47 protein-coding genes and 3 pseudogenes (1 of these 50 running past the window's edge) are annotated in these 57,671 nt (G+C 43.5%); 39 read left to right on the top strand and 11 right to left on the bottom strand.

Annotation, left to right across the window (positions count from 1 at the left end; all coding sequences use genetic code 11):
- The 9 genes from C233_RS22170 to C233_RS0102220 all read right to left on the bottom strand — a co-directional run.
- Positions 1 to 141: the start of a hypothetical protein gene (locus tag C233_RS22170; protein WP_018665860.1), read on the bottom strand. It extends 819 nt beyond the left edge of the window; only the first 141 of its 960 coding nucleotides appear in the window; its start codon is at positions 139 to 141; its stop codon lies off the left edge, out of view.
- Positions 142 to 224: 83 nt separating this feature from the next.
- On the bottom strand, positions 225 to 1,070 hold the full coding sequence (locus C233_RS22165; protein ID WP_018665859.1) for a hypothetical protein: 846 nt from the start codon (positions 1,068 to 1,070) through the stop codon (positions 225 to 227).
- Between the two features lie 107 nt (positions 1,071 to 1,177).
- Complete coding sequence (locus C233_RS0102250) at positions 1,178 to 4,321, bottom strand: type I restriction endonuclease subunit R (protein WP_018665858.1); 3,144 nt, start codon at positions 4,319 to 4,321, stop codon at positions 1,178 to 1,180.
- A gap of 4 nt (positions 4,322 to 4,325) precedes the next feature.
- Positions 4,326 to 5,489 (bottom strand): restriction endonuclease subunit S, encoded by a 1,164-nt coding sequence (locus tag C233_RS23185; RefSeq protein ID WP_018665857.1) that lies wholly within the window; start codon positions 5,487 to 5,489, stop codon positions 4,326 to 4,328.
- Positions 5,486 to 6,613, bottom strand: coding sequence for a PDDEXK nuclease domain-containing protein (locus tag C233_RS0102240; RefSeq protein WP_018665856.1), 1,128 nt, complete (start codon positions 6,611 to 6,613; stop codon positions 5,486 to 5,488). Before C233_RS0102240 ends, C233_RS23185 begins: the two co-directional genes overlap by 4 nt.
- Complete coding sequence (locus tag C233_RS0102235) at positions 6,610 to 8,493, bottom strand: type I restriction-modification system subunit M (RefSeq protein ID WP_018665855.1); 1,884 nt, start codon at positions 8,491 to 8,493, stop codon at positions 6,610 to 6,612. Before C233_RS0102235 ends, C233_RS0102240 begins: the two co-directional genes overlap by 4 nt.
- A 4-nt stretch (positions 8,494 to 8,497) precedes the next feature.
- On the bottom strand, positions 8,498 to 8,707 hold the full coding sequence (locus C233_RS0102230) for a helix-turn-helix transcriptional regulator (RefSeq protein WP_025068584.1): 210 nt from the start codon (positions 8,705 to 8,707) through the stop codon (positions 8,498 to 8,500).
- A gap of 189 nt (positions 8,708 to 8,896) precedes the next feature.
- Positions 8,897 to 10,054 (bottom strand): tyrosine-type recombinase/integrase, encoded by a 1,158-nt coding sequence (locus tag C233_RS0102225; RefSeq protein ID WP_018665853.1) that lies wholly within the window; start codon positions 10,052 to 10,054, stop codon positions 8,897 to 8,899.
- A gap of 23 nt (positions 10,055 to 10,077) precedes the next feature.
- Positions 10,078 to 11,241: a site-specific integrase gene (locus tag C233_RS0102220; protein WP_018665852.1), complete on the bottom strand. Its 1,164-nt coding sequence runs from the start codon at positions 11,239 to 11,241 to the stop codon at positions 10,078 to 10,080.
- A 222-nt stretch (positions 11,242 to 11,463) separates the two neighbouring features.
- On the opposite strand from C233_RS0102220, the gene C233_RS0102215 reads away from it, so the two are divergent.
- The 31 genes and pseudogenes from C233_RS0102215 to C233_RS0102055 all read left to right on the top strand — a co-directional run bounded on the left by C233_RS0102215 (position 11,464) and on the right by C233_RS0102055 (position 45,992).
- On the top strand, positions 11,464 to 12,495 hold the full coding sequence (locus C233_RS0102215; RefSeq protein ID WP_306302622.1) for a hypothetical protein: 1,032 nt from the start codon (positions 11,464 to 11,466) through the stop codon (positions 12,493 to 12,495).
- A gap of 40 nt (positions 12,496 to 12,535) precedes the next feature.
- The gene (traK, locus tag C233_RS0102210) at positions 12,536 to 13,150 is read left to right on the top strand and encodes a conjugative transposon protein TraK (RefSeq protein ID WP_018665850.1); all 615 of its coding nucleotides are present in this window, start codon (positions 12,536 to 12,538) and stop codon (positions 13,148 to 13,150) included.
- A 53-nt stretch (positions 13,151 to 13,203) separates the two neighbouring features.
- Positions 13,204 to 13,545, top strand: a complete 342-nt coding sequence (locus tag C233_RS0102205) for a hypothetical protein (protein ID WP_018665849.1) — start codon at positions 13,204 to 13,206, stop codon at positions 13,543 to 13,545.
- Positions 13,523 to 14,764: a conjugative transposon protein TraM gene (traM, locus tag C233_RS0102200; protein ID WP_025068583.1), complete on the top strand. Its 1,242-nt coding sequence runs from the start codon at positions 13,523 to 13,525 to the stop codon at positions 14,762 to 14,764. The genes C233_RS0102205 and traM overlap by 23 nt, the downstream gene beginning before the upstream one ends.
- A 30-nt stretch (positions 14,765 to 14,794) precedes the next feature.
- Positions 14,795 to 15,640: a conjugative transposon protein TraN gene (gene traN, locus C233_RS0102195; protein WP_018665847.1), complete on the top strand. Its 846-nt coding sequence runs from the start codon at positions 14,795 to 14,797 to the stop codon at positions 15,638 to 15,640.
- 5 nt (positions 15,641 to 15,645) lie between these two features.
- A complete protein-coding gene (locus C233_RS0102190) occupies positions 15,646 to 16,188 on the top strand; it encodes a hypothetical protein (protein WP_018665846.1) in 543 nt (180 codons plus the stop codon).
- Positions 16,189 to 16,263: 75 nt separating this feature from the next.
- Positions 16,264 to 16,944, top strand: a pseudogene (locus C233_RS22155) (Lcl C-terminal domain-containing protein).
- 54 nt (positions 16,945 to 16,998) lie between these two features.
- A complete protein-coding gene (locus C233_RS0102180) occupies positions 16,999 to 19,185 on the top strand; it encodes a type IV secretory system conjugative DNA transfer family protein (protein ID WP_018665843.1) in 2,187 nt (728 codons plus the stop codon).
- 26 nt (positions 19,186 to 19,211) lie between these two features.
- Positions 19,212 to 20,432 (top strand): tyrosine-type recombinase/integrase, encoded by a 1,221-nt coding sequence (locus C233_RS0102175; protein WP_018665842.1) that lies wholly within the window; start codon positions 19,212 to 19,214, stop codon positions 20,430 to 20,432.
- 1,148 nt (positions 20,433 to 21,580) lie between these two features.
- Entirely contained in the window at positions 21,581 to 22,129 is a 549-nt protein-coding gene (locus C233_RS0102165) for a UpxY family transcription antiterminator (RefSeq protein WP_018665840.1), read from the top strand.
- A gap of 18 nt (positions 22,130 to 22,147) precedes the next feature.
- The gene (locus C233_RS0102160) at positions 22,148 to 22,330 is read left to right on the top strand and encodes a hypothetical protein (protein ID WP_018665839.1); all 183 of its coding nucleotides are present in this window, start codon (positions 22,148 to 22,150) and stop codon (positions 22,328 to 22,330) included.
- Positions 22,331 to 22,531: 201 nt separating this feature from the next.
- Positions 22,532 to 22,756, top strand: a complete 225-nt coding sequence (locus tag C233_RS24730; protein WP_244149049.1) for a hypothetical protein — start codon at positions 22,532 to 22,534, stop codon at positions 22,754 to 22,756.
- 4 nt (positions 22,757 to 22,760) lie between these two features.
- A complete protein-coding gene (locus tag C233_RS0102150) occupies positions 22,761 to 23,582 on the top strand; it encodes a polysaccharide biosynthesis/export family protein (RefSeq protein WP_018665837.1) in 822 nt (273 codons plus the stop codon).
- 37 nt (positions 23,583 to 23,619) lie between these two features.
- A complete protein-coding gene (locus C233_RS0102145; protein WP_026314696.1) occupies positions 23,620 to 26,031 on the top strand; it encodes a GumC family protein in 2,412 nt (803 codons plus the stop codon).
- A gap of 100 nt (positions 26,032 to 26,131) precedes the next feature.
- Positions 26,132 to 26,800 carry a tyrosine-protein phosphatase gene (locus tag C233_RS0102140; RefSeq protein WP_018665835.1) on the top strand — a complete coding sequence of 223 codons (669 nt, stop codon included), beginning with the start codon at positions 26,132 to 26,134 and terminating at the stop codon, positions 26,798 to 26,800.
- A gap of 98 nt (positions 26,801 to 26,898) precedes the next feature.
- A complete protein-coding gene (locus C233_RS0102135) occupies positions 26,899 to 27,684 on the top strand; it encodes a hypothetical protein (RefSeq protein WP_241217391.1) in 786 nt (261 codons plus the stop codon).
- Between the two features lie 153 nt (positions 27,685 to 27,837).
- Positions 27,838 to 28,806, top strand: coding sequence for an SDR family oxidoreductase (locus tag C233_RS0102130; RefSeq protein WP_018665833.1), 969 nt, complete (start codon positions 27,838 to 27,840; stop codon positions 28,804 to 28,806).
- Positions 28,807 to 28,817: 11 nt separating this feature from the next.
- Entirely contained in the window at positions 28,818 to 30,083 is a 1,266-nt protein-coding gene (locus C233_RS0102125; protein ID WP_018665832.1) for a nucleotide sugar dehydrogenase, read from the top strand.
- 266 nt (positions 30,084 to 30,349) lie between these two features.
- Entirely contained in the window at positions 30,350 to 31,657 is a 1,308-nt protein-coding gene (locus C233_RS0102120) for an oligosaccharide flippase family protein (protein WP_018665831.1), read from the top strand.
- Positions 31,654 to 32,565, top strand: a complete 912-nt coding sequence (locus C233_RS22150) for a hypothetical protein (protein WP_018665830.1) — start codon at positions 31,654 to 31,656, stop codon at positions 32,563 to 32,565. The genes C233_RS0102120 and C233_RS22150 overlap by 4 nt, the downstream gene beginning before the upstream one ends.
- Entirely contained in the window at positions 32,546 to 33,733 is a 1,188-nt protein-coding gene (locus C233_RS0102110; protein WP_018665829.1) for a glycosyltransferase, read from the top strand. The genes C233_RS22150 and C233_RS0102110 overlap by 20 nt, the downstream gene beginning before the upstream one ends.
- A complete protein-coding gene (locus C233_RS0102105; RefSeq protein WP_018665828.1) occupies positions 33,730 to 34,938 on the top strand; it encodes an O-antigen ligase family protein in 1,209 nt (402 codons plus the stop codon). Before C233_RS0102110 ends, C233_RS0102105 begins: the two co-directional genes overlap by 4 nt.
- Before the next feature lie 2 nt (positions 34,939 to 34,940).
- The gene (locus tag C233_RS0102100; RefSeq protein WP_018665827.1) at positions 34,941 to 36,116 is read left to right on the top strand and encodes a glycosyltransferase; all 1,176 of its coding nucleotides are present in this window, start codon (positions 34,941 to 34,943) and stop codon (positions 36,114 to 36,116) included.
- A complete protein-coding gene (locus C233_RS0102095) occupies positions 36,113 to 37,231 on the top strand; it encodes a glycosyltransferase family 4 protein (protein WP_018665826.1) in 1,119 nt (372 codons plus the stop codon). The genes C233_RS0102100 and C233_RS0102095 overlap by 4 nt, the downstream gene beginning before the upstream one ends.
- Before the next feature lie 39 nt (positions 37,232 to 37,270).
- Complete coding sequence (locus tag C233_RS0102090; RefSeq protein WP_018665825.1) at positions 37,271 to 37,879, top strand: sugar transferase; 609 nt, start codon at positions 37,271 to 37,273, stop codon at positions 37,877 to 37,879.
- Positions 37,880 to 37,886: 7 nt separating this feature from the next.
- Positions 37,887 to 38,474 carry an acetyltransferase gene (locus tag C233_RS0102085; RefSeq protein WP_018665824.1) on the top strand — a complete coding sequence of 196 codons (588 nt, stop codon included), beginning with the start codon at positions 37,887 to 37,889 and terminating at the stop codon, positions 38,472 to 38,474.
- A 134-nt stretch (positions 38,475 to 38,608) separates the two neighbouring features.
- Complete coding sequence (locus C233_RS0102080; protein WP_018665823.1) at positions 38,609 to 39,880, top strand: DegT/DnrJ/EryC1/StrS family aminotransferase; 1,272 nt, start codon at positions 38,609 to 38,611, stop codon at positions 39,878 to 39,880.
- Positions 39,881 to 39,894: 14 nt separating this feature from the next.
- Complete coding sequence (locus C233_RS0102075; protein ID WP_025068579.1) at positions 39,895 to 41,799, top strand: polysaccharide biosynthesis protein; 1,905 nt, start codon at positions 39,895 to 39,897, stop codon at positions 41,797 to 41,799.
- A gap of 182 nt (positions 41,800 to 41,981) precedes the next feature.
- The gene (locus C233_RS23405) at positions 41,982 to 43,169 is read left to right on the top strand and encodes an SIR2 family protein (protein WP_241217390.1); all 1,188 of its coding nucleotides are present in this window, start codon (positions 41,982 to 41,984) and stop codon (positions 43,167 to 43,169) included.
- A complete protein-coding gene (locus C233_RS0102060; RefSeq protein WP_018665819.1) occupies positions 43,154 to 45,388 on the top strand; it encodes a hypothetical protein in 2,235 nt (744 codons plus the stop codon). The genes C233_RS23405 and C233_RS0102060 overlap by 16 nt, the downstream gene beginning before the upstream one ends.
- A 220-nt stretch (positions 45,389 to 45,608) precedes the next feature.
- On the top strand, positions 45,609 to 45,992 hold the full coding sequence (locus C233_RS0102055; protein WP_018665818.1) for a hypothetical protein: 384 nt from the start codon (positions 45,609 to 45,611) through the stop codon (positions 45,990 to 45,992).
- A gap of 2 nt (positions 45,993 to 45,994) precedes the next feature.
- On the opposite strand, the gene C233_RS0102050 is transcribed toward C233_RS0102055, so the two are convergent.
- Positions 45,995 to 46,654 (bottom strand): M23 family metallopeptidase, encoded by a 660-nt coding sequence (locus C233_RS0102050; protein WP_018665817.1) that lies wholly within the window; start codon positions 46,652 to 46,654, stop codon positions 45,995 to 45,997.
- A gap of 164 nt (positions 46,655 to 46,818) precedes the next feature.
- Positions 46,819 to 47,571, bottom strand: a pseudogene (locus tag C233_RS22140) (transposase); the annotation flags it as partial.
- Positions 47,572 to 47,780: 209 nt separating this feature from the next.
- Here C233_RS22140 and C233_RS0102040 point away from each other — a divergent pair.
- The 8 genes and pseudogenes from C233_RS0102040 (at position 47,781) to C233_RS0102005 (ending at position 57,548) form a co-directional block, all read left to right on the top strand.
- Positions 47,781 to 50,312, top strand: a complete 2,532-nt coding sequence (locus C233_RS0102040) for a DEAD/DEAH box helicase family protein (RefSeq protein WP_018665813.1) — start codon at positions 47,781 to 47,783, stop codon at positions 50,310 to 50,312.
- A 213-nt stretch (positions 50,313 to 50,525) separates the two neighbouring features.
- Positions 50,526 to 50,849, top strand: coding sequence for an IS66 family insertion sequence element accessory protein TnpA (gene tnpA, locus C233_RS0102035; RefSeq protein ID WP_018665812.1), 324 nt, complete (start codon positions 50,526 to 50,528; stop codon positions 50,847 to 50,849).
- Positions 50,842 to 51,210 (top strand): IS66 family insertion sequence element accessory protein TnpB, encoded by a 369-nt coding sequence (tnpB, locus tag C233_RS0102030; RefSeq protein ID WP_013616133.1) that lies wholly within the window; start codon positions 50,842 to 50,844, stop codon positions 51,208 to 51,210. Before tnpA ends, tnpB begins: the two co-directional genes overlap by 8 nt.
- A gap of 87 nt (positions 51,211 to 51,297) precedes the next feature.
- A pseudogene (gene tnpC, locus C233_RS22135) lies at positions 51,298 to 52,922 on the top strand (IS66 family transposase).
- 232 nt (positions 52,923 to 53,154) lie between these two features.
- On the top strand, positions 53,155 to 54,201 hold the full coding sequence (locus C233_RS22130; protein ID WP_081626093.1) for an AlbA family DNA-binding domain-containing protein: 1,047 nt from the start codon (positions 53,155 to 53,157) through the stop codon (positions 54,199 to 54,201).
- A gap of 87 nt (positions 54,202 to 54,288) precedes the next feature.
- Positions 54,289 to 55,536 (top strand): site-specific integrase, encoded by a 1,248-nt coding sequence (locus C233_RS0102015; RefSeq protein ID WP_039747134.1) that lies wholly within the window; start codon positions 54,289 to 54,291, stop codon positions 55,534 to 55,536.
- Positions 55,537 to 55,612: 76 nt separating this feature from the next.
- Positions 55,613 to 56,536 (top strand): tyrosine-type recombinase/integrase, encoded by a 924-nt coding sequence (locus C233_RS0102010; protein WP_241217659.1) that lies wholly within the window; start codon positions 55,613 to 55,615, stop codon positions 56,534 to 56,536.
- Positions 56,523 to 57,548, top strand: coding sequence for a tyrosine-type recombinase/integrase (locus C233_RS0102005; RefSeq protein ID WP_018665808.1), 1,026 nt, complete (start codon positions 56,523 to 56,525; stop codon positions 57,546 to 57,548). The genes C233_RS0102010 and C233_RS0102005 overlap by 14 nt, the downstream gene beginning before the upstream one ends.
- Positions 57,549 to 57,671: the final 123 nt, after the last annotated feature.

Here is a 57,671-nt window from a genome sequence, read left to right as displayed (position 1 = left end):
GACCTCATGCTTGATAAGGATGAAAACAACCCTATAACTCTCCTCATATGTTAAGTTTGCCCTTGCAAATTCAGGAATCGAAATGTGCGCTTTGCTATTTGGCTTTCCTTCCCCAGCCTTCATAATATCATCTTCTGTCATATTGTTCCTTTGGTTTTCTGGTAATCGGTTATGACACTTTCTCTGTTTTTTAATCTTTTAGTATTCCGCTTTTATCAATAAACCTACGAATTGATTTTAATTGCATCTGCATAGTCTATGCAAAGTTCATTTGCCAAAGTCATATTTAACTTTGAGAACTTTCCTGTTGTAACAAGTAAAACCTCAATAGCATAATCCGCTCCCTCTATAGTTCTTTGGGCTTCCATAATGGCGTAGTATTTTACGCATTGAAAGATTCCCCGATTAATTTCTTGTTCAGGCGAAATATTTGGCTTAACTTCTATACAAACATGTGTTCCATCCGATAGTTCAAGATATACATCTAATCTGTCTCCTGAAGGCAAAACGTATTCATTGCTTGAATATATCACCTCTTTATAGCCAAGGCATTCCGGATGTTGGCAGATATATTCTTTTAATTCTTTGTGTTCTCTACCTTCTCCACCAAAATCAAGATGAGGATTTTTAATGCTCTCCAAATCCTCATCGGAAAAAGGCTTATATTCATCAAGTTCCAACTTGCGTAACACCCAATTCCAGTGTGGATAGTTGACGGCTTTGCTGTCTAACCCTTCAACAAAAATACGTTTACCATCCCCAAGTTCGTTGTACTTCGGTTCAATAAATTCAAACCCTTCTGATGGCAAATTAGTTTTTGCATTCTTACAAAGAGAGTTTAGAGTTGGGATGTCGCAATCTTCTTGTTTTGCCAATGCATTCAACACACTTTGTACGGCATATAACGCATGGCCAATACCTGAAAATCTCTCCTTTCCAATAGCAGAAATCAAGTCTCCATATGTATGTTCTTTTTGTCCTGTTTTAGCCCAATATACAAGGACGGGTAACATCAATTTGACATTACGCCTTGTTGCTTCTGTAGAAATTGTTTTGTCTATTATGCTCATAACTTATATATAACAGATGTCCATTTAGTCATTTACTTATACAGACTTTAAGGGTGTAAAACTGTTTGAAACGTTAATTTCTTCCCAAATTTTGTTTCGTACAATCATTACGCCACCTCCTTATACCTTGTATAGACATACTCATAGATTTTCTGGCGATACTCCGTTATACTGTTTTCATCATAGCATTCCGGTAATTCAGCCCATAAAGTGTCGCGAATCAGATTGTCTATCGCAGCCTTGGTTTCTTGCTTGTCTGTCCAATGGTCAAACTCGGCAATCTTATCCTTGATTTTCTTAAGCAGATTGACTGACACCTTTTTGATACTTTCGATGTCCTTCTTACTAAGGTTGTCAGAGAACAGCAAATCGTAAACAGAAAGTTCTTCGTCACTTTCAAAACCTTCGCGCACATAGCGTTTTTGTTCTTGGTCAAGGCTTTGCGACAATGCCATCAGTTCCATGAATGTCTTTTCTATGCTGGCACGGTCTTGCTCACTGTTATAACTGTTTATGATTTCCGTGTATTTCTCATAAAAGTTGATGCGCGTGGGATTGTTGTTGAGCATTCGCTCAATCCTTTGCTTGACAAGGTCTTCCAAATCATTCAAAACCAATCTTGGTGCTTTGGTCTTGGCAAACTCCTTGCGCAATAAGTCAAAATCAATTTTGCTGATGTCAAATTGTTTAGCAGGCTTATTCTCATCGCTCGGTACTACCTGCACATAGTCGTTTACTATCTTGTTAAGTTCCACCATTAAGTCGGTGTTGTCGGCGTGTTTGATTTTCTTGTTCAACTCTCCGCTTATAGCTATGATGGCATTCTTCTTCCTCAGCGTGAGGTCGTCCATTTCTTCGCGGTTGACATATTTGAACATGTTGGCCAATTCGCTTGCGTATGTTTTAAAGGTCTTTCTGCTCTCGTTAGTTTCACAAACAGCATTGGCTGCTTCGCGCACCAAAGCCAACTTATCAAAGCCTGTGGCATCCATTAATTTATGGAGTTCAAAGCCACATTGGGAAAGGAACTCAGTCGCTAAGCTGATTGCCTTTTCGATACGTTTTATCAATTCCTCCTTGTCTACCGTAGGTGAACTGCCACCCGTGCCGTTCTTCTGCATGGTATAGTCAGCCAAGGCCTTGCGTAGTGCCTTTACAACGCCTATATAGTCGATAATCAATCCATTGCTTTTCCCTTCCGCCTTTCGGTTTGCCCGGGCTATGGTCTGCATTAGCGTGTGTGCTTTCAAAGGCTTGTCGAGATACAGGCAAGACAAGGTTTTCACGTCAAACCCCGTCAGCCACATGGCACAGACGAACACCACTCGGAACGGGCTGTCTGCCTGTTTGAACTCTTTGTCAAGTTGGCGTTTTTCCATTTTCTTGCGATGTGGTTCTATATCCAGTCCCCACTTCCTGAATGTCTGCATCTCGTTCTGCTCTTGGCTCACCACCACGCACATTTCCGTTTCGCGCAACCACTTTAACTTTCGGTCAAGTTCCAATGCCTCTTGTTGAGTGGCGTGTTTGCGCTTTTCTTCGGTCTCAGCAATTACTTGCGTCCAATACTTTTGAGCAAGGTTGTACATTCTCACACAGGTCACTTTGTTGATGCAGACGAACATTGCCTTGCCGCTTGTCCAAAGGTCTGTGTAATGGTAAACAAAATCCCTCGCCACCTTGTCAAGGCGGTCTTCTGCCGTAAGCAGGTGTATCTCTTTGGCAAATTCCTTTTCGAGTTTTGCCTCTTGGGTCGGGTCAAGATCGGCCTTTTCTATGGCTTCGGCTATACGTTGGTTCAGTTCGGCATTGTCCTTATCCATCATCGGTATGTTCAACCTTTCACCCCTGTTCTCATAGAACAAAGGCACGGTTGCGCCATCGTCCACAGCCCGTTTGAAGTCATAAATGGAGATATAGCCGCCGAATGTCCGCTCGGTAATGTTGTCATTGGCCAGCAACGGTGTACCCGTAAAACCTATGCGCGAACAAGTAGGCAGCAAGCGGCGCATGTTCTCTGCGTAATACCCGTATTGGCTGCGATGGGCTTCGTCCGACATGACAAGAATGTCATAATCGGGATAGAGAGGCCCTGCATCGGGCTTGTTGAATTTCTGTATCAGAGTGAATATGAAGCTGGGATTGTCTTTAAGCATGGCTATCAGTCTTTCGCCGCTTGTAGCTATGTACTTCTTGGCCTCAGTAGAACCAAGCAATCCACAACCTTCAAACGTGCCGCTGATCTGTTCGTTCAATTCATCGCGGTCGGTCAGCACAACGATGGTAGGCGAGCCTGCGAAGCGGCGACGTATCTTTTGGGCAAGAAACAGCATTGAATAGCTTTTTCCGCTGCCCTGCGTATGCCAAAACACACCCAGCTTGCCGTTACGGAGTTTTCGCTCAGCATAAGCCTTGACTGCTTCATTCACGCCGAGATATTGGTGGTTTCGAGCAAGTATCTTTGCCGTCTTACCATCGGAATGGTCGTAAAGAATGAAATTCTCCAGCAAGTCTATAAAGTTTTCTTTCCGACAGATGCCGCGCAACATAGTTTCAAGTTCCACACTGCCCTCGTCTTCTTCTTTCAGACGTTTCCATTCGTGGAAGAACTCCCACGGACTGCCCAATGTGCCGACCTTTGCTTCAAGACCGTTTGACAGCATAACAATGGCGTTGTAGTAGAACAGTTGCGGTATAGTGTCGAGATAGTCACGGTAGTTATCATTGTAAGCATTTTCCACTTCCACGGTGTTCTTCTTCAATTCAATGAACAGCAGAGGCAGGCCGTTGACATAGCCCACGATGTCTGTACGACGGCGGTACAGTTCGCCGTGTATCTTCATTTCTTTAATGGCAAGGAAATGGTTTTCCGCGGGTTCACCAAAGTTGATGAGCATAGCTTTGCGCGTATCGGGTTCACCCTTGGCGTTTTTCACGGCAATGTCAATCCCATCACGTATCAGTCGGTACTTCTCCTCGTTTACCTGCATGAGAGATGCCGTTGAAATCCGTGTTTCAAGTGTGCTGATGGCTTGCTCCACCTGCGTGTCGTTCATCCACGGATTCAGTTTCCGCAAGGCTTGGCGCACATAGCGTTTCAGCAAAACTTCACGATAGTTTTTGCGCCCGAATGTTCCGTTTTCGCCAAGCATTTCTTGATTGTAGGCCGTTACCACATCCCAGCCTAATTCATCATGCAGCAACTGACCTGCGCTTTCTTGCACTAATATGTTTTCAGAATACTCGTTCATGGCTCTAAACTTTTATTTCGCCCGACATCAACTTGGGAAGCAAACGGTCGCGGGCTTCGGTGAGGAATATCATTTGCTCTCTATATTTTTGAATTTCCTTAATAACAGGAAAAACATTTGCATTAAAATTCTGTGCTATGCTATCAGAAGGCAAAAATATGGTCTTTGTTTTCAAATACTTAAAATGGCGAGCGTAACTATAATTTGACAAATCCACATTCTTTAGACTATAATAAAACAGGCTCTGTGGCATTCTTTTTAAGTTATTTGACAATAGTAGTTGTGTTCCATCAGCTCCTTTTGCAAAAGGAAATGGAATAAGTTTTATTATCCGTGTGTGGTCACCAAAAACAATAATCGGATTCTCATTATAGAGAATTGCACTTACATCATTTGTATATCCTGCTATATATTGCTTCCCTTGGTCTATGACAGGATATAATCCATGTTTTTGCATTTCAGAAGAAGGAATTTGTTTGGTACGTTTAATTTTTTCCAGCAATTCACCTATATTCTTTTTCTCCCAACCTTCAGGCACGCCATCCACAATCTTTGTATGTTCATATCCAGGAAAGCGCAAAGACACAAACCATTCTTTGTAAAGTCGCTGTGCTGATTCTTCCATAAGTTCAATTTGACGGCGATAGTTGTCTATGAGGTTGTCGTATGAGCGTAATATTGTTGCTATATTGTATTGCACTTTTAAACAAGGTAACTCTATTTGCAAACTTAATAGTTCTGCATTGGAGAGACTTGCCCGTGTTGTCATTGATGAAAAAGCCATAAACTTACCACGAAACTTAGGAGAACGCAAATAATAACCTATAAACTCCGGTAGCACTTTATTTGTTATAGGACGTAATCGCTTTGTAAAGCCATTGTATGTTGCATTAGGAAAATCATTTAATGCAACAGAACTCATCCCTAATTCATCCATCGTTTCACTGGTTCTCGTAACAAAAACATCTCCACGTTTGATAGAATATGAACTCTGTTCCTGTTCTGTTGATTCCACTAATGAATCTAATTTCAGTGGTAAGAACCAATTATTGAAAACAGTTGAGAAAGAGAGGAATGGATAGCCTTTTCCAAAGAACTGTTTTCCTTTTGATATTCCATTGTGGACTGAATATAAATCCCCCAGTTTAACCTGCTCCCATCCATTCATATCTTATCCTCCTCCAATTCTTTTTCAATTTCATCAATTTGCGGCAAGGCTGATGCCACATCAGCAAAGAGCTTTTCTGTTTCGTATTGAGCAATGCCGAGAGGTTGCGTTATACCCCTTAGTGCAAAACGTGCTTTTGTATCACTCTTTGTACGGCAAAGCAACAAGCCGATAGTTGGTTTGTCATCCGGCGTTTTCACATACTCGTCCACAGCCGATATGTAAAAATTCAACTTGCTTACAAATTCGGGTATGAATTCTACGGCTTTCAGTTCCACAACCACATAGCAATGCAGTTTGAGATGGTACATCAACAGGTCGATATAATAGTCATCTCCGTCCACCGTGATATGGTATTGCCGACCCACGAAAGCAAATCCCCGTCCCATTTCTATCAGAAAGTCGGTTATCCGCTCTGTGAGTTTTTTCTCAATGTCAAGCTCGTTTTGCAGGGCAACCGTTCCTAAGAAGCTGAATTTATACGGGTCTTTGAAAGCCTGCCTTGCCAAATCAGATTGTACGGGAGGCAACGTATGTTCAAAGTTATTAATGCTGTTCCCTTTGGCATGGATATATCCATTGGCTATCTGCGTGAGCATGGTGTCGCGCGTCCAGCCCTCTGATGCTGTAGCTATGATATAGAAAGCCCGTTCAGCCACATCTTTTACTTTAGGCAACAACGAAATATGGTGATACCATGTGATTTGCGTCAGCGGCACCTGAATGAAACCGTCATGGGATTCTAATTTGGCAAGTGCCGCTTGCCAAATTGTTTCCCCTTGTAATTTGGCAAGCGGCACTTGCACAAATGGGAAATCGGGGTAGGATTCCGCGAACCGTTTCATTTCGCGTAAGTTACGGGCGGAATATCCTCTGTCATCAGGAAAGCGTTGCATCAAATCCTGCGATAACTGGTTGACTACTTGCGCTCCCCATCCTTCGCGCTTCTGTTTTTCAAGGATGTCGCATCCTATGTGCCAATACAGCGAGAGTAGGTCGGCATTGACCCGTAGGGAGGTTTGATACTTGGCTTTTTCTATAAGCTCAATGATTCCCTTACGCCATTCGGTGTAACCTTTTGGCAGCAATTCCCCACTTGTGATTTTTTCAATTTGGAATGTCATTTCAACGCCTCCCAATTCTGTTGTATTTTAGTCATCAACTGATTTGCTTCGGTTTGCAGTTTGGCAAGTTCCGTATGTATTTCGTTCATGCGCTGAGTGAAATCCACGCCGTCATCTTCCATTTCAGCCACTCCTACATAGGCACCCGGTGTAAGGCTATAGTCCTTTTCGGCTATTTGCTCGATGGTTGCTATGCAGCACAGGCCGGGTATGTCTTGGTAAACACCGTCATTACCAAATTTTGAAGTGAGCCATACGGCTTCTTCCGCTACGGTTACAGCTTCCCTCAATTCGGTTACTTGAGCTTCCAACTCCACCACAACAGCTTTCAATTCAGACTTTTCCTTGCGCTTCTTAGTGGCTTTCATGGCCTCTTGATACTGTTTCAGGCTGTTGGTAAAAGTAGCTTCGGCAGATTTGGCCACTTGAAGCACATCCTCAAAAGTGGGGTTTTCCATGTGCCAAGCCCTGTTGTCAGACTTCTCTGCTATCTGTGAGAAATACCTCCAATATTCTTGTATCAGCTTTTTGTAATTTTCGATCTCGCCCCGATAAAGCCAAACGATGGCATTGAGATTGCGTAATTGCCATTCGCTCCATTCGTTCAGTGTGCGGTCAACCACGGTGAAATAGTTTCGTGCATCAATGAACAGTACTTTGTCTTTCAAGTTCTCTGCTTTCCCTTTGTTGAAGAACCAAAGCGAGCATGGCAAAGACAGCGTATAGAAAAAGTTATTGCCCACACTGACCATTACATCCACATGGCCTGTCTCCACAATTTTCTGTCGTATGTCTTTCTCTTTACGGGAAGAGTCGGTGGCCGAGGAAGCCATGACAAAGCCCGCACGACCATTCTCATTGAGATAAGAATAGAAATAGGAAATCCAAAGATAGTTGGCATTGCTAAATGACTTGCCCGACTTGTCAACGCCGGGAATACCAAATGGCAAACGTCCAGCGTTCATGGCATTCTCCACATTTACCTCATCAACATTAAAAGGGGGATTAGCCATTACATAATCGCAACAACCGTCAAGATTGTGTGCATCATGATAGAAAGAGTTTGCTTCATCTCCAGATTTGATGACACCAGTCAAACCGTGTACGGCCATATTCATCAAGCAGAGTTGAGCGTTGTATTCTACTTTTTCTTGTCCATAGAAAGTCATCTTGCTATTGGCTTCCATGCCCGATTGCTCTACAAAATCACCCGTTTGCACAAACATACCGCCAGAGCCACATGCAGGGTCGAGCAATATGCCTTCCTTGGGTTCGAGCACATTGACTATCATTTTCACCAATGACTTAGGCGTGAAAAAAACACCATCATCACTTGCCACATTCTTGGCAAACTTGTTCAAGAAATACTCATAAATGCGACCTATGACATCGCCCCCGACCTCGGAGAGAGCACTATTATTGAATATGCGGAGCAATTCGGACAGTAATTCAGGGGCAAAAATGGTATAATTCTTTGGTAAGACCCCGCGCAACTGTTCCGATTGGTTCTCTATTAGTTCCATTGCGTTGTTGACCACTTCGCCGAGACTACCCAACGTGTTCCCGTTTATACCGGTCAACCGCAAGGATGCCACATTGGCGGGCAGGTTCACCAAATAATCATATTGCGCTTCTTTGGGTAGGAATATAGCAGATTTGGCTTTGAAATCGCTTGCTTCAACAGGCAGTTTCCGACCATTTCGCATGGGACGGTTGGCAAGGATTTCCTGCTCGACCAATTTGAAACGGCTAAACGCATAACGCAAAAAAATCAGCCCCAACACAGGCATACAGTATTGGTTTGATGTCAACTTTGACCCACTCCGCAGCATATCGGCCGATTTCCAAAGTTCCGCTTCCAGCTTTCTTATGTTTATCATATAGCTATTGTCTTTTGTCCGTACTGTTTAATAAGTCTTTAACATCAACTTCAAGCAACCTGGCGATTTGGTCAAGTGTACGTAAATCAGGCTGTGCTGTGTTAGAACACCACTTGCTGACCGTGCAGGAACTTTTACCCAATTCACCTGCTAACCATTTGCCTGTTCTTTTCTTTTCAACAAGAACAACCTTGATGCGATTTAATTCCGTCATTTCTAATAGTTTTAATTTGAACGCAAAGATAATAAACTTATCTGATAAACTATACAACTAATTTGATTTTCTTTCATCCCCCGTATGGTTCCTACATCAAATGTAATGGGTGTCCGTTTTGGACACCCCACACTATATGTCAGAACAGATAAAAGGCTAAATGTTGTAATTAGAATAATCAAAAGTCTATTAGAACACCCCGTCCGTCAGGCTCATTGCCTCCACTTTCTTCTCCATGTTCACCTTTGCATAAACCTGCGTGGACGCAATGCTGCCATGCCCCAAAATCTTGCTGACCGAGTAGAGTTCCGCACCTGCCGTTATCGCCAGCGTCGCCGCCGAATGTCGGCTGCTGTGATAGGTGAAGTCCTTTTCTATCCCTGCCTTTGCCTTGATACGGCGCACGTACTTCGCCACGTTGTCGGGCTTCTTCACCAACGGAAAGATGATGCCGTCCTCTCCGTTCTCCGGTCTTGGAGGAAGCAAGGACAAAGCCAATGTGTTGAGCGGAACGGTGACGGGACGCTTAGTCTTGTGTTGGATGATGGAAACCATCTGCACGCCGTTCACATCCTTGATGTCGCTCCACCGCAAGTGCTGCATATCACTGAGCCGAAGCCCCGTCATGCACGAGAATCCGAAAGCCATCTGCACGGTCTGCTCCATTACGGTTTGCGTTTCAACCGAGAGAAAGCGTTTCAATTCATCCGCAGTCAGGTATTCACGGTGCTTGTCCGGCGCGTGGAAGCGTTCTTCCCTTGTAAGGTCTTGAACTGGGTTATACGCAATCAGACCGACACGCACCGCCTTGTTGAAAATAGCCTTTACTGTTTCCTCAAACAGCACGAGGGTATAAGCCGCCAGTCTGCCGCCATTTGTCTTTATCTGTTTGCGGTTTCTGTAACTCCGCATATATCCGAATAGTCCGCTTACCAAATCCCTGTCCACATCTTTCAGCAGAACATCTGTTTTCTTTATTCGTTGGAGATAGGCGGCTATCCGTTTGCGAACAACGCGCTTGTGTGCAATCATCTTCTTGCAGTTGCCGTTGTCTATCGCACTTTGGATATAGTCATCGCACCATCCAAGCCATGTCATCGTCTTGGCAGTTTTGTTTTCCTCCGTCTTTTTCTTCTTCTCAAAGGTCGGGGGATTCAGGATGCGTTGCGCACGTATCTCCTGCGCCTTGCGGTAGGTTTCCCCGTTGAGCTTCTTCGCATGGGGAGCATCGTCGGGGATTAGATAGAGGTGCAGATTTTCTTTCTTGCGGAAGCCCGTTTCGTAATACTCCAAATACAGACTACGGTTTCCGGCGGTCAACATTCTCACTTTGATTTCTACTTTCATAAGATTTATCCTTTCCTAATTGGTTACACAAACATATTGTTCACGAGGTTCATCGTTTCGATTTTTTTCTTGTCCACAATTTTGGCATAGACCTCGGTCATCCTGATACTCTGGTGACCGAGAATCTTGCTCACCGTGTAAAGGTCAGCACCGAGTGTCAGCAACAGGGTTGCTGCCGTATGCCGGGAGCAATGGTAGGTGATGTGCTTCTGTATTCCGGCTTCCTGCATCCATTCGCCCAGCACCACTTCAACCGTGGTAGAGGTAATGCGGAGTTGATGGAACACCCTTTCACTGTCCTTTGACTTTCGGGGCATCCACTTCAAGGCTTCATTGGAAAGCGGTATCGTCACCGTGTTCTTGGTCTTTACCTGCTCATGCTCTATGTAAAGCGTCTTGCCGTCAGCCGCCTTGTGTATCTCGTTCCACTTCAAGGCCATCATGTCGCTGTACCGCAACCCGGTAAAACATGAAAACAGAAATGCCTTTTTCACAATGTCGTATCGGCACGGAGTGGCAATCAGCGTCCGCAATTCCTCTATGGTCAGGAACTCGCGGATTGCACTTTTCTTTTGCGGTTTCTCCTTTGCGTCCAACAGTTTGAACGGGTTGCTGTCAATCAGCCCCTCACGGACGGCCATATTCAAGGCAGCGGCAAGGCGGTTCATGAAGATGCGGCAGGTGGTACTGCCCAGTGTCTTTTTCCCGTTGTTGAACGTGCAGGTTTTCAGAAAGGCGATGAAGCCCTTGCAAAAATCCTTATCCACCTCTTTCAGTGCAAGGTTGGGCTTCCCTATATATAATAGGTATTGTTCCACCCTTGCCTGTGCGTTCCGTTTCGACCTCATGCTTGCCGGGGTAAGGCCGTTCTCATCCTTCGTGTACTTCTCCACCCATGCGGAAAGCGTCATCCGTCCCTTTTTTACGTTCTCCCAGTTTACAAGGCCGTGCTGCTGGATGTCGAGGATGCGTTCCGCCTTGATTTGCTCGGCGAGCTTAAGGGTGTTCTTGTTCTGCAACTTGGCGGCGGCATTCACTTCCGGCACGAGGTAGAGCTTCAAGCCCTCCTTTTTCCTTGCACCCATGTAATACATGTCAAGATACAGGCTTACATTACCGTCGTTGAGTCTCTTTTCGCGTATGCGGACAGGCTCTTTCATTTTGATTTCTTTCTTCTTACGTCCCATTTTCTTTTCTGTGTTATCCGATTCTTGGATTTGTTACTATATTGTTTATCAGCCACTTATGTACTTCGCAAAGATAAATCCGAAAGGGACAAAAACGGGACAAAAAGCGCACGAAAATATCTCAATTTAGGCAAATATAACGGTCTAATCAAAAATCGGCCTTTATTCATAACTAACTATAAATCAATGCGATTTTACCGATTTCGTTATATTTGATTTCCTATGGTTTTACCCATTTGTAATAATTGGTGGATTCTCCAAATGTGCATGGCACTGGCCGCCCTGTTTGCCATCATCATGGCGGCGGGTATGGCTTACAAAATGATGGTGAAGAAAGAACCATTGGACGTAATGAAGCTGTTCAAGCCGTTGGCGGTGGCTGTCATCATGTCGTGGTGGTATCCGCCTGCAGATACGGGCATTACCAATAGTGGAAGTAGTTGGTGCGTGTTGGATTTCCTGTCCTATATCCCCAATGCCATCGGTTCGTACACCCACGACCTCTATCAAGCGGAAGCCTTACAGATAACGGACAAATTCGAAGAAGTGCAGCAACTCATTTACGTGCGTGATACCATGTACACCAGCCTGCAGGCACAAGCCGACATTGCCCGTTCCGGCACAATGGATCCGGCATTGGTGGAATCGACGATGGAACAGACCGGTGTGGACGAAGTGACGGAAATGGAGAAAGATGCCAGCCGGTTGTGGTTCACCTCTTTGGTAAGCGGGGCGACCGTCTGCTTGGATAAAATCGTGATGGTAATCGCCTTGATTGTGTACCGAATCGGTTGGTGGGCGACCATATACTGTCAGCAAATCCTACTGGGTATGCTGACGATATTCGGACCGATACAGTGGGCATTCTCGCTGTTGCCCAAATGGGAAGGTGCCTGGGCCAAATGGATGACAAGGTATCTGACGGTGCATTTCTATGGCGCGATGTTATACTTCGTGGGCTTTTATGTGCTGCTTCTGTTTGACATCGTATTGTGCATCCAGGTAGAGAACCTGACGGCGATAACCGCCAGCGAACAGACGATGGCTGCATATTTGCAGAACTCATTCTTCTCGGCAGGCTACCTGATGGCCGCAAGCATCGTGGCATTGAAATGCCTGAACCTCGTACCAGACCTTGCGGCATGGATGATACCGGAAGGTGACACGGCATTCAGCACGAGAAACTTCGGTGAGGGCGTGGCGCAACAGGCGAAGATGTCGGCTACCGGAGCTATGCATTCGATGATGCGATAAAAAAAGATGATAATGAGTAACGATTATAACGGTTAGGATTATGGTCATAAAAAACCTGGAGAACAAAATCAAATTAGTGGGGATTGTCTGCGTGGCGGTCATCGTAGGATGCGTGGTTATCAGTATGTCGAGCATCTGGACGGCACGGGGTATGGTGACAGACGCACAACAAAAAATCTATGTACTGGACGGTAATGTGCCGATATTGGTGCAACGCACCTCGATGGAAGAAACACTTGATGTTGAAGCCCGTAGTCATGTCGAAATGTTCCACCATTACTTCTTCACCCTTGCACCGGACGACAAGTATATCCAGTACACGATGGAGAAGGCGATGTATTTGGTGGACGAAACCGGATTGGCGCAGTACAATACCTTGAAAGAAAAAGGATTTTACAACAATATCATGGGTACAAGTGCGGTGTTCAGCATCTTTTGTGACAGTATCAAGTTTGACAAGGAAAAGATGGAGTTTACCTATTACGGCCGACAACGTATTGAACGGCGCACCAGCATTCTGATGCGCGAACTGGTTACGGCCGGGCAACTGAAACGTGTACCCCGGACAGACAACAACCCGCATGGGCTGCTGATTGTAAATTGGCGTACTTTGCTCAACAAAGACATTGAGCAACGGACGAAGAACAACTACTAAATGAAGAATGAAGAGTTAAGAATGAAGGATTTAAACACTGAAATAATCAAGCTATGGGATGGAAAAAATTGATTTTCGGGGAGAAGATGCCGGACAAGGATGACCCGAAGTATGAGAAACGGTATAAGAAGGAAGTGGAAGCAGGAAAGAAAGCCGCCCGTTTTCTGCGGATAGACAAGATGGCAGGGTGTGCGCAACGATTTGCCTGCAAGCATCCGAGATGGTTTCTCGGTATCGTGTTCGGCATCGTGTTGGGATGCCTCGCACTCAATGTGTGCAGGGTGGTATCAATATGCACCATGCCTGACAATGGCAAACAAGCCACAGCCACCGAGCGGCAGGAGATTCTTTTGAAACAAAAACAACCTACGCATGATGATAACAGACAGGATTAATTTCAGGCAGCCGAAGTATGTGCTGCCGGCCATCCTCTACCCTTTGTTGCTGGTGACGGGGTATTTAGTGTTTGACATATTCGACACGGAGGTAGCAGAATCGCCCACTTCCCTACAAACCACCGAGTACCTGAACCCGGAATTGCCGGAGGCGCAGATGCGCGATGACGGCATAGGCGGCAAGTATGAGAGCATGGTCAAGTCCTACGGCCGGATACAAGACTATTCTGCCGTAGAAAACATTGAACGGAATAACAATGAAACAGCAAAAGAAGATTACGATTCCCGCTATAGCGATGAAGACCTTGCCCTGCTCGATTCGGAAGCAGCCGCAAGGTCGGAAGAACTGGAACACCTGCGTGAGATGCAGGAACGCCTGCGGCAAAGTGCCGAGAGAGGCGAAGCGATGGTGGCGGATTCCACCGGGGTGCAACCGTTGAGCGAGGAAGAACGCCTTGCGCGAAGTGAGCAGCGACGCAAAGAGGCTTTGGCCGAGTTGGACAAGGTACTGGCAGAAGCCAGAAAGCAAGGGCAAAAAGGATTGCAGGACGTGGACAGCACGGACGCGGAGAGCCTCGCCCCCACCGGCAGTGTCGCCATAGGCGGCAAGGTGGAAATTATTGAACAGGCCGTGAACGAGCTTGCCGAGAATGCAGAGAGCGAGCAGGTGGTGAAAAAGGTGAAGACTTCTTCGGATTACTTTAACACCTTGGCCGAAAACGAGCCTGAACCCAGATTGATAAAAGCCATCATCGATGAGAACATCAAAGCCGTGGAAGGCTCGCGGGTGCGGTTGCGCCTGTTGGACGACGTGGAGATAGACGGCAAGGTGGTGCCAAAAGGCTCGTACCTGTATGCCACGATGAGCGGCTTCGGCAGCCAGCGCGTGAAAGGCAGCATCAAGAGCCTGTTGGTGGAGGATGAACTGGTAAAAGTGAATCTGTCGCTCTACGACACGGACGGGCTGGAAGGACTTTATGTGCCGAGCAGTTCCTTCCGTGAAACCACACAAGATGTGGCCTCCAATGCCCTAGGCAGCACGATGAGCATCAACAACGGCTCTACCGGGAACACTTTCGCTCAATGGGGGATGCAAGCCATACAGAACGCCTACCAGCGCACGAGCAATGCTTTGTCGAAGGCTGTCCGCAAGAACAAGGCGAAACTGAAATACGGCACGTTCGTCTATTTGGTGAACGGCAGGGAGAAAAGGAACTGACATACGATGTAACAAATAAACAAACTAAAAATGAAACTGATAGCAAAAGTGATGCTGCTTGTTGCCACATGGATTACCGCAAGCTCGGCACAGGCCCAGCAAACCTACAACGAAATGGAACAACTGACGGTGAACGAGCAGGTGACGACCGTCATCACCGCCACCGAGCCCATCCGCTTTGTGGATATTTCCACTGACAAGATAGCGGGCGACCAGCCCATCAACAATACCATCCGCCTGAAACCGAAAGAGGCCGGGCATGAAGACGGCGAGGTGCTGGCCATCGTCACCATCGTGACGGAACGCTACCGTACCCAATACGCCTTGCTCTACACCACTCGGATGCAGGAAGCCGTGACGGACAAGGAGGTGCAGCCCATGGAAATGACCGCCTACCGTAACCCGGCGGTGTCGCTCTCCACCGAGGACATGTACCGCTTTGCCCGGCAGGTGTGGCTGTCGCCCGCCCGCTACCGCAACGTGAACCGCAGGCAACACCGCATGACCATGCGCCTGAACAACATCTATGCCGTGGGCGACTACTTCTTCCTTGACTTCTCCATTGAGAACAGGACGAATATCCGCTTTGACATCGACGAAATCCGCGTCAAATTGGCGGACAAGAAGGTGTCGAAAGCCACTAACTCACAAGTTATCGAACTGGAGCCGGAGATGAAATTGGAGCAACGTAGTTCGTTCCAACATGGTTACCGCAATGTACTGGTCATAAGGAAAATGACTTTTCCCAATGACAAGGTGCTGACCATCGAGGTGAGCGAGAAACAGATTTCGGGGCGTACCATTGCTTTGAACATCGACTATGAGGACGTGCTTTGCGCGGATAGTTTTAATGAGGCTTTATTACAGGAGGAATAGAGGAAATGAAGAATGTAGAATTAAGAATGAAGAATTTGGCTGTGCCAAAGGGCTTAGTCATATTGGCATTCATGTTAGTAGCCACTTTGCCAGGTTTTGCCGATGACCGGCAAGGACGCATCCAAATCGGTACAGGCCTGCTGTATGAGAGAGGGCTGGACTTGACGGTGGGTTACGAGTATGAAACGAACTACCACCATGCGTGGGAGTTCTTCGGAAATGTCTATCTGAAATGGGACGAATGTGAGGATTGCAAGCATATTTGCCCCGAATCGTTCTGGAACCACTACAACACTTGGGGCGTGGGTGCGGCCTACAAGCCTTGCGTGTTCCGCAGCCGTAACCATCATGGCAATTTGCGGTTGGGCGGGTCGCTCGGCTCGGACAGAAACAAGGTACTGGGCGGCATTCATGTGGGCTATGAACACAGCTATGCGTTGCGCAAGGGCTGGAAACTGTTTTGGCAAGCCAAGTGCGACTTGATGATAAAAGGGGAAGATTTGTTTCGGACAGGTATTGTCATCGGCGTGAAGATACCCACGAAATAAGAGATTGGCACACAGATGACACAGATTAAACAGATTTTCGCAGAATGGAGTATTCACCTATATATATTATAAGGTATGCAAACGAGAACGATTAAAACTAGAATAGCGCGTGTGGCGGTCGTGGCCATGATTGGTGTTGGCTTGACCGGTTGCGACGGGCATCACGACCCGTTGGACACCTCCATGAAAGTGGGACATATACTTTGTACGGACGGCAAGACACGAAGCTACGAGGCTTATGTGGCTTCCGGCAAGGAGGCGATAGCTGTGGTGTTCCATGTGAACCGCAATGAAGAAATGAGTGGCACTGGCTATGCGGTCTATCTGCATGACCTTCCTCCGGAAGCCTTTGCTGACAGTTTGGGCATTTCGTAAGGAACGTCTGCTGACTTGACGGCTTACGATGGGAACGAGAATACCTTTGCCCTGTATGACACAGACGATGTTTCTTCACCTATGGCCATGCAGGTATTCGATATGTGGCGGTACGGACAGAGTGCCTACGTGCCTTCGGTGGCGCAAATGCGGCTGCTTTATGCTGCCAAGGCATCTATCAATCCTTACATCAAGTCTTGCGGTGGTGAACCGCTGCCCGGTGATGCCGATGAATGTTGGTACTGGACGAGTACGGAAGTAGAAGGACAAGAAACCGCCAAAGCATGGCTGTTCTCGATGGGGAGCGGTGCCATACAGGAAACACCCAAACTGCAAGGGCATAAGGTGCGGGCGATAGTCACTTTGTATAATGAAGAATGAAGAACGAAGAATTATTGCACGTTTGTAAATTGGACCCAAATATAGAAAGGAAACATGGAAGAAAGTAAGGAACTGCAAGGGGCTTATAAGATATTTCGGACAGTGGTGTATGTGTCGTTGTTGGTGGAGTTCTTCATGTACGCCATCGACCCGGCAGTGCTCGACCACTGGAACGGTATCGTGTGCGATGTGCATGACCGCATGAAGACATGGCTTATCTACCACGACGGAAATCTCGTTTACAGCAAGGTGGCAACCGTCCTGCTGATTTGCATTACCTGCGTGGGTACGCGTAACAAGAAACATTTGGAGTTCAATGCCCGGAGGCAGGTGCTATACCCGTTGGTGAGCGGCATCGGTTTTTTGGTGCTGTCTGTTTGGCTTTACAATCATCCGATGGAACTGCGTGTTTATTCCCTACGTTTGAATGTCATCTTCTATATGGCGGCATCCGTAATGGGTACTATCCTTGTCCATGTGGCACTCGATAATATCTCCAAGTTCTTGAAAGAAGGCTTGCTGAAAGACCGTTTCAACTTGGAAAATGAAAGTTTCGAGCAATGCACGGAGTTGGTGGAGAACAAGTATTCGGTGAATGTACCCATGCGCTATTATTACAAAGGCAAATTCCGCAAGGGATGGGTGAATATCGTCAATCCTTTCAGAGGAACATGGGTGGTCGGCACTCCAGGTAGCGGAAAGACCTTTTCCATCATCGAACCATTTATCCGACAGCACTCCGCAAAAGGCTTTGCCTTAGTAGTTTACGATTATAAGTTCCCCACTTTGGCGACCAAGCTGTATTACCATTACAAGAAGAACCAGAAGCTGGGGAAATTACCAAAGGGCTGCAAGTTCAACATCATCAACTTTGTGAACGTGGAATACAGCCGGAGGGTGAACCCGATACAGGCAAAGTACATCCCCAACCTCGCTGCTGCCAGCGAAACGGCGGAAACGCTATTGGAATCTTTGCAGAAAGGCAAGAAAGAGGGAGGAGGAGGCAGCGACCAATTCTTTCAGACCTCGGCGGTCAACTTTCTTGCCGCTTGTATCTACTTTTTCGTGAACTACGAGCGGGAGCCTTACGACAAGGACGGGAATAAACTGTATGCGGAAAAAGTGCAGGACAAGGAAACCAAATTCTGGAAGCCCACTGGCGTAGTGCGTGACCGCAAGGGCGGCAACATCGTGGAACCGGCCTATTGGTTGGGCAAGTATTCCGACATGCCGCATATTCTTTCCTTTTTGAACGAGAGTTATCAAACCATCTTTGAGGTGTTGCAGACCGACAATGAGGTTGCCCCGCTGCTCGGCCCGTTCCAGACGGCTTTCCAGAACAAGGCGATGGAGCAGTTGGAGGGTATGATAGGCACGTTGCGTGTCTATACTTCCCGATTGGCCACCAAGGAATCTTATTGGATATTCCATAAGGACGGGGACGACTTCGACCTGAAGGTGAGCGACCCGAAAAACCCCAGCTACCTGCTGATAGCCAACGACCCGGAAATGGAAAGCATCATCGGAGCATTGAACGCCCTTATCCTGAATCGACTGGTAACCCGTGTGAATACCGGGCAGGGTAAGAACGTGCCCGTGAGCATCATCGTGGACGAGCTGCCCACGCTGTATTTCCACAAGATAGACCGTCTGATAGGTACGGCGCGAAGCAACAAGGTGAGCGTGGCGTTGGGATTCCAAGAGTTGCCGCAGTTGGAGGCAGACTACGGGAAGGTAGGTATGCAGAAGATTATCACTACAGTAGGTAATGTCGTATCTGGTTCTGCCCGATCCAAGGAAACCTTGGAATGGCTGAGCAACGACATCTTCGGCAAGGTCGTGCAACTGAAAAGAGGCGTGACCATTGACCGGGATAAGACCAGCATCAACCTGAACGAAAACATGGACAACCTCGTGCCCGCCTCGAAAATTAGCGACCTGCCTACAGGATGGATATGCGGGCAAGTCGCCCGTGACTTCGTGAAGACCAAGACCGGCATGGGCGGAAGCATGAACATACAGGAAGCCGAGGAGTTCAAGACCTCGAAATTCTTCTGTAAGACGGATTTCGATATGGAGGAAATCAGGCAGGAGGAAGCCGGGTATGTGCCGCTGCCTAAATTCTATACTTTCCCCTCGAAAGAGGAAAGGGAACGTATCTTGTACAAGAACTTCGTTCAGGTGGGGATGGATGTGAAGGAGATGATTAAAGACGTGGTGAACCGCCGAGGGGCGAAATGATACTTCAACAATAAAATATCAATGTTATGACAACATCAGTAAAAGCTAAATTCAGACCCTCGCGGGTAAAAGGGAAAACAGGAGCCGTCTATTTCCAAGTGATTCACGACCGTATGGCACGGCAAATTAGTACAGGTTACAAACTTTTCCCCGAAGAATGGAAAGATGGAGAAGTGGCACTCCCTGAACAAAATCCGGAACGCAGTTGCTATTTGTCGGAAATAGCACAGAACCTGCAGAATATGAGGAAACGAATCGAAGCGATTATCCACCGTTTGGACGAGTCGGGCAAGCTGTATTCTGCGGACGAAGTGGTGGCGGCTTACCAGTTGCCCGATGATGACGAACACTGCCTTCGCGCGTTTTCCCACAAACTGGTGGAACATCTGAAACGCACGGGAAAGCACCGCCTCGCCGAGACCTACACTTCATCCGTGAACAGTTTCCTGCGTTTCCGTGGTGAACAAGGCGACATCCGTTTGGATGAAATAGATGAAGAACTGATTAAAGAGTATGAATATTACCTGCTTGAAGATTGCGGATTGTGCAGGAATACCTCTTCGTTTTACAACCGCAACCTGCGGGCCATCTACAACCGCGCCGTGAAAAAGAAACTTACCATAGACCGACACCCCTTCGCGGAAGTCTATACCGGCGTGGACAAGACCGCCAAGCGGGCTATCCCCATCCGGACCGTCAAAGAAATCAAGGACTTGGATTTGAGCAGGGATGCCGAAATGGCGTTTGCCCGCGACCTCTACCTGATGAGCTTCGACCTGAGAGGCATCTCGTTCGTGGACTTGGCCATGCTGGAAACCGGCCAATTGAAAAATGGCTACTTGACCTATTCCCGTCAAAAGACCCGGCAGAAACTCGAAATCAAATGGGAGAAACAGATGCAGGAGATAGTTGACCGCCATCACGTGGAGGGCTCCCGCTATCTATTGCCAATCCTAAGCGAAGAAAGGGGCGACATACGGAGGCAATACCTGAATGCCCTGCACCGGATGAACGTCCAGCTGAAAAAGATTGGCAAACTCGTAAACTGCCCCATTCCGCTGACGACCTACACGGCGAGGCATTGCTGGGCCAGTGCTGCCTATCGGCTGAACATACCCACCCCGTCAATCAGCCAGGCATTGGGGCATGATTCGGAAAAGACCACACGCATCTACTTGAACTCATTGGATAACCAGGTGATTGATGATGCGAACCTGACTGTCATTCGCGCAGTCTATGCACGATAACCTACAGATTAAACAGATAAGTTAGATTGGCATAGATTTGTCCTATCTATCTTTCGTACTGCTGATTTTGCTGACAATTTCTCTGCGCACCCACTGGCTAATCATGTTTGGTGGATGCGCCAAACTGTTATTGCCTACCTTGAATGGAAAAAGGTAAAGATGAATAGAAAATGACGATTTTCAGCAAATCAAGACATCGTACACAGAATTTATGCAAGATGAGATATAAAGAAGAGTATTCTTTTGCAGATGGAGAAGGAATTTTTGTTGAGTAAAATGAACTATCTCTCTTTAAGAGATGGATTTATGCGGTGCAAAGATACAAAAAATACTATGAAATCCATAATGTGCCAAATAAAATGTGTTCAAGCTATCTCAATTTTTATGTATCTGCTTGGCAAATGTAAGCAATTTGTTGAGCAACGGTCGCTTTTTTAATCTGTAAATAGCTGATATTCAAAATTGATATCCATCGGACACATCTCTTAAAGAGAGATGTACCGAATTCGGCATCACGTACTGGTTTTAGGGTTTTAAGCCACAGCATGTCTATCCGAGAACAGGATAGCTAGAGGACAAGAAACCACTTGTGGTAGAAGTTTTCGGAAGATTGGGCTTAATATGCCAAGGGGGTATTAAAATTCTTGAATTGTTGAGCAAATCTAACCATCTCTTAGCAAGAGATATACGCAGGTGCAAAGGTATAAAAAATATCAAATAAAACAGTAAGAATGAGCAAAAAAGATTCATTTAACACCTATTTTGATGTTTGACAGAACTTGTTTTTGTCTAACAGATGTTGAGTGATGGATAATTGTGGATTTCTTTTCTGTACTGATTTACAACACCTTAATGCTTGTGATTCCAAAAGATACATCTCTTGCTAAGAGATGTACCGCATTGGAGTTGTAATGCAAACTCCACTGAATGATAGACTGACTAAGCCTGAATAGGCAAAGTATGAATAATGTGGAAATGGGTGAAACACCCGAACTTTTTGAGAAAGCATATATAACTGCTTGTGTTTCAGTAAATCGCAAACACTTGCAGGACTCAGAGAATTGCCCTTCGCTCAACAGGCGGTTGATAATCGTCATCTGACAATTTCTTTTCTTGTGAGAAGTAACCAATATAATAAGGTAGGGGTTATGGATATAACGCAGCTTACGACAGATGAAAGGCAGTGGTTCGTGATGCGCGACCTCAAACGGAGAAACGCCAAACAACCTGCCTACCTGATGTTCAAGGACAAGGGGATGGAGTTCTTTACCCCGATGGTGCATAAGCTGCTTACCATTCATGGGAAAAGAGAAGACCGGGAAGTACCGTTCATGCAAGACTTGCTTTTCGTCAAGGAAACAAAGGAAAAACTCGACATTATTGTTGAAGCCATCCCCACGCTGCAATACCGCTACAAATTAGGTGTACAGCACACTCCCATTGTAGTAAGGAACACAGATATGGAACGCTTTATCAAGGCTGTAGAAGCCACAGAAAATCCGAAATACTACCGGCCGGAGGAAATAACCCCGGATATGCTGAACCGCAAGATACGCATCATCGGAGGACAACTGGATGGCTATACCGGAACTTTGGTGACGACACGGGGTTCCAAAACAAAACGGCTCTTGGTGGAACTGCCCTTGTTATTGGCAGCGGCAGTTGACGTGGAAACAGAGTTTATACAACTGATTTAAAAACATAAATATCTGATTATGTATGATATAACATTATTCACCGTATTAATTGTGTCTGCCATATTTTTTGTATGGGCAATAGTTAAGCATGTGAAACTTTCTCGCCAAGGTGAAAAGCCTGACGATGACCCTCAGCGAAAACCTTTTCTTGATAGTAATGGCAATCACAGTTATTATGACCGAAAAATTATTCAAAAATAAATTCAATCACTGACAGCTTTAATGAACAGGTTTGGCATAGAACTCGGCAAGTTGATGGAGAATCACTTGTTGGACATTCTTTTCAATGAGAGAGCCAATTGTAATTGCATCCACCTATATCGTGCAGCCGAATATTGGGTGGCTTTTGAGCGTTCAGCTTTCAACCTATGCTGTTCCTATGCAAAATCGGTTATCAACGCAATGAAAGTATTCAAAGTGCCTTTCCCCATTGTTGTAGCCAGTGTGGAGGAAAGGGAAATACCCTTTATTGTAGGCAGCATGAAGTGTACGAAAAAAACATCTGTAGAAAGGATTTACAAGATAGCCAAACCGTCAGATAGCCGGTTGTTCCAAGAATGGCATTACCAAAATACATCGGCGTTTCATAATAGAGGCTTAGCGAAACCCTTAAATAAGAAAAATTGAAAGTATGAATACATATAGAATCTTTTACATTTTGCTAATCGTAACTAGCATAGTGACGTTGGCTTCATGCGGTTCGTCTAAGGAAGTAGTGTATTTCCAGGACTTAAAACCCGGAGAAACCGAAATCAAGTTGCCGGAAGTGAAAGCTATCACAGTCCGTCCGGAGGATAAAATTTCCATCATTGTAAACAGTCGTGACCCACAGCTTACAGACTTGTTCAACTTGCCATACGTATCCCGGCAATTGGGGCAGTCGTTAAGAACGAATGGTGTAACCGTCTCAAGTAATCAGGGTGTTTCTGCTTATACGGTAGATGCTAATGGTGAGATAGATTTCCCAGTACTCGGTAAGATGTACGTGGCCGGGATGAAACGGGAAGAAATTGCTGAATACATAAAAAATGAATTGATAAAGGAGAATTTGGTGAAAGACCCGGTTGTTACCGTAGAATTTGCTAATCTTGGTATTTCTGTGTTGGGCGAGGTAAACAGTCCCGGGCGTTTCAGTATTGACCGTGACCGCATAACCATACTTGACGCACTGAGCATGGCTGGGGATTTGACTATTTACGGTAATCGTTCCAAGGTTATGGTGCTTCGACAAGAAGGAGATGTTCAACGAGTTTATGGGCTGAACCTCACTTCTGGTGAACAAATATATACTTCGCCCGCCTATTATTTGCAACAAAATGACGTGGTTTATGTGGAACCGAATGCGGTAAAAGCCCGCCAATCTACTGTCAATGGTAACAATGTGCGTTCCACATCATTTTGGATTTCGTTGGCATCGTTGCTGACTTCAGTAGCAATTCTCATATTCAATTGATTATACCTCAATATCTCTAATTTAAATATCGTATATCGTGGCAACTCAAAACACCATAAGCTCTAAGCCTAAACAAGCAGATGATTTTATTCGCATACAAGACTTGTTCTACCTCTGTGTCAACAAATGGTATTGGTTCGTAATTTCGTTGGCAATCACAATAGGAGTGGCTATCATTTATCTTTTGACTACTCCACCGATATATACACGTTCCGCATCGCTCCTTATTAAGGAGGACTCCAAAGGAAACTCATTAGGCGACGCGGCAGGCTTAATGGGTGATTTTGACCTATTCCAAACCAATACCAACGTGAATAACGAAATACAATCGTTGCAATCTCCCGCAGTGATGCTTGATGTGGTTAAACGACTTCAACTTGATATCAGTTATTATACATACGGTGGATTTTATAAAAAAGTATTGTATGGCAGGTCTCGCCCTTATAATGTGAGTTTTAGCGATGTGCTGGACAATGAGAGCGTTGCTTTTACCATTTATCCCAGCCAAGATGGCCAAATTAAGCTGTCTGATTTTTGCCGAGACGGCGAAGATTTGGAAGGAGAAGCAACTGTTATACCGAATGATACAGTCGATACTCCCATAGGAAAACTTGTTGTAAAGGCTGCGGGCGATTCGGTAGTTTATAATGCACCCGTTTATGTATCACGTAAAGGCTATCAAGATGCTACTGCAGATTATGCCTCCAATCTTTCGGTCGCGCTGAGCGATGAGAAATCCACGGTCATCAATCTTTCATTCAAGGACGTATGCATTCAACGTGCCGAAGATGTGTTGAACATGATTATTGCTGTTTACAATGAAAACTGGATAAAGGACAAAAACCAAATCGCTGTCAGCACTTCGGCTTTCATCAGCGACCGACTCAGCGTGATTGAACAAGAACTTGGTAATGTGGACGAAAATATATCCTCTTATAAGAGCGAGCATCTGTTACCTGATGTACAGGCTGCAGCCAGCATGTATATGGAGCAGAGTAGCGAAACCAATGCGCAAATTTTAGCGTTGAATACTCAGCTTTCAATGGCAAGATATATCCGTAATTATCTCACTAACACTACCAGTAAAAACCAGTTGCTGCCAGCGAACTCTGGCATCGAAAGCCCAGGCATTGAGCAGCAGATTGCCAATTATAACACAGCACAGTTACGCCGTAATGACCTTGTTGCCAACAGTAGCGAAAAGAACCCGTTAGTTGTAGATATGGACCAATCGCTGGAGAATATGCGTCATGCCATTATCACTTCCATCGACAACCATATTACCACCCTTAACACTCAATTGCGTTCTTTACGCCAGAGCGAGCAACAAACTACGGCTCGTATTGCCGCCAATCCGACCCAAGGTAAATACCTGCTGTCTGTGGAACGCCAACAGAAAGTGAAAGAGGCACTTTACCTTTTCCTGTTGCAGAAACGAGAAGAAAACGAACTATCACAGGCGTTCACCGCCTACAACACCCGTGTCATCACGCCGCCGACCGGCAGCATGATACCTACATCTCCAGTTAAGAAAAACATAGCCTTGGTTGCATTCGCTTTTGGAATTCTTATACCCGTAGTAATTATCTTCATCCGGGAGAACATGAACACCAAGGTACGTGGTCGTAAAGATTTAGAATCACTTTCCGTACCGTTTGTCGGAGAAATACCTTTGGCTGAAAGTGGAAAGAAGAAAAAGGGTGTTCATACATCTAAAGAAATTATCATCCGCCAAGGTAAACGGGATATAGTGAACGAAGCATTCCGTGTGTTGCGCACCAATCTAGAGTTTATCCTTGATGCCAAGGAGGATAAGAACAAAGCGAGCATTACCCTGATTACATCGTTCAATCCAGGTAGTGGCAAGTCATTCTTGACCATGAATACTGCCGCCACTTTTGCCATGAAAGGAAAACGGGTATTGGTGGTAGATGGCGATTTACGCCACGGTTCAGCATCGGCATACGTTGGCACACCCAAGAAAGGTCTGAGCGACTATCTCGGCAAGCGGGAAAGTAACGTGGAAGATTTGATTGTGGAAAAAGAAAACTATCCCGGCTTGTTTGTCCTTCCTGTAGGTACTATTCCCCCCAACCCTACCGAATTGTTGGCTGAGCCACGGTTAGCAGAACTGATGGAAAAGATGCGTAGCCGCTTCAATTATATCTTTATCGACTGCCCGCCTGTGGATATTGTTGCCGACACGCAAATCATTGAGAAACTTGCCGACCGCACTGTCTTCATAGTCCGTGCAGGTCTGTTGGAACGCGATATGCTGCCTCAATTGCAAAGTGATTACGATGCAAAGCGATTTAAAAACATGGCACTTGTGTTGAACGGTACGATAGGTGGTGGCAACCGTTACGGATACCGCTATGGCTACCGTTATGGATACAAATACGGTTATCAGTACGGTTATGGCAGCAAGAGCTATTATAACAGTAAGTGATAATTGCCGGGAAAGTCAGTTGTATAAGGGAACAGCGGTCCATTAATTCTCTAACATTTAGACTTTCCCGTTTCTATAGAATATACATAGTCTCTTTCCTATGTGGCCATTTCGTAAAAAGCATACATTGGAAGACAGTGGATATTTCCTTGCCTTTACTGACTGGCACTGCCATATCCTCCCCGGAGTAGATGACGGCGTGCAATCCATGGATGAATCCCTGCAAATACTTGCCGAATATGAACGGTTGGGAGTGAAAGAAGTGTGGCTTACTCCACACATTATGGAAGATATTCCTAACACGACGGAAAAGTTACGAGAACGCTTCATCGAACTGAGAACCGCCTACCAAGGCTCTGTGATGCTTCATCTCGCTTCGGAGATTATGCTTGACAATCTTTTTGAAGAGCGATTGGAGAAGAACGACCTCCTGCCCATAGGCAAAGACGGCAGGCACCTGTTGGTAGAAACAAGTTATTTCAATCCTCCGATGGGCTTGAACAATATCCTGCTTCGTATCAAGGCAAAGGGCTATTATCCGGTGCTGGCACATCCTGAGCGATACCTATATATGAGTGAAAATGATTATCTACGTTTGAAATCTATGAATATACAGTTTCAACTCAATCTATTCTCACTTTTTGGTCTATATGGCAAAGAGGTACAGAAACGAGCCAAGACTTTGCAAAAGCAAGAAATGTACAACTACATCGGTACAGACCTCCATCGAATCATCACTCTGCAAAATGCGTTGCGCGTCAAATTATAAAAAAACACGGTGTGCATCCATTCTTATATGAAATATGCGCATACGTGAATAAAGACTATAAAAGGACGAGCTCTGCGGGATGACGGCATGGAACTGGATTGAAAACATTACAAATATCTTTTATGCAAATCAGTAAACCGACAGAGAACGATATAGCTAAAATCGATTCTCCTAAACCCATCACATTCTTAGCTTCAAATGCAGACGGTTGTGTAAGAGTTATACACATATCTTACACATCAAAGGATCTTAGCATGGTTGCTGATATTGACCTCGCAACAAATAAGGTTGCACTCTTACCCCAAGACGATGCAAGAACCTTTATTTCGGTATTCATCGGGCATAATTGTAAGATCGATGGATATAGGGAGTTGGAAACTAGCGGCTGCGATTTGTCGTTCATTGTGCATTGCGAGGAGATTGTCAAAGGTGCACTTGAACAAACGAAAGGTCCGGAGAGCTATCCCCTATACAACCTGCTGCTGCATATCCAAAGCATTCGATACAACTACGAGTATTTTCATGCAGACATAATAGCAGACGCTCAGACAATCGTCAAGAAAATTGACCAACTGTATTATGTGCATTTTGCAGCCCTTTCGGGAAACAACCGTAGCAGATGCTATTGCGGTATCACCAACAATCTTGACCGCAGGATGCAAGAGCATAGGGATAAAAACTTTGGAATATACGATGATAAAGTCTTTGCCATCGTATGCAGAAACCATAAGATTGCCGCTCAAGCAGAGTTCCTGCTAAGCGCAAATTATTCAATCAGCAAATCTTCAATTCTAAGCAATGACAACAATGACGCTTCTTCGGCTGGCAACGGAGTAGAACAAGACACCTGCATTGTCTATCTGCTGATGCCCATTCCATTTTAAGGTATATAGGAAGTGTATCAGTCCATATTTATAGTGAATAATAGTTGTATACTTATAAAGCAATCGTGGAAAAATCCCCCTCAAATTAGGATTGAACATTTTTCCATGCAACATACTAAAATTGGAACTTTTAAACAATAAAATTTTTGAACGATGAACATTTTAGTTACAGGAGGAGCCGGGTTCATTGGATCCAACCTCTGTGAATATCTACTACACAATGGGCACGATGTGGTGTGTTTGGATAACTTTTCTACAGGACACATTGAGAACCTATTACCTCTAATCAAGTCGTTTCCTAATAGTTTCAAACTAATAGTCGGTGATATCCGCAACATAAAAGACTGCCAAAAGGCAGTGGAAGGTATTGATTATGTATTACATGAAGCCGCTCTCGGTTCTGTACCTCGATCTATCAAAGACCCGATTACCACCAATGATGTTAACATCGGAGGCTTTCTCAATATGCTTGTGGCAGCGCGGGATGCAGGTGTCAAGCGTTTCGTCTTCGCCGCCAGTTCATCAACGTATGGCGACAGCATAACGTTGCCCAAAGTAGAGGATGTGATTGGTCGCCCACTCTCACCATACGCTATCACCAAGTATGTTGACGAGCTATATGCCGATGTATTTGCCCGCACTTACGGAATAGAATATATCGGTCTGAGATATTTTAATGTCTTTGGTCGTCGGCAAGACCCCAATGGTGCATACGCAGCTGTCATCCCTCTGTGGGTCAAGAAAATGATGGCACACGAAGCACCCAACATCAACGGTGATGGCGAATACAGCCGTGATTTCACCTACATCGACAATGTGATTCAAATGAATATGTTGGCACTCACTACCACCAATTCTGAGGCGGTGAACCAAATCTACAATACGGCCTACGGGGAACGCACAACGCTCAACATGCTTGCAAGCTACCTCAAAGAAATTCTTGGTGCTTTCGATCCCGAAATCTTGAAAATCGAACCAACTCACGGTCCAAACCGAGCCGGTGACATTCCTCACTCGCTCGCCAGCATAGAAAAGGCTCGCCGACTGCTTGGCTACAACCCTCAGTTCTCTATGCGACAAGGTCTAGAGCAAGCCTGCCAATGGTATTGGAATAATCTTTAATAATTAGATATATGGAAAGTACAAAAATCTGCGTAATCGGCCTCGGCTATGTTGGTCTGCCGTTGGCTCGCCTTTTCTCCACTAAGTATGAAACTATCGGCTTTGATATGAATCAAGCCCGTGTTGATGCGTTGATGGCTGGTCACGACGCCACCCTCGAAGTATCAGATGATTTACTCCAATCCGCTCTTGCCAGCGGTTTCACCTGTACCACCAATATTGAAAAAATTCGCAATTGCAACTTCTATATCGTAGCTGTTCCGACTCCCGTAGATGAAAACAATAATCCGGATTTGACACCGCTTTATGGTGCCAGCTCAACTGTTGGAAAGGTAATATCTAAAGGAGACATAGTCGTATATGAATCCACAGTTTACCCTGGTGTGACGGAAGATGAATGCATCCCTGTTGTGGAAAAAGTGAGTGGATTGAAATTCAATGAGGACTTCTTTGCCGGTTACAGCCCAGAACGTATCAACCCAGGTGATAAACTCCACACGGTAGAAAAAATCAAGAAGGTCACATCGGGTTCTACGCCTGAAATCGGCAAAAAAATAAACGAAGTATATGCTTCTGTTATTACAGCTGGTACACACCTTGCTCCGAGTATAAAAGTGGCTGAAGCTGCCAAGGTGATAGAGAACTCACAAAGGGATATCAATATTGCATTTGTAAATGAACTATCCAAGATATTCAACAAACTTGGCATCGACACGCAAGATGTTTTGGAAGCAGCTTCCACCAAGTGGAATTTTTTGCCTTTTAAGCCGGGGCTTGTGGGAGGACACTGCATCGGTGTTGACCCCTACTACCTTGCTCAATGTGCACAGCGACATGGTTACAATCCGGAAATCATTCTTGCCGGAAGAAGGATGAACGATGGCATGGGCGAATATGTTGCTACGCAAACAGTAAAGGCCATGCTCAAAAAAGGTATTCAGGTGCTTGGCTCGCACATCCTTATCTTGGGCTTCACTTTTAAAGAGAATTGCCCCGATGTGCGAAACACCAAGGTCATTGACATATATCGCTCACTGAAAGAGTACAATGTTGAAATTACGGTGTACGACCCATGGGCTAATCCTACTATCGCAAAACATGAATATGGCATTGACATCACTAACGAGTTGCCATCCGACACCTATGATGCTGCCATTCTCGCCGTTGCACATGACAGATTTAGTGAAATCAATATTGATACACTACTGAAGTCCACTCACGTCATCTTCGATGTCAAAGGATTTGTGAATAGATTGTTGATTGATGGAAGATTGTAAATATTCAATTATGATTAAAGAATTGAAATAAGACATATCTGTTGAAATCTTTATCAAGTGGAGATATGCATCGGATATTCGAAGAGATGCCGTTGTGGGGAGACTTATCCTTCCTCATCCATACGGCATTGTCATAGGAGGGAAAAGTAAAATTGGTGAGAATTGCCATATAGGTTAGCATGTAACTATTTTGGTAAATATTGGAATGCGGAGAACTACGATGCGGCAAAAATGAAACGTAAATATATATCTGATATTTCTGAAAAATGAATTTTTCACAATCCACTCTATTTAATATAGTTGCTTCAGTGGGATTACTGTTTATTAATCTTGTTATAAGTGTCATAGAAGCCAGACTCTTGGGTCCCCAAGAGATGGGGAGATATCATATATTTCTGACTACCCAAACTGTATTTAATACGGTCTTTTCATTAGGAATAGGACAGGCATGCATTTATTTCATTAATTCCTTAAAAAAGGATATGATTGTGGTGGTAACTTCATCGGTCAAGTTCTTAATTCCTTTTTCTGTGGCAGCCAGTGTATTACTGTTTATGACCTTGAACATTTTCAGCAGTTATTTTCAAGAAAAAAATCATTGGTATATTATGTTATTCTGCATAGGGACAAATGCCTTGCTGATAAACACCATACTGATGCCTGTACTACTGACCAAAATGCAAGTAGTCAAAAGGCAGATTGTAAATTACATTTCCCGTATAGTAGTTTTATTGTCCATACTGTTATTACTTTTACTTCACGTGAATTTAAGTGTTGGCCTATTGATTTCATTAGTGGGCCTTTCAAACGTGATTGCGTTATGGTTGCTTCACAGATACTTAAAGGAGTATATCCAATGGAATCTACCTATGGATAAAACGCTTATTAAAGATTTGTTTTTGTGGGGGATTAAATTATCCGGGAACAATATGGCTTCCATTATTCTAACTAGCATTCCCGTTTACTTCTTGTCATGGTTTTCGGTTGCAGACACCGGGATGGAAAACGTTGGCTTTTATACACGTTCTTCTTCTTTATTAGTGGCCGGAACTGTAGTTGCCTCTTCTATTGGCCCACTGATATATGCCAAATGGAGTACATTACAAGGAAATCAACTAAAAGGACAGGTCCAGCGTTTGTCTATTTTATTTTTTCTATTCAATGCAATCATATCCTTGTTTCTGATGATTTTTTCATCATTTATTATCATTCTTTTATATGGAGAGGAATTTAGTGCAGCCATCCCTGTATTGAAAGTATTGGCTATAACATTGGTATTCAACGGATTTAGAGAGATCTGTTATGGAGTGCTCTCATCACAAGGTGAGCCCTTAAAAATAATGAAAAATCTTACAATCGGTGCGTTAATAATGGCACTTGTAGCATGGTTTGTCATACCCGGATTTGGTGTTGTGGGATGTGCCTATGTGACACTGACGGTTACCGCTTTTACATCCATATTGCTGATGTTAGATGTTTGTTCCATATCCAATGTAAACATGACCGATTTCTTTCATCTTCCTAACAAAGCAGAAATTAAAAGTATCGTAAACAGTATAATTACTCGCAAATGATAGTAGATAAATTCAGATTTGCATTTTCTAATGCCTTTAGAATGCAGACGTTGATAGACAACAAACTGACAGTGTTTGCCTTACAGCAGAAAGCATTGTACAGTCATGAGAATGGAACTACCGAATCTTTATGTGTCGACAAACCCATTGTAGTTTCACTCACCACATACGGCAAAAAAATACATGAAGTATATTTGGTCGTGGAAAGTATTTTTCAACAAACAGTGAAGGCTAACAAGATAGTGTTGTGGCTGTCAGAAAAAGACTTTTCTCTCGAAACCTTACCTATTGTTTTGAAACGCCAAATGGAAAGAGGTCTTGAAATACGTTTATGTAAGGATGTACGCTCCTATACTAAGGTTATTTATGCTTTTAAAGAATATGCGGGTTGCCATGTAATTTCTGTTGATGATGATTTGGTGTACCCTTTTGATATGATTGAGCAATTTGTGGAGGCTTATCAAAAAAATCAACGAAGAGTATATTTCAACAAAGGACATAAAATGCTTCTACATAAGTCAAAAAAAAGCATGTTGCCTTATATAGAATGGTGTAGAGCTGGAGAAGCGCAAGGCTCATCCCTGTTTTACCTACCATTAGGCGTATATGGCATATTTTATCCCGATGGCATCATGAAGCAAGAAGTCTTGAATGAAAAAGTGTTCTTGGATATCTGTCCGACAGCAGACGATGTATGGTTTAAGGCTATGACTTTGATGAACAGAATAGAGTGTGCATCTGTGGACAAAGGTGGAGACTATATGAATAATTTCATTTCGATAGAACTCAATCGCGAAAAGTCTTTAGCCAGAACAAATGTCGACCTGGGAGCCAATGACTCGCAGATTCAAAAAGTTTTTGACCGCTATAATTTATTTGACATACTGAATGAAGAAATATGTGGTTAAGGTGCTCACAGGGAATGAGCATGGAGGGGCAGCCAACTCTTCTGAATGGTTAATTGATGGGATAATTGAGAAACATAGACCATCGTTGGACTTTCATATCATAATGTTGTGTGATGGCGATTTTGCTAAAAAAATAGCATCTAAACATCCTGAACAGACAACCGTGTTCCCCCTGTCAACGCCACCGATAATTGGCCAGGGCGGAATAGCAAAACGTATGTGGCATACGTTTTTATTATTGATTTGGATGATCAAAGCCTTTTGGGGATTGAAACGTGTGCTTAGACTACATATACCCGACCTTATTCATACAACGAACAATTATGCTGTGTTTGTATGTAGTATTCATAGATTGTTTTATGCTATCCCTGTAGCGACTCATTGGCGATGCATAGGTGGTATCAAGAACAAATTAGACAAATGGTTGATTTCACATGTGGATTCCATATATTGCATTAGCGGTGCCGTGCGTGACTCCCTTCCTTCCGAATGGCATAAGAAATGCACAATCATTTATAATGGATGCCATGTTCGTCAACTTATTAACGAAGGACGCAACTATGCTGGAAAGCTGAGAGATCAACTAAAAATAAGCCAACAGACTTATTTATTCGGCACAATAGGGACTTTTAGCACTGTAAAATGTCACGAGCTCTTAATTGAAAGCAGTAAATTATTGCATAAATCTTGTCCGAATTTAAATTTTAAGTGTGTTTTAATTGGATCTTGCCCTAATAATGCCTGCGAAAGATATTTGGAAAGGATGAAAGAAAAAATTCACCGATATGACTTGGGCAATTATGTAATTATTATTCCAGACAATGAGATTTCTCCACATCCATCCACCTTAATATCCGATATGGATGTTTTCGTGGGATCCACGTGGTTAGGAGGAAAAGGTGAAGGCTTTGGACTAGTTTATGTAGAAGCGTTGTCGCAAGGTGTGCCTGTCATTGCTATATCAGTTGGAGCTGCACCTGAGATTATTACTCCCGAAGTGGGAATTTTGGCTTCAGATAATTCTGTGGAATCACATGCTGCGTTATTAGAAAAGTTGTCTAATACAAAGGTTCGAAACCGTTTCAACCGCGATTATATCCGTCAATATGCGTATCGTTTCGATATATCACAAACAGTGAATGGCATTTTAACTCAATACGGAGTATGATAGAAAAGATTCTATATGGCATCATACTTTGCGTGTTCCCTGTTGTATTCCTTTATCCACAAGGATTGTTATATGGTACATACTTGAACTATGCCTATGTATTATTATGTGCCATATTGTTATATACATTGCGAACGGGATACGTTGAAAGTTTTTCATTTGAATTTTACAAAAGGCTGTTTATTCTGAATCTATTTGCCAACAGCATTGCACTTTTACTGACTAAGATTAATGTAATGCAATTCATCAGCGGGAATGCATCAATATTATGTGCTACTTGTTTGAATTTTATAGTAGCAGCAATTCCGAAAGAGAAAGAAGATATTTTAAAGAAAGTGATTCAAATAACCATTATTGCGGTGCTTCTTTTAATAATACTTGATGGGATTTGGAAACCCTCATGGATGTATCCACTTTACTATTTCAAAGGGTCAACTAATCTTGAGGTTTTATTTACTTTTCACCATAGAGCCATAGGGCCCTTGCTCTCGCCTGCTATGGCTGGTTTCTTTTGTGTTACAATAATCGTTTATAGTTTTGTTTACTTGGCTTATCATAAATGGTGGTCTTTGTCATACATAGCTTTATTTATATTTTCGTCCTTAGGACTTCTTTTAACAGCAAGTAGAACTTCTATGTTAGCATTAGCCATTATGTTCCTTTTTACCTTTGTTTTTTATAGGGTAAGAAAAAAGGTGAGTATTATATGTCTGTGCACAGCTGTAATTGTTGCAATAAGCTTATCTGATTTATCCTTTTTGAATGATATTGTTCAAAATTTGACCTATCGCGAGACACAGATATCAAATGGTGTATTTGAAGATACTGGAAGAATGGCTGCTATAATTTCTGCTTTGCAGAATAAATTCGATGCCCGTTGTTTATTATGGGGAATTGGCTCAGCAGAATACAGCACTGTGGAAGGATCTTCTTTTTCATTGGCACACAATGGTTTATTATCAATTTTCTTGCCTTTTGGTGTAGCTGGTATATATCTACATTATAAATTGTACAAACATTATTTGATTTTCAGGGATAAAGAATATTTGGAAGATACATATCCGTTGTTTGTTTCTTTGTGGATAGTCACGTTGGTGGGAACATTTTTATCAGCAGATATGCCTATTTCTTACTTCTCTGTTTGTATTCAAGCCATATTATTGGCACTTGCAGACAGGTATATTTCAACAGATAATGTAAAATAATTATGGAATTGGTTTTCGCTTGCGAAGGACATTTTACGAAAAATGCCCAAGGTGAGTATTACAGTTTGGATGGAGGATTCTCCAATCGTTTGTGGAGCAGATACTTATCTGTCTTTACTAAGCTATATGTCATAGCACGCGTAAAAGAGGATAAAAATTATGTAGGCAAGGAGATTTTGCGTGCTGATAATCCTAAAGTTTCTTTTATTGATTTGCCTAATTATGTAGGCCCTTTACAGTTTTTTAAAGTAAGGGGAAAAATCATGCGAATCTTAAATAAAGAAGCTGTTCCCGGAAGAGCTTACCTCTGTCGTTTACCAGGAGAAATAGGAGGAATGGTTATTTCTGTATTAAATCAACGACACATCCCTTACAGTTGTGAAGTAGTGGGGGATCCGTGGGATGTTTTTGCTCCAGATGGAGTTCAGCATCCTTTTAGAATTTATTTCCGTTATGCAGGAAGGCGGAAGTTAAAAAAGCAGGTGTCCGGGGCTTCATGCGTTCTATATGTAACAAAATATACTTTACAAAAACGCTACCCTTGTTCGCCAAATGTATTTTCTACAAATGCTTCCAATGTATTCCTTTTAAAAAATAGCTTTGCAGATGAGTTCAAGCACCTTATCGAGAAAGAACACTACCGGCTTATTTCCATAGGTTCGTTGGAACAAATGTATAAATCGCCGGATGTGGTAATCAAAGCAATGAACATATTAAAGAAGCGAGGGTTAAAATGCTATTTGTCATGGTTGGGCGATGGAAAATATAAAGAACAAATGAAATCCTTGGCTAAGGAATTGAATGTTGAAGATAACATTTGTTTTCATGGAAATGTTACAGCGGAAGAAGTTAAAAAACAATTGCAAGCTTCAGATCTCTTTTTATTGGTATCCAAAACGGAAGGTTTGCCGCGTGCTATGATAGAGGCTATGGCGCAGGGTATGCCATGTATCGGATCTAAGGTTGGGGGAATTCCCGAATTGCTCGAAGATACTGCATTGGTGCCCAAAGGAGATGCGGAGGCTCTTGCAGAAAAAGTTAGTTATATGCTCACGCACTTATCGTTTACAAACCAACAGGCCAAACGTAATTGGCTGGAAGCAGCAAACTATGAGAACAGCTTGTTAGATCTAAAAAGGAAAGAATTCTACAATGCAATAATACAATCACTGTTATGAGATCTTTACATTTGGTCAAAACATCCTATGGCGCAAATTGGGCTTATCGGGTAATGAGGGATTTGGTCGAACTCGGAGAAAATGTACATGTGGCTATGCCTATAGATGGCCCATTAGTTCCATTATATAAAGAAGCGGGTATAATTGTTCACGAGTTGGATTATTCCTTGTCTAATGCTTTTCGAACTATTCGAAAAATACGAGAGATAGTAAAGGAAGTAGCACCGGAGATTATACACAGCCATTTTGTAATAACAACCTTGTTAATGAGATTAGCATTGCATAATAATAAGATTCCACGTGTTTTTGAAGTTCCAGGCCCTCTTCATTTGGAACATTTCATTTACCGTCAGGCAGATATATTAACAGCTCAAAAAGGGATTGATTTTTGGATACCTACTTGTCGTTGGTCATACGATACATATAAAAAATGCGGAATAGATGAAAATCGGCTTTTTTTAACTTATTATGGAAGTGATTTGTCGAACAAGAAATACACGAAAGGGAAACTACGCAAGGAATTAAACCTAAAAGAGGATGACATTATCGTGGGGATGGTAGCCTATATGTATGCTCCAAAACGCTTTTTAGGTGAAAAAAGAGGTTTAAAAGGGCATGAGGATTTGATTGATGCCATCTCTTTGCTACAAGATAAATATCCTAATATACATCTTGTAATAGTAGGTGGGGCATGGAACGGGGCTATGAATTATGAAAATGAAGTGGTTGCTTATGGGCAAAAACGTTGTAAACAAATACATTTTTTAGGTACTCGCAATGATGTTCCGGAATTGTATCAAGATTTTAACATGGTTGTTCACCCTTCACATTCTGAAAATTTAGGTGGTGCAGCAGAATCATTATGTCTAGGGATACCGACCATAGCAACTTCTGTAGGTGGATTCCCTGATATTGTGATACCAGAAAAGACAGGCTTTCTGGTTCCTCCCTATAGTCCGAAAGCTATTGCGGACGCTATTGAACAGGTGATATATCATCCTGATAAGGCAAAACTATTGGCGCATAATGGACAGGCTTTTGTAAAAGAAATGCTAAATTCGAAAAACACCTCAAAGGCTGTTTTTTCTTTTTATCGTGAGATTTTAGATCAATAAGTTCCCGTAGAATATCGTTTTAGCAGAATATCATTTGTCATGTACAAACATTGTCTAAAGCGGGTTTTTGATTTTTGCATCACATCACTCGCGATTGTTATACTTTCACCACTATTGGTAGTTATTGCCTTTTGGCTACACTTCGCCAACAAAAGTGATGGTGTTTTTTTCATTCAAGAACGTCCTGGTAAGGGCGGTAAGCTATTCAAAGTCATCAAGTTCAAGACCATGACGAACGAGCGGGATGCGGATGGGAATCTGTTGCCTGACGAACAACGCCTTACGAAAGTAGGCCGCTTTGTCCGTTCCACGTCTTTGGATGAGTTGCCTCAGCTGATCAACGTGTTGAAAGGCGACATGGCCTTGATTGGACCACGTCCTCTGCTTCCTCAATATCTGTCATTGTACAGCAAAGAACAGGCTCGCAGACACGAAGTACGTCCGGGGATCACAGGTTGGGCGCAATGCCACGGGCGGAACGCCATCAGCTGGAGCAAGAAGTTTGAATTGGACGTGTGGTATGTAGACCATTGTTCTTTTCTGTTAGATCTGAAAATCATCTTATTAACTATAAAGAAGGTATTGGTTCGGGAAGGCATTTCTTCGGAAACGTCTGCTACGATGGAACCTTTTACCGGAAATAACTGATTCGCATATGTATTTATATGGAGCAAGCGGTCATGCCAAAGTAATCATTGACATCTTGGAAACATCCGGTGTACGTGTGGACGGCCTGATAGATGACAATCCGAATATCAACCAACTACAGGGGTATCCGGTGCGGCATACATTTACTGGAGAATCACCTTTCATCATAAGCATCGGCAACAACAAGATTCGGAAACAGGTGGCGGAAAGATTGCAGACTTCCTATGGAAAAGCCATCCATTCGTCAGCCATTCTCTCTCCGACTGCAAAGATTGGAGATGGAACCGTGGTCATGCAAGGAGCCATAATTCAAGCGGATGCAAAAATTGGAAAGCATTGCATTATCAATACCGGTGCTTCCGTGGATCATGAATGCGTCATCGGAGATTATGTGCATGTTTCCCCACACGCAACGCTTTGCGGAAATGTCCATGTCGGGGAAGGAAGCTGGATAGGTGCGGGCACAACCGTCATTCCGAACTTAAGTATCGGCAAGTGGTGCATAATAGGAGCCGGTTCCGTTATCACGGAAGACATACCTGACCACGTCTTGGCATTTGGCAATCCTTGCAGAATTATCCGTTACTTGGAATAAAATTCTGGTGCGGGCAAGACTATTATCTTAAGCTTGACGACTTTTTGTAAGTAATCAATTTTATCTGAAAAATATATCGGCATTTGATTGTTTTCAAATGCCCACACAACTGTATACTATAAAAATCATTTGATATGGCAAACAAACGTATCTATTTGTGCCTTGCCCATATGAGCGGTAAGGAACAGGCTTTCATTCAGGAAGCTTTTGATACCAATTGGGTAGTTCCCCTTGGTCCCAATGTAAATGGCTTTGAGGAAGACTTGGAAAGATTTGTAAATCGAAAAGGAAATTCTGATGGTAAATCACTGAGCAAGAAAGTAGTAGCCCTATCTGCTGGCACGGCGGCTGTACATTTGGCTTTAATCGCTTGTGGCGTAAAAGCCGGAGATGAAGTATTGGTGCAAACCTTTACTTTCTGTGCTTCGGCTCATCCGGTCTCGTACTTGGGGGCCACACCGGTTTTTGTGGATTCAGAACCGTTAACCTGGAACATGAATCCTAAACTTTTGGAAAAGGCGATAGTTGACCGAATGGCAGTCACGGGAAAGAAGCCCAAAGCGATTGTGCCCGTGTACCTGTATGGTATGCCTGCCATGATAAAGGAAATTTGCGAGGTGGCTGACAAATATGACATCCCAGTCATTGAAGATGCTGCCGAAGGATTTGGCAGTCGGTATGACGGACAAGTCTGCGGAACCTTTGGACGATATGGCATCCTTTCATTCAACGGAAACAAGATGATCACCACCTCCGGCGGCGGCGCATTGATATGCCCGGACGAAGAATCAAAAAAGAAAATTATGTTCTATGCTACCCAGGCGCGGGAGGCTTATCCTTACTATCAGCATGAGGAGATAGGCTATAATTACCGGATGTCCAACATCTGTGCCGGCATAGGGCGAGGTCAAATGACCATTCTTGATGAACACATTGCCCACCATAAGCATGTACAGGCTTTGTACAAGGAACAGCTCAAGGAGGTAAACGGAATCACGATTCATGAAAATCCTTCCCCTCGTTTTGACAGCAATTACTGGCTAAGCACCATCCTACTTGACCCAGACCTCCGTGTAAAAGGCGAGGAACATGCTTATGAAACCACTGTGCAAGGAGCAGTGGGAGGTGCTGCCGGTGTGACCCATGCAGCTTCCAATCCCCACACGGATTGCGAGCCAAATAGGAATGTAGAAGCCATGCGCATAGCCTTGGATGCGGCAGGGATAGAATCCCGACCGCTGTGGAAGCCAATGCACCTGCAACCCGTGTACAAGCAGAATCCGTGTTATACGGATGGAACCTCCGAGCGTTTGTTCAAGAGGGGATTGTGCCTGCCAGCCGGACCCTACGTCACCGACCAAGACGTGATGTACATTGTAGAAACGATTAAAAACAGTATCCAATAAAAACAGATGATCCAATGATTTCAAGCCTTTCTAATTGGTATTTTTCCAAGAGGGCACTTCCGTTTTGGGTCATTCTCATTTTGGATTGCCTGATTGTGCTGGGCGCAGACTTTTTCGTCTATGCGCTCAACAACGGAACATTGCATACCCTTCAGCATTTTAGCCTTTTGCTGGGAGCATTTTGCTTTTACCTCCTCTTCTATATTATTGGTTTTCGGTTGTTTCATACCTATTCGGGAATCATCCGTTACTCCTCCTTTGTGGATTTGCAGCGGACAGGATTTGCCATGCTGACGGGACTGGTATTGATCATGGGGATGAAATATGTGCTCCATTCAGACCGCTGGCTCATGGAAATACGCATGAGGGATATCGGACTTGCTGCCCTGCTGGCTACCACGCTGATGTGGGCCATGCGTGTCCTGGTGAAATTCCTGTATGATTCCGCTTTCCACCAGAAGCAGGCCAAACGTGTCTTCATCTATGGGGTGAAAGCCGGTGGTGTGGGATTGGCCAAAAGCATCCGTAACCAGGATGCATCCGCATTTATCCTTGCCGGATTTGTGTCGGATGAATCTGATATGACCAGCCGATACCTGATGGGTGTACGGGTGTATCCGAACGATGAGAATCTGGTGAAAGAAATGAAACGGCTTCATGCCAAAATTTTGCTGGTATCTCCGCTGAAAAACGATGCCATCCGGAATAATCCCAATATGGTCAGCCGATTAGTGTCAGCAGGCATCAAAATACATATGACGGCCGGCATACAAGAATGGGACGGGAAAAGCGACCTGAGTCACACACAGTTGAAGGAAGTAGAAATAGAGGATTTACTACCCCGTGAGAAAATAGAAATCAATCTTGATTCGGTGAAGGAATTGCTGACAGACAAAGTTATCTTGATAACAGGTGCCGCAGGAAGCATCGGCAGTGAGATTGTACGGCAGGTGGCGCAGTTTAATCCGCGTAGACTCATTCTTATAGACCAAGCCGAAACCCCCTTGCATGACATCCGACTAATGATGGCCAAACAATGGCCGAATATAGAATCGCAGACCATCGTCAGTGACATTTGCATGAAGGAACGGATGGAGGAAATCTTTGCAGAAAGCCGACCGGATTATGTATTTCATGCAGCGGCTTACAAGCATGTACCCATGATGGAAAACAATCCGGGTGAGAGCATCCGTAACAATGTGGACGGTACACGAATCATCGCCGACTTGTCCGTCAAGTATGGGGTGAAGAAGTTTGTCATGGTATCTACCGACAAAGCTGTGAACCCGACAAATGTAATGGGATGCTCCAAGCGCATCTGCGAAATTTATGTGCAGAGTCTGGACAAGGCTATCAAAGATGGCAAAGTGAAAGGAATCACTCAATTCGTAACCACGCGTTTCGGGAACGTGCTGGGTTCAAACGGCTCGGTAATCCCTTTGTTCAAGGAGCAAATCAAGCATGGAGGTCCTGTGACCGTTACGCATAAGGATATCGTCCGGTATTTCATGTTGATACCCGAAGCCTGCAAATTAGTGTTGGAAGCGGGCACCATGGGAAATGGTGGTGAAATCTTTGTGTTCGACATGGGAAATCCTGTAAAAATTATCGACTTGGCCAAACGGATGATCCAGCTAAGCGGAGCCAAGAATGTAGAGATACAAATCACAGGCCTGCGCGATGGCGAAAAGCTTTATGAAGAGGTGTTGAACGAGAAGGAAAATACGAGACCCACGTTCCATCCCAAGATAAAAATCGCCACTGTGCGAGAGTATGATTACGAAGATACCTGTCGGCAAGTGAATGACATGGTGAAAGCCAGCGTGATGGAAAGCGACATGGAAATCGTGAAACGAATGAAAGACATGGTACCGGAATTCAAGAGTCAACATTCCATTTATGAGATGCTTGATAAATAAGACCATAGTATCATTTCGCATTAAAATTATATTTACGTCAAAGATTGTACCAATAACGGTGGGCTAGGAACAAAAATACAAAGCTCTAAGCCAATGATTTTAAATGATAGGGGGGCTTATAAAATTATCAATTTCATTGGTGACACGCTAAAGGAAAAAGATATAGAACGTTTCGAATGGACATGAAAAAATTAATTGACAAATCCAAGCATTTGATATTCGAGCACGATACTTATCAAGCGAATATTGAAGCCTTGAAACAAGATATAAAGGACAAAAAGAGAATTGTCCTTTTTGTTGGTGCTGGAATCAATTTAGGTGGTAACAACGACATAGACATCAGTTGGAATGGATTGTTAAACATGATGCTAAAAGATGCCTTGTCCATATTAGCTGCCGAGAAAAGATACACGACCCAAGAAAGAGAACGCTTAGAAAGCTTGCTCTGTTCTTCAAAAAGGATTAGTCAGAGAACAGAAGAAGAACAACTTCTTTGGGAAACATTGCATGGTACGGTTGAAGGAGAGTTCACCTCATTGGTTCGGGCCTCCATCATCAAGTCTATTTTGGGTAATAATTATATCCATACCATCCGACATCAACTGTATCGATACTGCGATAAAGACAAGATGCGTGATACTTTCCTCGAACATTATAGCAACGGAAAAGAATCAAAAGAAGATGACCCTCCTTTAAATTCATTGTACCAACTTGCCAAGTTCATCCTGCTATACGAGCCACTGGTTGCCATTGTCACCTATAATTACGATAAATTCCTGACCATGGCTGCTGAAATCCTTTATGAAAACAAGGAAAAGTTTTTTTCAGCTAAAGAGAGAACTATTTTAGACAACAACAAGCGATGGAAGAATGGAGTTCGGATAGAAGAAGTATATGGAAATTTTAATAATTCCAAGCAAGCAGACAATATTTTGCCGATATACCATATACATGGCTATTTGCCTCCTTTTAATGAACCGTTTCTTAGTGACGGGAACGAGATAGTCCTTTCGATGGAAGAGTATTACGATAATGTCCGCAATGTCTATTCCTGGCAAACAGCCACCCAACTGCATTTCTTGTGTCATTTTACCTCTCTGTTTGTAGGAAATTCATTGAGCGACATCAACCCCCAAAGGATGGTACATTATGCTAGTTCAATTGGCAACGAAGAAAAGATATATTTTCTCCATGCCTCTACAAAGAACTACTTGAAAAAAAGTCAGTTGAATGATTATAAAAGTTACGTTCAAATAATGGAAATCAAAGATGCGTTTTTTACGAATTATGGCTTGACTCCCATATTTGAACCAGAAGGATATAAAGAATTGTATAACCGCATATTTAATGCCTTATGGGAAGAAGAATAGATACAGTTGGGAAAATCTCGACTGGGATACAAGGATTGGATAAAATGCTGCTTGGTGGCCTCCAATTGCCTTTGATACTTTCAGGAGAAGATGTTGCATCATCAGAGAAAGGAATCATCATAGTTTTAAAAGGAGATAGAGGTACTGACAAGACATTGTTTGCGATGCAAATGATGCACGGTATCGCCAAATCACTGAATAACTTAGAAGTTAAACCGAAAGCTCCGGCTTTTTATTCGTTGGATAAGAAGACTGACCAAATGAACGACATGCTTTTGGATTTCATTATATCCAAGTGCATTGACAAAATGATTAGGACAAAAGAGAATGATGAATGGACAGGAAGCCGGTTTGCGGATGCCATATTTGATACGAGCAAGATTCGTGCAGGAGCTACACAATCCTGCACTCCTCCGCCCTTTCCAGAAAATCTAAAAAGCAAAATAGATTCATATATATCAGAAGGCATTGTATTTTACAATATCCGAACCAATTCATTACACTTCAGGACAGCCCAATCCATAGATTCGCAAGCAAATATTCTTTTTACCCGAAGACATGATAATGTATCTGATTATCAGAATGTTTTAGGTGCTTTCTCGTCAGAAGGGAATTGCGATTTCAGAAATGATTTTTTTGAAGTCCAATTCAATGGGCATATCCCGACAGTAAGCGGGAATAAAGATTCCAAAAAAGAGATGGAATATAAATATGTGACAACCCCGTCGCATACATTCAGCAAAATTCTTTCTCATATACAAAAAGGAGCAGAAGATAATTCGAAAAATAGTTCAATGCCATCTTCCTGTATCGTCATAGACGGCCTAACAAAAATTAGCGATAGTGATCTGAGAAGCTTTGAACTGACCCCCTTTGAGCATATTTTAAGAAAAAGTGCACTTGTAACCATCATAGTGATTGACGACCTAGATGAAAAACTTAAAATCAGTGCAGATATACTGATAGAGCTTGGCCGTATAGAAAACAATAAGGAAAACTATACATCCCATTCCTTACGCATTTGCAAGAGTGTCTTTCAAATGTACGCATACGGGTGGCATGAGTACAAAAAAAGGGATTATGGGATTGAAGTATATCCAAGTTCCCATCTTCTGTTGCAGCAAAAGCGCTATTTGCCACAAGCCAAAATTCTCACCCAACAAGGGGTCTTGGAGAATCATTATTTACGCCACGTAAATGCCAAAGTCACGGGCGATGTCAAGGACAAAACTCTACCAAAAGTAAAAGAATATGATGATTACAAGAAGGCTGAAAATTCAGCTATGGATATACTGCGTAATTTGCACTATAAATACAAGAATGAGGCAGTAACCACAGTAAATGGAGCCCTACAAGAGCTTTTGGGCTACAAGGAACATGGTCGCAATAGTAATCCTTCTGGTAAAATAATCGCCATTCTTGGTTCTCCGAATTCTTTCAAATTTTATTTGGCTGCAGGAAGCTGCTTTTGCGCGGCAAGACAAGGTATCCACACCTTATTCTTGACCTTTGACAGATTAATTGACAATCTTAGAGAACATTTGGTATGTCCTGCATGGGAAACTTTAAATAAAGAAAATTCTATTATTCCATGTTTTGAGCAAGTGCAAGAATCGGAGAGTAACAAAAGTTATGCGAACGAATATTCCTGTACGGCAAATTGCTCATACCATTGCCAATTATCAAAATGTAACAACTGCTATTCAATGATGCATTCATTCAATATTAATATGGGATGCATATCTACGGATGAATTATTACACTATTTGAATGAACAATTGGATATTTGTTTTAAAAAGGGTGGCAATAAAAAGATTGGCCGGATTATTATTGATGATTTACAAAAAATTGATTACAGTTTTCCATTATTAAAAGGTAATGACTTGTTTTTAAGTGCCATTAAGAACTACTGTCAAAAGAAAAGCATTGATTTGATTATATTATGCGATAAAAGCGCAGGATTAGCAAGATGCTTGAGATCCTTAGCTGACAATGTTATCTGTATGCAACAGGATGAAGCTGGGAAAACTGTATCAATTTATGTAGAGAAATTTTCCGGAATAACTCCTCCAAGCCATATTCTTAAAGGAGGCATCTGTGTGGATAAATCTGACGGGAAAAGTATTTACGAAATTTTCGAATGTGTAGGATCTTCATGTATTATAAAATTCGAGTCTAATACCACTCCAACAAGTTTTAAAGACTTTTGGAAGGAATGATATTCCTAGGGTGTAGGCATACATAATAATTGATACAGCAGCTATCTCATTCTCATGATGGATAGCTGTTGTTTTTTGTATAGTCATGGTAAAGAAGTGTGAAGTCAATATATGTAGTAATATTAGAAAATCATTTGATTCTTCCCCCAAAAAAACTAGTGAAAAAAATTCCATATATGAAAATAATTTAGTATATTAGTATTCTGAAATTCAATTTATTATGGAATATATTGTATTGATTGTACTGGGATATATCCTGCTAAAATTCTGCAGTAAGATATTACGAAAGGTCTGTTCGGCAGAAACTACCGCACTGTGGCTGGCCGTGCTGTTTTGCTGGCTCATATTGGATTGGTTCTGGGTGGGTGCCATTTTATTGGCTTGGCGATACATCTTGATACCGGTAGCCAAGTATCAAGAGCGACATCCGAAACAATACAAACGGAATGACTATGGGGGTACAAATTGGAGCAAGGTCATTCTATGGGCAATTCCCATCTTCTGGCCTATACTGATAGCAAGGATGTTCCTGTCGGGCAAGACCTACAAGCCGACGATGAACGAATATGACTACGAGCAGTTCCTGAAAGGGAACGGGAAGTGAGCTTAGTCGTCTGCTACCAAATGCGCCAATGCTTCCGCACGTGTTTCACGGACGAATTGCAACAGGATGGCCGGGTCGATGTGCTTCTTGCCGTATTTGGCGGTAATGTGCAAGTGTGGTCCGGTACTACGTCCTGTGTTGCCACTGATGGCCACTACCTCGCCAGGCATGATTTGTGCGCCTTTCTTTACCAATGTTTTCGACAGATGGCAATAACTGACTGTGTAGTCACCGTGTCGGATGGTCACATAGTTGCCTGAACGCTTGTCGGATGACACCTTAACCACCTCGCCCGGCATCATGGCATAGACCTCCTCATGCCTTGCCTGCAAGTCCAAGCCGTTGTGGTTGCTCCGCTTGCCAGTGAGAGGGTCTTTGCGCCGTCCGTAAGGTGAAGTGACCATGATTTCCTTCAAAGGATAAGAAACACTCATATAACAGCCTATCCACCGGCTGTGCATTTCTTCTGAATGTTTCCCTGCCATCGATGGTTGGGAAACAGGATTATCGGCCTTTCCTGCTTCGGGGAGGCTTTTTGTGTCCTTTTGCTCCGCAACTTCCTCTACTTTATAGAGCGGCTTGCTGTAAGCAATAGTGTGGAATTGCGCTTGTACGGAGAGGAAACAAGAAGACAGGGTGAATAGTAGCCATGATTTTTTCATGGCACAAAAGTAATATGTGGCTTGCGTAAAAGCAGAAAGACGATAGTGGGAATGGCTATATTATAAGATTTTATAGGGAATCAGACCTGTCAATCAGACTTCGCAACGATTATACAACGGATGCCTGAAAAAATGGAGAAATCTCTCTTAACTTGGAAGTTACACCAACTGTCCACAAGAAGATAATCGAAACGCACGCCCTCTATGATTGAGCGCTTAAGCATGCTGATGGCCGTCTCAATCTTACTCGCAAAATACTCGGAACTGCGCTTGGCGATACGCTCATCCTCTGAGTGTTCCTTGCAATAGCGGGCCTCCGCCTGTTTCTTGGACAAGCCCTGTGGCCTGTCGCTTCGTCTTCCCTCCTCGCCATGGAGGGAAAAGTCAAGGAGAAACTGGGATACACCGTCTGTAAAGCAGAGGAACATTGCCTTGAAGCCAAGTATGGGCTTCATTTGGGTATGGGAGAAGACCTTGCCGATTTTCTCTGTCTTGAATCCGGTCTTTGGAAGATCCGTATCATCGATGATGACGCACTTGGCATCCGATTTTAATGCCGTTTTGCGACTCACGCGTGAATACAGCTGTCTGAAAACCGAGTAGATAATACGCCGCCAATTGACGTTGCCGTCGTTCATGAAACGATAGAACACGTCTTTGTGGCAGGCGAACACCTTACCCAGGGCGGAAGACGAATAGTTGGCTGCATTCTTTATTGAAAAGAACGGGAACAGGACAAGCAGCTGCAACACCTGAAGAGAGGTGAACTTGCAGTTCGGATTCTTAACCGATCCGATGACTTTGCACTGTATCCTTATGCTGTTCATAATGGCTGATAGGCTGTTTATTGCCTTGCCGGAGTCTTTATTTGCAAAAAACTCTTGGAGTTAACCGATAATATGTCTATTTTTGTTCATGGCTAAAGGGGCTATATGGTTTGTTTGGTGACGTTAATATAGTGATAATCTTTGAATTATCAAACCATTTAGCCTTTTTTATTACATCATTGGGACACTTGCGAAACTTAAGTTGATTAATATTCAATTTATTTTTCTATATTTGTTTGTCGTTGAAAAAATGGTGTACGTATTAAGTAAAAATATACAACATCAAAATGCTTTGAATTATGATTGATTTTAGGAAGAAGTTAGGAAAAAAAGAAGTTGAAAAGAAGATAAATCCATTAGAGATTTATGATGAATTGGATAGAAGAAGTGTTACAGGTCCATTAAGACCTGTACAATATAAAATATTGGATGAATGGTTTAAACATAAGCAGAAAGACAAAAATCTGATTATCAAACTCCATACTGGAGAAGGTAAAACTTTAATAGGGCTATTAATACTTCAGTCTAAGATAAATCAAGGCGAGGGACCTTGTGCTTTTGTGTGCCCTAATATCTATTTGTCGCAACAAGTTGCTAAAGAAGCTGAAAAATTTGGTATTCCATATTGTGTAATAGAAAGTGATAATAGTTTACCTAACGACTTCATTGAAGGAAAGCGAATTTTAATTGTACACGTTCAAAAAATATTTAATGGAAAAACTATTTTTGGAATTAATAACTTTTCCACACATATCGGGACTATCATTTTAGATGATTCACATGCATGTATTGATTCTATAAAAGATTCTTTTACTATTAGGATTCCGAGGGAAAAACCAATATATGCAGAAATATTGACCCTTTTTAAGGAAGATTTGTCAGATCAAGGTGAAGGTGATTTTTTGGATATTTGCAATGGTGATTATGAAGCTTTGCTTCCTATTCCATATTGGTCTTGGATTGATAAAAAAAGTGAGATTACTAGTCTGTTGTCTCAACATAAAGATGACGATGAGCTGATGTTTATATGGCCTTTAATAAAAAATAATATTGAGGATTGTCAGGCTTTTGTTACAGGTAATGGTATAGAGATACTTCCATATAATATTCCTATTGGAAGTTTTGGTTCATTTGCTAATGCAAATCAAAGAATATTAATGTCTGCTACGACTCAGGATGATTCTTTTTTTATAAAAGGTTTAGGATTTGATGTTAACGCAATAAAGAATCCTTTAATCAATACTGAGCAAAAGTGGTCTGGTGAAAAAATGATTTTGATACCATCATTAATTGATGAGTCACTAGATCGTGATTTAATAGTAAGTAAATTTGCAAAACCTAATGATAAAATGCATTTTGGTAGAGTAGCAATTGTTCCAAGTCTTCGCAGATCGGAACAATATTATCATTTAGGCTCTACTATTACTAACGCAAAAAATATTTTTGCTAACATTTCAGATTTGAAAGCCGGTAAAACCAGTAATACAGTAGTAATAATAAATAGATATGATGGAATTGATTTACCAGATGAATCTTGTCGTTTATTAATTATTGACTCAATGCCATATTTTAATTCATTGGTAGATCGATATGAAGAACAGTGTAGAATTAATAGCGATGTTATCAATATTCGTTTGGCTCAAAAAATAGAACAAGGTTTGGGAAGAAGTGTTAGAGGTGAAAAAGACTATAGTGTTATTTTATTAATTGGTGCTGATTTAGTGAAGTTTATTAGGAGCATAAAAACTAATAAATATTTTTCTTCCCAAACAAGGAAACAAATTGATATTGGTTTCCAAATTGCAGAAATGGCGAAGGATGAACTTAAAGCAGATGAACCTAGTCTGAAAGTAGTAGCATCGTTAATATCCCAAGCTGTAATAAAAAGAGATGAGGGGTGGAAAGAATTTTATCGTGAAGAAATGGATAAAATTCCAGTTTTAGAAAATAAAAATAATATTTATGAAATATTGGAGTTAGAGAAAAAAGCAGAGATTTTTTCTATGCAAAAGAATTATGAAGACGCATGTAATCAAATTCAAGCGATATTGGATAAATACATAACTGAAGACTCTGAAAAAGGATGGTATTTACAAATATTGGCACGATATAAATATTTCATTAGTAAAACTGAATCTAATCGACTTCAAAAAGCGGCTTTTAATTGTAATCTACATTTATTAAAACCAAAAGATGGAATAACTTATAAAAAGATTAACTTTATTAATGATTCTAGAATTCATAGAATAAAGAAATGGATTGCTCAATATAATGATTATAGCGAATTGATGTTAGCTGTAGATGGTATTTTAAATGATTTTTCGTTTGGAGTGAATGCAGAAAAATTTGAGATGGCTTTGCAGAATATAGGCCTGTTATTAGGTTTTATAAGTCAAAGACCCGATAAAGAAATTCGTAAGGGACCAGATAATTTATGGGGTGGTATTGAACATAAATTCATTTTACTTGAATGTAAAAGTGAAGTTAGTGAAAGCCGTGAAACTATAAATAAGCATGAAGTAGGACAAATGAATTCACATTGTGGATGGTTTGAGAACGAATATGGCAAAGATGTATATGTAAAAAGAATTCTAATAATTCCTACTAATAAATTATCCTATGAAGCTGATTTTACACATGAGGTAGAAATCATGAACAAGAAAAAGATTAAACAGTTTAAGAATGCTATAAAATCTTTTGTTAAGGAATTTAAACCTTATAATATTCATGAGATCGAAGATGCTAAGATTCAAGATTTTATAAATGCTAATAAATTAAATGTAAAGGATATTGAAGGTCTTTATACAGAATCTTGGATACGAAAAAAGTAAAATATTATCACTACAAATTTAGAATGATTTTGTAAACTGTTATAATATATAAGAACGTTAGATATGGCGGCTTCATCCGTGCTTTAGTGCCGGATGGAGCCGCTTTTTTTGTGCCCGTATGCGGGGAAAAGTAAGCATTCTAAGAAATACACATTGCATGCCCTATGGTTTGATTGTAATTTTGCCCCCGCATACCAATCAAACCGAATTGCAATGAACAGAACTGAATTTGAAGAATTAGAAAAGCAGGTGCAACAAAGCGGCCTGTCATTGAAGTCGTACCTACGACAGATGGGAGTGAGTTATTCCACCTATCACTATTGGCAAAAGAAATACTCTGCCGAGCAAGACAGTATCAAACAAGAGCTGGCTCCGATCAATATCAAACGGCCAACAGCAGAATTGTCCTTGGATGAGCTGGCTCCTTACGGCGTGGCCTTGTTGTTTCCCAACGGACTCCGTGCCCACTTTGGAAGCGGCTCAGAGAAGCTGTTGATGGAAGTGTTGAACCAAAGTCTGCAGGACGGCCATGTTTAACTTGAACGACACGATGCGCTACTTCCTGTGTCCCGGCAGGACGGACATGCGCAAGGGCATCAGTTCGCTGTGCGGGGTGGTGCATGAAAAGATGAAAAGTGAGGTGAAGAACGGCGATGTCTTCATCTTCATCGGCTCCAACCGCAGGCTTATGAAGCTGCTTCATGCGGAAGACGGCGGCATGGTGATGTACGTCAAACGGCTGGAGGCCGGACGCTTCAAACTGCCGGAATACGACCCGGAATCAGACAGTTATCCCATGGAATGGCGTGACCTGGTAATGATGGTCGAAGGCATTCAGGAAAGCCCGGGGCAGAGGCTCCGGCGGCTCAGGGCAGAGCGTAAGGAGTACCATGTATGACATGTTTTTTATTGAAAAAAGTGCTGGTATTATTGTATAATCCATTAATAATTAGTATCTTTACATCAGTAAAAAAAGAGACAGGCAATGGATGAAAAAGCTATATTACTCAAGACGATAGAAGGGCTGAATGCCTCTATTGCCTCATTGTCTGCCACTAATAAAAAACAGGCTGAGCAGAATGAAAAACTGCAGGCGCGCATCAAGGAGCTGACGGCTCAGGTCGCATGGCTGAACCGTCAGCTCTTCGGGCGTAAATCGGAGAAGCTCCACGCGCTTGATTCCCATATGCCGGATCTCTTTGCGGATGAATTTGCCGACTTGCGGCGTCAGGCAGAGGAAAAGCGCTACGAGGCAGTGAAGCAGATAGAAAAGGAATCCAAAGAGGAAAAGAGACGGAAACGCCAGAACAGGAAAATGATAGAAGGCCTGCCCGTGCTCGAAACCGGGGTGATAGAGCCGGAAGGCGTGGACCTGTCCTTATACCGCAAGATAGGTGAAGAGGTAACCTCTCTTGTCAAACACAAGCCGGGAATGCTTTACGTCAAGAAAATCATCCGCCCCAAATATGCGCTCATAGACAACACGCAGCTTCCACCCGGGGACAGAAAGGAGTGGAGATTGCCCCCATGCCGCTGATGCCTGTTGACAAGTGCATCGCTGATACCAGCCTGCTTGCCGAGATACTGCTTCAGAAGTATGAATACCACGTCCCGTTCTACCGTCAGATACAGCAATACAGGCATCTCGGGCTGAAAGGCCTTACGGAAAGCACGCTGGACGGATGGTTCAAGAAGACGGTAGAACTGCTGAAGCCCCTGTATGAGTCGCTTAAGAAAGAGGTTTTCTCTTGCGACTATGTGCAGGCGGACGAGACCACCATCCCGGTCATCAACAGAGGAAAGCACAAGGCGGAAAAGGAATACCTCTGGATGGTCAGGTCGGTCATGGAAAAACTGGTCATCTTCCATTATGACATGGGATCCCGGTCCGGATCGGTCATCGAATCACTGGTAAGCCAATACCACTTCAAAGGATACCTTCAATGCGACGGTTTTGCAGGCTATGAGACAGCCTTCAAGACCAACCCCGACGTGCGGCTGGTCAATTGCATGGCGCATATCCGTCGTGATTTTGAGCATGCCTTGGTTGAAAACAAAAAGGAAGCCGAATATGGGCTGACCCAGATACAGTACATGTACAGGATTGAGCACTGCTGCGATAAGGCGGGCTTGTCGTCCGACGGGCGCAAAGCGAAACGCCGGGAACTGACACGCCCAATCATGGAGGCCATGAAGACGTGGATGGAAACGGAAGGCATCAAATACAGTCCCCAATCGCTAATCGGCAAAGCTGTCTCGTATGCCTATACCCGATGGGACAACATGATGAGATGCCTGGAGGACGGACGCCTGCTTTTGGACAACAACCTGGCGGAAAATGCCATCCGGCCAATTACTTTGGGGCGCAAGAACTATCTCTTCTGCGGTAATCATGAGGCTGCCGTTAACATGTCTGTAATCTGTTCCCTGCTGGCCACCTGCAAGGCACACGATGTGAACCCAAGGGATTACCTGAAGGATATCATTGCCCAAATGCCGTATCATAAGAAGTCCGCTGATGAGGAACTGCTTAACCTTCTTCCGCACAAATGGAAACTGCAACATCCGGAGAGCCTGTTGACCAAACAAACTGTAGAATCCGCTAACTAACCACAACGTCAACATACAGGTTCAACAAAACTATAGCGACTGTCACTATGAATCCAATAGCAACAGTCGCTATCATTATATAGATATTTAATGACTGTAGTTTATCGAATGCTTACGTTACACCGTAAAAAACATTATATTTGCAAATTGTAAGAAGTAATTGCATCACCAAAGTGAGGTCGTATCAATCAAGCAACCGATGACAATGCAGTTGCAACATAACAAGAATCGTATGACAGACATCAGAAGAGAATTATATACCTTGGTTCAAAAAGGTGAATCGGCCGAAGTCGAGTTCAAATCCGCTCGTGGTGGCTTTCCCGGCAGCTTTTGGGAAACCTATTCGGCATTTGCCAATACCAACGGGGGCACAATCATATTGGGCGTACAAGAAAAGGATGGAAAATTCTTGTTCGATGGCCTTTCCGAAGAAACGGCACTCAAATACAAGAAAAACTTCTGGGACAATGCCCATAACCGTGGAAAGGTAAGCGTCTGCCTGCCCCACGAACAGGACGTGGAAATCAAGGACGTGAATGGGGCCTATTTGTTAGTTTGCCACATTCCCCGGGCTGAATACAATATGCGTCCTGTGTACCTCACGACCAACCCCATTGGCAATACCTATCGTAGGAATCATGAGGGCGATTACCAGTGTACAGACGCAGAAGTGAGACGGATGTTTGCCGATGCTGAACATGAAAGTCATCCGCAAGATACCATCATACGAAAAGGATTCACCCTTGAGAATGCCATTGACCTGCCGTCACTGCATCAATACCGGCAGTTGTTTACCAACCTGCACCCCACCCATCCTTGGGCAAAGCTCACGGATGACTTGCAGTTCATGGAGAAGATAGGTGCTTATTCCCACAACATAGCGACAGGTGAAAGCGGTATCACTCGTGCCGGACTTTTGATGTTCGGCCAATCCGACATGATAACCAACCCTGCCGGAGAGCCCTATTATTTTGTGGACTACCAAGAGCGGTTGTACACTGATGATGCCAAGGTACGGTGGACCGACCGCATCTATCCAGATGGCACATGGGAGGCCAACCTGTTCCAATTCTATATACGAGTGTACAACAAACTCATCCAAGCCCTGCCCAAGCCATTCAAGTTGATAGGCGATGAAAGGCAAGAGGAAACAGCCGCTCATGATGCCGTGCGCGAGGCATTGATAAACTGTATATTATGTAAATGTTTACATAATATACAGTATGTAAACAATTACATTATGTCAATATCTGCAACTATCCTAAGAGATGTGTCTTGATTATCAAAAGCATAGCCTCAGAACTTGACATAACGACTTTACATAATATATTATAGTGTCGGTCATCTCATTGACCACCTATATTATATGATACAGTCAAAACTGCCAGACATCAGGCTTCGTGTGGAAGCCTATCTGCGTACAATGATGTACAAGGATACATGTATCAAACGATACAACCACACATGGGATCATTTGGCCAGCTTTATGAAAGCCAATGGTTATGAACTATACAGTCGCGAAGTAGGCGATGCCTTTCTTAATGATTGGCATGGGAACAAAGCCTATAAGCAACTGACCCACCGTCAACAGGAGCGGGTCCGCCACATAGACGTGCTTAGCGACATGACGGATTATGGAGAGGTAAGACGAAGCCATATACTTCCCAAGGTTATAACTTACGAAGGAGAGTTGGGCAGTCCGTTCACCAGCTTCATCGAAGAGCAGAGCCACCTAAAGGCTCCGTCGAGCATCCAACGTTACAAGGAGCGTATATATACGCTGTATGCCTACCTTGCAGATACTCAGAAGACAATCAAAGAATTTACTGTCGCTGACGCAATGGCGTTCCTTGACATATTGGACAAGGCAAAGAATCCTATCGACAGAGACAACACGGTGATAACCATCCGTGTATTCTTCCGCTATCTTTGCACCAACGGCCTGTTGCCAGACAACAGGGAGTGCCTTTGGATGGATGTGTACAAACTGAAAGGGAGCATCCGTAAGAAACTTCCCTCTGTTTATACACAGGAGGAAGTCAATGCGGTAATCAATGCCATTGACCGGACCCACCCCCAAGGCAAACGCGATTATGCCATGGTGCTGCTTGCAGCACGATACGGGTTACGCATCTCCGACATCATCGGGTTGCGTTTCTGCAACCTTGAATGGGAAAGCAACCGTATATCCCTGATACAGCAGAAGACGGGGAAGAAGGTTGTGCTACCCTTGTCGGAAGAGGTGGGCAGTGCCATCATCGACTATATCCGTCATGGACGTCCGGACATCAAACTCCCATACTTGTTTATAAAGGCGCAAGCACCGTATGGGCCAATGAAGGCAAGCGGATTGGGTTCAAACCTCGCAGACTGGATGAGGGCTGCCGGCATAGACTCCACAGGAAGAAAGCATGGCCCCCATGCCTTGCGTCACAGCCTTGCCACCAATCTGCTTGGCGTGAACGAGCCGATACCTGTCATCTCAGAGATTTTGGGACACTCCACAGCGGAAAGCACTACTGTTTACACAAGGGTAAATGTGGATATGCTGCGCCAGTGTGCACTTGACGTGCCATTCGTTTCATCTTCATTCTACGACAATCTGTATGGCTAACCGTATTCCAAACCATGGCATTTATGCCGGGCTGATCTCGGAGTATGTCAGCCATAAGAGATCCCTCGGATACAAGATGGAAGAGACTGAAGAGCGTCTCAGGCGTTTTGACCAGCTTACAATCGAACGGGGCGAGACTGAGATAGGCATAAGCAGGGACCTGGCAGAGGCTTGGGCAGAGCCATTCCCGATGGAATCAGACAATGCCAGATATGGCCGCATCAGCATGCTGAGAGGCTTTTCTGCATACTTACAGAAGGTCGGCTATGCGTCATACGTGCCACAACTGCCAAAGTATAAGGGCAACTTCATTCCTCACATCTACACTAAACAGGAGATGGCCGCCATCTTCCGTGAATGTGACAAACTTACTCTGTCGAGACACTACATGTACTCCGTAAAATGCGTGATGCCCAGTCTTATACGAATGCTCTATGGAACAGGCATACGAATCGGAGAGGCATTGAAACTGAATCATGGTGATGTGAACTTTGAGCATGGAGTGCTAAAATTGCAAGGATGCAAGAACGGGCAAGACCGTATAGTCCCAATGTCGCTGTCCCTCAGGGAAGTGTGCAAGGACTGGGTGGCGTATAAGCAGAAACTCAGCCTTCCTGTGGAGGCCGACAATTCTTTCTTCACCTCCGCCGATGGCCGGAAGTTTACCGAATGTTCCGTCTATGAGATATTCAGACAAGTGTTGCAACGCGCCGGTATAGGGCATGGAGGCCGGGGTGTGGGGCCTCGCCTGCACGATTTACGCCACACATTTTGTGTCAATGCACTAGTGAAACTGACAGAAGAAGGCAAGGACCTCTATTGCGCCCTTCCTGTACTGATGACTTACATGGGGCACCAGTCGATTGAGGCGACCAACCGTTATGTACGACTCACGCAAGAGATGTACCCTCATCTGCTACTGAAGATGGACGAGGCTTACAAATGTGTGTTCCCCGATTTGGGGAAATCATTGGAGGATGCCGACTATGAAGACGACTGATTTTGCAAGGCATCTCACCGACTTTCTTGGCAGATACCTTACATCCGAATGCGGCTACTCCGCCAATACAGTGAAGACCTACAGTTACACTTTTACACTATTCATTGGATACATGGAGACTGAGGAACTTGTCCGGCCCGAGAATCTCACTCTTGCCGAGATTACGAAAGAGCGGATTATCCATTTTCTCGCCTGGCTTCAAAAAGAGCGCAAATGCAGCACATCAACACGTAATGCCCGTCTCGGTGCCATACACTCTTTTTTCGCGTACCTTCAATACAGGAATGTCGAAGGGCTCGCAAAATGGCAGGACATACTCTCAATAAAGTGCAAGAAAACATCTTCGCCGGAAATGGCATACCTGCAGATAGAAGCATTGAAACTGCTTTTGCGACAACCGGACTTGAAAACAGCCAAGGGAAGACGGGACTTCGTAATGCTCGGCTTGCTTTATGACAGTGGGTGTCGCGTCCAGGAACTATTAGACCTCACTCCTTCAGACCTACGCTTTGATGAGACATCTTCTGTGAAGCTTCATGGAAAGGGAGGCAAGGCCAGAATCGTGCCACTCTCGGCCACTCAGGTTACAAACCTAAAGCTGTATATGGAAGAAAAGCATCTGTATAGACCGGAAAACCAATGTCACCCATTGTTCCCGAATCCTCAGGGAAGCAAAATGAGCAGAATGGCAGTGCTGAACATCGTCAAAAAATACATCGCAAAGGCGAGGACAGTATATCCGGACTTGTTTCCTGACAACATAGGATGTCACAGCTTCCGGCATTCAAAAGCAATGCACATGCTTGAAGCAGACATTAATCTTGTTTACATCCGTGACTTTCTTGGACACTCCTCTACTACCACTACAGAAGTGTATGCGAGAGCAAGTGAAAGGATGAAACAGAGAGCCTTGTCCAAACTGAATCCGGGAATAGTACAAGAAGGTAAAACGTCTTGGCAAGACAACAAAAACCTTCTTGGCTATCTCAAAAGCTTACAGACCAAATACTAATACGCTCTGATATTATGTAAAGTCTGTCCAAGTTTTTATGTAACTAATTTGCTGAATAACAGCAATAACGTATATATGAACGACGACAGACTTTACATAATGAGGGACTTTACATACTGCATA

This window comes from Bacteroides gallinarum DSM 18171 = JCM 13658 (genome assembly GCF_000374365.1).
GTDB lineage: Bacteria > Bacteroidota > Bacteroidia > Bacteroidales > Bacteroidaceae > Bacteroides > Bacteroides gallinarum.
Note: the sequence above shows the minus strand (reverse complement) of the source record. Positions and strands in the feature narration are given on the sequence as shown.

Coding starts and splice junctions, on each gene's coding strand:
- traN (WP_018665847.1), top strand. CDS start 14,795: ATGAAACTGATAGCAAAAGTGATGCTGCTTGTTGCCACATGGATTACC.
- C233_RS0102100 (WP_018665827.1), top strand. CDS start 34,941: ATGGAATTGGTTTTCGCTTGCGAAGGACATTTTACGAAAAATGCCCAA.
- C233_RS0102205 (WP_018665849.1), top strand. CDS start 13,204: ATGGGATGGAAAAAATTGATTTTCGGGGAGAAGATGCCGGACAAGGAT.
- C233_RS0102040 (WP_018665813.1), top strand. CDS start 47,781: ATGATTGATTTTAGGAAGAAGTTAGGAAAAAAAGAAGTTGAAAAGAAG.
- C233_RS0102110 (WP_018665829.1), top strand. CDS start 32,546: ATGAAGAAATATGTGGTTAAGGTGCTCACAGGGAATGAGCATGGAGGG.
- C233_RS0102160 (WP_018665839.1), top strand. CDS start 22,148: ATGTATGATATAACATTATTCACCGTATTAATTGTGTCTGCCATATTT.
- C233_RS0102165 (WP_018665840.1), top strand. CDS start 21,581: ATGGATATAACGCAGCTTACGACAGATGAAAGGCAGTGGTTCGTGATG.
- C233_RS22130 (WP_081626093.1), top strand. CDS start 53,155: ATGACAGACATCAGAAGAGAATTATATACCTTGGTTCAAAAAGGTGAA.
- C233_RS0102005 (WP_018665808.1), top strand. CDS start 56,523: ATGAAGACGACTGATTTTGCAAGGCATCTCACCGACTTTCTTGGCAGA.
- C233_RS0102120 (WP_018665831.1), top strand. CDS start 30,350: ATGAATTTTTCACAATCCACTCTATTTAATATAGTTGCTTCAGTGGGA.
- C233_RS0102050 (WP_018665817.1), bottom strand. CDS start 46,654: ATGAAAAAATCATGGCTACTATTCACCCTGTCTTCTTGTTTCCTCTCC.
- C233_RS0102175 (WP_018665842.1), top strand. CDS start 19,212: ATGACAACATCAGTAAAAGCTAAATTCAGACCCTCGCGGGTAAAAGGG.
- C233_RS0102075 (WP_025068579.1), top strand. CDS start 39,895: ATGATTTCAAGCCTTTCTAATTGGTATTTTTCCAAGAGGGCACTTCCG.
- C233_RS0102240 (WP_018665856.1), bottom strand. CDS start 6,613: ATGACATTCCAAATTGAAAAAATCACAAGTGGGGAATTGCTGCCAAAA.
- C233_RS0102055 (WP_018665818.1), top strand. CDS start 45,609: ATGGAATATATTGTATTGATTGTACTGGGATATATCCTGCTAAAATTC.
- C233_RS0102090 (WP_018665825.1), top strand. CDS start 37,271: ATGTACAAACATTGTCTAAAGCGGGTTTTTGATTTTTGCATCACATCA.
- C233_RS0102180 (WP_018665843.1), top strand. CDS start 16,999: ATGGAAGAAAGTAAGGAACTGCAAGGGGCTTATAAGATATTTCGGACA.
- C233_RS0102085 (WP_018665824.1), top strand. CDS start 37,887: ATGTATTTATATGGAGCAAGCGGTCATGCCAAAGTAATCATTGACATC.
- C233_RS23405 (WP_241217390.1), top strand. CDS start 41,982: ATGAAAAAATTAATTGACAAATCCAAGCATTTGATATTCGAGCACGAT.
- C233_RS0102250 (WP_018665858.1), bottom strand. CDS start 4,321: ATGAACGAGTATTCTGAAAACATATTAGTGCAAGAAAGCGCAGGTCAG.
- C233_RS0102230 (WP_025068584.1), bottom strand. CDS start 8,707: ATGACGGAATTAAATCGCATCAAGGTTGTTCTTGTTGAAAAGAAAAGA.
- C233_RS0102015 (WP_039747134.1), top strand. CDS start 54,289: ATGATACAGTCAAAACTGCCAGACATCAGGCTTCGTGTGGAAGCCTAT.
- C233_RS0102235 (WP_018665855.1), bottom strand. CDS start 8,493: ATGATAAACATAAGAAAGCTGGAAGCGGAACTTTGGAAATCGGCCGAT.
- C233_RS0102215 (WP_306302622.1), top strand. CDS start 11,464: ATGGTTTTACCCATTTGTAATAATTGGTGGATTCTCCAAATGTGCATG.
- tnpB (WP_013616133.1), top strand. CDS start 50,842: ATGTTTAACTTGAACGACACGATGCGCTACTTCCTGTGTCCCGGCAGG.
- C233_RS0102060 (WP_018665819.1), top strand. CDS start 43,154: ATGGGAAGAAGAATAGATACAGTTGGGAAAATCTCGACTGGGATACAA.
- C233_RS23185 (WP_018665857.1), bottom strand. CDS start 5,489: ATGAATGGATGGGAGCAGGTTAAACTGGGGGATTTATATTCAGTCCAC.
- C233_RS0102225 (WP_018665853.1), bottom strand. CDS start 10,054: ATGAAAGTAGAAATCAAAGTGAGAATGTTGACCGCCGGAAACCGTAGT.
- C233_RS0102125 (WP_018665832.1), top strand. CDS start 28,818: ATGGAAAGTACAAAAATCTGCGTAATCGGCCTCGGCTATGTTGGTCTG.
- C233_RS0102080 (WP_018665823.1), top strand. CDS start 38,609: ATGGCAAACAAACGTATCTATTTGTGCCTTGCCCATATGAGCGGTAAG.
- C233_RS0102140 (WP_018665835.1), top strand. CDS start 26,132: ATGTGGCCATTTCGTAAAAAGCATACATTGGAAGACAGTGGATATTTC.
- C233_RS22165 (WP_018665859.1), bottom strand. CDS start 1,070: ATGAGCATAATAGACAAAACAATTTCTACAGAAGCAACAAGGCGTAAT.
- C233_RS0102190 (WP_018665846.1), top strand. CDS start 15,646: ATGAAGAATGTAGAATTAAGAATGAAGAATTTGGCTGTGCCAAAGGGC.
- C233_RS0102095 (WP_018665826.1), top strand. CDS start 36,113: ATGAGATCTTTACATTTGGTCAAAACATCCTATGGCGCAAATTGGGCT.
- C233_RS0102130 (WP_018665833.1), top strand. CDS start 27,838: ATGAACATTTTAGTTACAGGAGGAGCCGGGTTCATTGGATCCAACCTC.
- C233_RS0102010 (WP_241217659.1), top strand. CDS start 55,613: ATGGAAGAGACTGAAGAGCGTCTCAGGCGTTTTGACCAGCTTACAATC.
- C233_RS0102105 (WP_018665828.1), top strand. CDS start 33,730: ATGATAGAAAAGATTCTATATGGCATCATACTTTGCGTGTTCCCTGTT.
- C233_RS22150 (WP_018665830.1), top strand. CDS start 31,654: ATGATAGTAGATAAATTCAGATTTGCATTTTCTAATGCCTTTAGAATG.
- traK (WP_018665850.1), top strand. CDS start 12,536: ATGGTCATAAAAAACCTGGAGAACAAAATCAAATTAGTGGGGATTGTC.
- C233_RS0102150 (WP_018665837.1), top strand. CDS start 22,761: ATGAATACATATAGAATCTTTTACATTTTGCTAATCGTAACTAGCATA.
- C233_RS24730 (WP_244149049.1), top strand. CDS start 22,532: ATGAAAGTATTCAAAGTGCCTTTCCCCATTGTTGTAGCCAGTGTGGAG.
- C233_RS0102220 (WP_018665852.1), bottom strand. CDS start 11,241: ATGGGACGTAAGAAGAAAGAAATCAAAATGAAAGAGCCTGTCCGCATA.
- traM (WP_025068583.1), top strand. CDS start 13,523: ATGATGATAACAGACAGGATTAATTTCAGGCAGCCGAAGTATGTGCTG.
- tnpA (WP_018665812.1), top strand. CDS start 50,526: ATGAACAGAACTGAATTTGAAGAATTAGAAAAGCAGGTGCAACAAAGC.